This window comes from Chelatococcus sp. XZ-Ab1 (assembly GCF_029309855.1).
Lineage (GTDB): Bacteria > Pseudomonadota > Alphaproteobacteria > Rhizobiales > Beijerinckiaceae > Chelatococcus_A > Chelatococcus_A sambhunathii.
Genome location: NZ_JARKII010000014.1, coordinates 54,923 through 102,090 on the forward strand (window position 1 = coordinate 54,923; position 47,168 = coordinate 102,090).

At 66.6% G+C, this 47,168-nt stretch carries 48 protein-coding genes and 1 pseudogene (1 of these 49 cut by a window edge); 16 read left to right on the forward strand and 33 right to left on the reverse strand.

The features are described 5' to 3' along the window. Nucleotides 1-382, reverse strand: the 5' portion of a protein-coding gene (locus tag P2T65_RS18325; protein ID WP_055457810.1) for a sigma-70 family RNA polymerase sigma factor. The gene continues 182 nt to the left of window position 1, outside the view; 382 of the gene's 564 nt are visible here — the first part of the coding sequence; its start codon is at nucleotides 380-382; the stop codon falls past the left edge of the window. 490 nt (nucleotides 383-872) lie between these two features. Here P2T65_RS18325 and P2T65_RS18335 point away from each other — a divergent pair, with 490 nt between their 5' ends. From P2T65_RS18335 to P2T65_RS18345, 3 genes are read left to right on the forward strand one after another with little or no spacing between them, the layout of a single operon-like run. Beyond that, nucleotides 873-1,070 (forward strand): CsbD family protein, encoded by a 198-nt coding sequence (locus P2T65_RS18335; RefSeq protein WP_055457938.1) that lies wholly within the window; start codon nucleotides 873-875, stop codon nucleotides 1,068-1,070. 36 nt (nucleotides 1,071-1,106) lie between these two features. Continuing rightward, entirely contained in the window at nucleotides 1,107-1,457 is a 351-nt protein-coding gene (locus tag P2T65_RS18340; protein ID WP_055457811.1) for a DUF883 family protein, read from the forward strand. After that, complete coding sequence (locus P2T65_RS18345) at nucleotides 1,457-1,912, forward strand: hypothetical protein (RefSeq protein ID WP_276200445.1); 456 nt, start codon at nucleotides 1,457-1,459, stop codon at nucleotides 1,910-1,912. Before P2T65_RS18340 ends, P2T65_RS18345 begins: the two co-directional genes overlap by 1 nt. Before the next feature lie 54 nt (nucleotides 1,913-1,966). Here P2T65_RS18345 and P2T65_RS18350 read toward each other — a convergent pair whose 3' ends face one another. Continuing rightward, on the reverse strand, nucleotides 1,967-2,779 hold the full coding sequence (locus P2T65_RS18350; RefSeq protein ID WP_055457939.1) for a response regulator: 813 nt from the start codon (nucleotides 2,777-2,779) through the stop codon (nucleotides 1,967-1,969). Nucleotides 2,780-2,974: 195 nt separating this feature from the next. Here P2T65_RS18350 and P2T65_RS18355 point away from each other — a divergent pair, with 195 nt between their 5' ends. Both P2T65_RS18355 and P2T65_RS18360 read left to right on the forward strand, forming a co-directional pair. Then, complete coding sequence (locus P2T65_RS18355; RefSeq protein WP_169790078.1) at nucleotides 2,975-3,253, forward strand: NepR family anti-sigma factor; 279 nt, start codon at nucleotides 2,975-2,977, stop codon at nucleotides 3,251-3,253. A gap of 134 nt (nucleotides 3,254-3,387) precedes the next feature. After that, on the forward strand, nucleotides 3,388-5,133 hold the full coding sequence (locus P2T65_RS18360; RefSeq protein ID WP_055457813.1) for a histidine kinase dimerization/phosphoacceptor domain -containing protein: 1,746 nt from the start codon (nucleotides 3,388-3,390) through the stop codon (nucleotides 5,131-5,133). On the opposite strand, the gene P2T65_RS18365 is transcribed toward P2T65_RS18360, so the two are convergent. The 4 genes from P2T65_RS18365 to P2T65_RS18380 all read right to left on the reverse strand — a co-directional run bounded on the left by P2T65_RS18365 (nucleotide 5,134) and on the right by P2T65_RS18380 (nucleotide 8,837). After that, on the reverse strand, nucleotides 5,134-5,817 hold the full coding sequence (locus P2T65_RS18365; RefSeq protein WP_055457814.1) for an MOSC domain-containing protein: 684 nt from the start codon (nucleotides 5,815-5,817) through the stop codon (nucleotides 5,134-5,136). It abuts the gene before it with no gap. Nucleotides 5,818-5,904: 87 nt separating this feature from the next. Beyond that, nucleotides 5,905-6,423, reverse strand: a complete 519-nt coding sequence (locus tag P2T65_RS18370) for a hypothetical protein (protein ID WP_071924185.1) — start codon at nucleotides 6,421-6,423, stop codon at nucleotides 5,905-5,907. A 112-nt stretch (nucleotides 6,424-6,535) separates the two neighbouring features. Then, complete coding sequence (locus P2T65_RS18375; protein WP_276200446.1) at nucleotides 6,536-7,831, reverse strand: nucleotide sugar dehydrogenase; 1,296 nt, start codon at nucleotides 7,829-7,831, stop codon at nucleotides 6,536-6,538. Next, nucleotides 7,821-8,837, reverse strand: a complete 1,017-nt coding sequence (locus tag P2T65_RS18380; protein ID WP_071924186.1) for an NAD-dependent epimerase — start codon at nucleotides 8,835-8,837, stop codon at nucleotides 7,821-7,823. The genes P2T65_RS18375 and P2T65_RS18380 overlap by 11 nt, the downstream gene beginning before the upstream one ends. Nucleotides 8,838-9,084: 247 nt before the next feature. Here P2T65_RS18380 and P2T65_RS18385 point away from each other — a divergent pair, with 247 nt between their 5' ends. The 5 genes from P2T65_RS18385 to P2T65_RS18405 all read left to right on the forward strand — a co-directional run bounded on the left by P2T65_RS18385 (nucleotide 9,085) and on the right by P2T65_RS18405 (nucleotide 14,296). Then, on the forward strand, nucleotides 9,085-10,710 hold the full coding sequence (locus P2T65_RS18385; protein WP_055457941.1) for an ABC transporter substrate-binding protein: 1,626 nt from the start codon (nucleotides 9,085-9,087) through the stop codon (nucleotides 10,708-10,710). A 70-nt stretch (nucleotides 10,711-10,780) separates the two neighbouring features. Further along, entirely contained in the window at nucleotides 10,781-11,785 is a 1,005-nt protein-coding gene (locus P2T65_RS18390) for an ABC transporter permease (protein WP_082831614.1), read from the forward strand. A 14-nt stretch (nucleotides 11,786-11,799) separates the two neighbouring features. Then, nucleotides 11,800-12,720 (forward strand): nickel transporter permease, encoded by a 921-nt coding sequence (nikC, locus tag P2T65_RS18395; RefSeq protein ID WP_276200447.1) that lies wholly within the window; start codon nucleotides 11,800-11,802, stop codon nucleotides 12,718-12,720. After that, complete coding sequence (locus P2T65_RS18400; protein WP_276200448.1) at nucleotides 12,717-13,550, forward strand: ABC transporter ATP-binding protein; 834 nt, start codon at nucleotides 12,717-12,719, stop codon at nucleotides 13,548-13,550. The genes nikC and P2T65_RS18400 overlap by 4 nt, the downstream gene beginning before the upstream one ends. Continuing rightward, on the forward strand, nucleotides 13,547-14,296 hold the full coding sequence (locus P2T65_RS18405; RefSeq protein ID WP_276200449.1) for an ABC transporter ATP-binding protein: 750 nt from the start codon (nucleotides 13,547-13,549) through the stop codon (nucleotides 14,294-14,296). Before P2T65_RS18400 ends, P2T65_RS18405 begins: the two co-directional genes overlap by 4 nt. A gap of 122 nt (nucleotides 14,297-14,418) precedes the next feature. Here P2T65_RS18405 and P2T65_RS18410 read toward each other — a convergent pair whose 3' ends face one another. The 26 genes from P2T65_RS18410 to P2T65_RS18535 all read right to left on the reverse strand — a co-directional run bounded on the left by P2T65_RS18410 (nucleotide 14,419) and on the right by P2T65_RS18535 (nucleotide 41,968). After that, complete coding sequence (locus P2T65_RS18410; RefSeq protein WP_063187200.1) at nucleotides 14,419-16,125, reverse strand: cache domain-containing protein; 1,707 nt, start codon at nucleotides 16,123-16,125, stop codon at nucleotides 14,419-14,421. A 327-nt stretch (nucleotides 16,126-16,452) separates the two neighbouring features. Beyond that, nucleotides 16,453-16,980 (reverse strand): AprI/Inh family metalloprotease inhibitor, encoded by a 528-nt coding sequence (locus P2T65_RS18415; protein WP_276200450.1) that lies wholly within the window; start codon nucleotides 16,978-16,980, stop codon nucleotides 16,453-16,455. 179 nt (nucleotides 16,981-17,159) lie between these two features. Next, nucleotides 17,160-19,838 carry a heparinase II/III family protein gene (locus P2T65_RS18420; RefSeq protein ID WP_276200451.1) on the reverse strand — a complete coding sequence of 893 codons (2,679 nt, stop codon included), beginning with the start codon at nucleotides 19,836-19,838 and terminating at the stop codon, nucleotides 17,160-17,162. Between the two features lie 221 nt (nucleotides 19,839-20,059). Further along, complete coding sequence (locus P2T65_RS18425) at nucleotides 20,060-21,397, reverse strand: globin-coupled sensor protein (RefSeq protein WP_055457824.1); 1,338 nt, start codon at nucleotides 21,395-21,397, stop codon at nucleotides 20,060-20,062. 94 nt (nucleotides 21,398-21,491) lie between these two features. Continuing rightward, complete coding sequence (locus P2T65_RS18430; protein ID WP_245280459.1) at nucleotides 21,492-22,319, reverse strand: protein-glutamate O-methyltransferase CheR; 828 nt, start codon at nucleotides 22,317-22,319, stop codon at nucleotides 21,492-21,494. Continuing rightward, the gene (locus tag P2T65_RS18435; RefSeq protein ID WP_055457826.1) at nucleotides 22,319-23,491 is read right to left on the reverse strand and encodes a chemotaxis response regulator protein-glutamate methylesterase; all 1,173 of its coding nucleotides are present in this window, start codon (nucleotides 23,489-23,491) and stop codon (nucleotides 22,319-22,321) included. The genes P2T65_RS18430 and P2T65_RS18435 overlap by 1 nt, the downstream gene beginning before the upstream one ends. Continuing rightward, on the reverse strand, nucleotides 23,488-23,892 hold the full coding sequence (locus P2T65_RS18440; RefSeq protein WP_276200452.1) for a response regulator: 405 nt from the start codon (nucleotides 23,890-23,892) through the stop codon (nucleotides 23,488-23,490). Before P2T65_RS18440 ends, P2T65_RS18435 begins: the two co-directional genes overlap by 4 nt. Nucleotides 23,893-23,930: 38 nt before the next feature. Continuing rightward, nucleotides 23,931-24,407, reverse strand: a complete 477-nt coding sequence (locus P2T65_RS18445; protein WP_055457828.1) for a chemotaxis protein CheW — start codon at nucleotides 24,405-24,407, stop codon at nucleotides 23,931-23,933. Continuing rightward, nucleotides 24,404-27,151, reverse strand: coding sequence for a chemotaxis protein CheW (locus P2T65_RS18450; protein WP_276200453.1), 2,748 nt, complete (start codon nucleotides 27,149-27,151; stop codon nucleotides 24,404-24,406). Before P2T65_RS18450 ends, P2T65_RS18445 begins: the two co-directional genes overlap by 4 nt. A 143-nt stretch (nucleotides 27,152-27,294) precedes the next feature. Next, nucleotides 27,295-28,929, reverse strand: coding sequence for a HAMP domain-containing methyl-accepting chemotaxis protein (locus tag P2T65_RS18455; protein WP_245316230.1), 1,635 nt, complete (start codon nucleotides 28,927-28,929; stop codon nucleotides 27,295-27,297). 99 nt (nucleotides 28,930-29,028) lie between these two features. Next, nucleotides 29,029-29,481, reverse strand: coding sequence for a hypothetical protein (locus tag P2T65_RS18460; RefSeq protein ID WP_071924192.1), 453 nt, complete (start codon nucleotides 29,479-29,481; stop codon nucleotides 29,029-29,031). Then, the gene (locus P2T65_RS18465; protein ID WP_276200454.1) at nucleotides 29,478-29,942 is read right to left on the reverse strand and encodes a hypothetical protein; all 465 of its coding nucleotides are present in this window, start codon (nucleotides 29,940-29,942) and stop codon (nucleotides 29,478-29,480) included. The genes P2T65_RS18460 and P2T65_RS18465 overlap by 4 nt, the downstream gene beginning before the upstream one ends. After that, complete coding sequence (locus P2T65_RS18470; RefSeq protein WP_276200455.1) at nucleotides 29,939-30,466, reverse strand: rod-binding protein; 528 nt, start codon at nucleotides 30,464-30,466, stop codon at nucleotides 29,939-29,941. The genes P2T65_RS18465 and P2T65_RS18470 overlap by 4 nt, the downstream gene beginning before the upstream one ends. 72 nt (nucleotides 30,467-30,538) lie before the next feature. Beyond that, nucleotides 30,539-30,937 carry a hypothetical protein gene (locus P2T65_RS18475; protein ID WP_276200456.1) on the reverse strand — a complete coding sequence of 133 codons (399 nt, stop codon included), beginning with the start codon at nucleotides 30,935-30,937 and terminating at the stop codon, nucleotides 30,539-30,541. 3 nt (nucleotides 30,938-30,940) lie between these two features. Beyond that, nucleotides 30,941-31,696, reverse strand: a complete 756-nt coding sequence (fliR, locus tag P2T65_RS18480) for a flagellar biosynthesis protein FliR (protein ID WP_276200457.1) — start codon at nucleotides 31,694-31,696, stop codon at nucleotides 30,941-30,943. Next, a complete protein-coding gene (gene flhA / locus P2T65_RS18485; protein ID WP_276200458.1) occupies nucleotides 31,693-33,780 on the reverse strand; it encodes a flagellar biosynthesis protein FlhA in 2,088 nt (695 codons plus the stop codon). The genes fliR and flhA overlap by 4 nt, the downstream gene beginning before the upstream one ends. Before the next feature lie 36 nt (nucleotides 33,781-33,816). Next, nucleotides 33,817-34,083, reverse strand: a complete 267-nt coding sequence (gene fliQ, locus P2T65_RS18490; protein ID WP_055457834.1) for a flagellar biosynthesis protein FliQ — start codon at nucleotides 34,081-34,083, stop codon at nucleotides 33,817-33,819. 4 nt (nucleotides 34,084-34,087) lie between these two features. Further along, nucleotides 34,088-34,489: a flagellar hook assembly protein FlgD gene (gene flgD / locus P2T65_RS18495; RefSeq protein ID WP_055457835.1), complete on the reverse strand. Its 402-nt coding sequence runs from the start codon at nucleotides 34,487-34,489 to the stop codon at nucleotides 34,088-34,090. A gap of 29 nt (nucleotides 34,490-34,518) precedes the next feature. Beyond that, nucleotides 34,519-34,965, reverse strand: a complete 447-nt coding sequence (gene flbT, locus P2T65_RS18500) for a flagellar biosynthesis repressor FlbT (protein WP_276200459.1) — start codon at nucleotides 34,963-34,965, stop codon at nucleotides 34,519-34,521. Then, complete coding sequence (flaF, locus tag P2T65_RS18505; RefSeq protein ID WP_276200460.1) at nucleotides 34,962-35,309, reverse strand: flagellar biosynthesis regulator FlaF; 348 nt, start codon at nucleotides 35,307-35,309, stop codon at nucleotides 34,962-34,964. Before flaF ends, flbT begins: the two co-directional genes overlap by 4 nt. 21 nt (nucleotides 35,310-35,330) lie before the next feature. Continuing rightward, on the reverse strand, nucleotides 35,331-36,377 hold the full coding sequence (locus P2T65_RS18510; protein WP_276200461.1) for a flagellar hook-associated family protein: 1,047 nt from the start codon (nucleotides 36,375-36,377) through the stop codon (nucleotides 35,331-35,333). A gap of 5 nt (nucleotides 36,378-36,382) precedes the next feature. Continuing rightward, nucleotides 36,383-37,795 (reverse strand): flagellar hook-associated protein FlgK, encoded by a 1,413-nt coding sequence (flgK, locus tag P2T65_RS18515; RefSeq protein ID WP_071924196.1) that lies wholly within the window; start codon nucleotides 37,793-37,795, stop codon nucleotides 36,383-36,385. Between the two features lie 33 nt (nucleotides 37,796-37,828). Continuing rightward, entirely contained in the window at nucleotides 37,829-39,037 is a 1,209-nt protein-coding gene (locus P2T65_RS18520) for a flagellar hook protein FlgE (protein WP_055457839.1), read from the reverse strand. Between the two features lie 87 nt (nucleotides 39,038-39,124). Continuing rightward, nucleotides 39,125-40,447 (reverse strand): flagellar protein export ATPase FliI, encoded by a 1,323-nt coding sequence (gene fliI / locus P2T65_RS18525; protein ID WP_276200462.1) that lies wholly within the window; start codon nucleotides 40,445-40,447, stop codon nucleotides 39,125-39,127. A gap of 7 nt (nucleotides 40,448-40,454) precedes the next feature. Then, nucleotides 40,455-41,180, reverse strand: a complete 726-nt coding sequence (flgF, locus tag P2T65_RS18530) for a flagellar basal-body rod protein FlgF (protein WP_055457841.1) — start codon at nucleotides 41,178-41,180, stop codon at nucleotides 40,455-40,457. A 2-nt stretch (nucleotides 41,181-41,182) separates the two neighbouring features. After that, the gene (locus P2T65_RS18535) at nucleotides 41,183-41,968 is read right to left on the reverse strand and encodes a DUF1217 domain-containing protein (protein ID WP_055457842.1); all 786 of its coding nucleotides are present in this window, start codon (nucleotides 41,966-41,968) and stop codon (nucleotides 41,183-41,185) included. Nucleotides 41,969-42,137: 169 nt separating this feature from the next. Between P2T65_RS18535 and motA the strand changes: the two genes are divergently transcribed. The 6 genes from motA (at nucleotide 42,138) to flhB (ending at nucleotide 46,987) form a co-directional block, all read left to right on the forward strand. Continuing rightward, a complete protein-coding gene (gene motA, locus P2T65_RS18540) occupies nucleotides 42,138-43,019 on the forward strand; it encodes a flagellar motor stator protein MotA (protein ID WP_071924198.1) in 882 nt (293 codons plus the stop codon). A 3-nt stretch (nucleotides 43,020-43,022) separates the two neighbouring features. Beyond that, nucleotides 43,023-43,961: a FliM/FliN family flagellar motor switch protein gene (locus tag P2T65_RS18545; protein WP_082464677.1), complete on the forward strand. Its 939-nt coding sequence runs from the start codon at nucleotides 43,023-43,025 to the stop codon at nucleotides 43,959-43,961. Beyond that, complete coding sequence (locus P2T65_RS18550) at nucleotides 43,942-44,310, forward strand: hypothetical protein (RefSeq protein ID WP_055457843.1); 369 nt, start codon at nucleotides 43,942-43,944, stop codon at nucleotides 44,308-44,310. The genes P2T65_RS18545 and P2T65_RS18550 overlap by 20 nt, the downstream gene beginning before the upstream one ends. A gap of 36 nt (nucleotides 44,311-44,346) precedes the next feature. Further along, a complete protein-coding gene (gene fliN / locus P2T65_RS18555; RefSeq protein ID WP_055457844.1) occupies nucleotides 44,347-44,736 on the forward strand; it encodes a flagellar motor switch protein FliN in 390 nt (129 codons plus the stop codon). Next, a complete protein-coding gene (locus tag P2T65_RS18560) occupies nucleotides 44,736-45,785 on the forward strand; it encodes a flagellar motor switch protein FliG (protein ID WP_055457845.1) in 1,050 nt (349 codons plus the stop codon). Before fliN ends, P2T65_RS18560 begins: the two co-directional genes overlap by 1 nt. 86 nt (nucleotides 45,786-45,871) lie before the next feature. After that, nucleotides 45,872-46,987, forward strand: a complete 1,116-nt coding sequence (gene flhB, locus P2T65_RS18565; protein ID WP_055457846.1) for a flagellar biosynthesis protein FlhB — start codon at nucleotides 45,872-45,874, stop codon at nucleotides 46,985-46,987. 53 nt (nucleotides 46,988-47,040) lie between these two features. Here the strand turns inward: flhB and P2T65_RS18570 are convergent. Further along, a pseudogene (locus P2T65_RS18570) lies at nucleotides 47,041-47,168 on the reverse strand (IS5/IS1182 family transposase); the annotation flags it as partial.

A 47,168-nucleotide genomic window follows, 5' to 3' on the forward strand; every position in this document is an offset into this window, starting at 1 on the left:
TGCCCGCGGCCCCTACGAGCACGAGCGCCTCGCGTTGGTCGGCAGGCAGGGTCATCAGGGCAGTACGGAAGTCACACATGTTCATGTGGTCGAGCTGCGAGGGCGGCATGGCCTGTGCTGCGGCGGCACGGCCGTCGACATCCTCGACCTCGCGGCTGCGCTTGCGATATTCTGAATAGAAGGCGTTGCGCAGGATCGTATAGAGCCAGGCGACCATGTTGGTACCCTCAGTGAAGGAACCCAAATTGGCCCAGGCACGGATGAGCGCTTCCTGAACGAGATCATCTGCACGATCCGGATTGCCGGCGAGCGACATAGCGAAAGCTCGCAGGCTCGGGATGGCCTTCAGCAGATCCTGCTTGGTCTTCTCAGTCGGCTGCATCGGCTGCCCCCTGCTGACGATCGAGCTCTTCGAGGAGTTGACGGAAGCGATCCGGCACCGGCTCGTCGAGAACATCGTCGTACATGGCTCTGAGGCACCGCGTCAGGTGCTCCGGCAGCGGCGCAGCCAGTTGCACGGCCGGGAACGGCGCAATAGCTGCACCGTTCTTTTCGCCGACCATGAGGGATCCGCCATCCGTCTCGCGCATCCGAACGGCTGGCCCGCCGCCGACGGCAGCATCACGGCGTCGGTTGCGGCCGTCTCCGGCTCTTCCGTCGCTCGTCATGGACATAACAAGGTCTCCATAAACGCTGTCACGATCATCATACAGTCCTGTGCTTCTCCATCCACCAACGTGGCTCCGGACGAGAAGTTCCGACCGATCGGCGACGATGTGCGGACGGAACCATCGCTGCTGCATGGACGTTCTTTCCAGGCAAAGCCGGCACGGCAATGCGACCTTTCAGAATTCCTTGCAATGGAGATGGAGATGAACTGGGATCAGATCGAAGGTAACTGGAAAAAGTTCAAAGGCATGGCTCAGCAGCAGTGGGGCAAGCTCACCGATGACGACCTCGACGTCATCGAGGGCAAGCGGACGGAACTCGTCGGCCGCCTCCAGGAGCGCTACGGTTATGCCAAGGAACAGGCCGAGCGCGAGGTCGAGACCTGGCTGAACCGGCACTGAGACGCCGTCGCGCATGTCAAAAGCGAGGAGGAGAGGATGGCCACCAAGACCGATGACGGGTCCGCCGAGGCGAGTGAGTTGCGACGGGAGATCGATGCCCTCAAAGGCGACATCGGCCGTCTGACCGAGGCGATCTCCAATCTCCTTCAGCGCGAACTTGAGGAAACCGGCGAGCGCGTGCGCACGGCAGCCGGCGAGACGATGGACCGCTTCACGGCGACGGCCGAGGACCTCGCCCGGGCCACGCGCGATGCGGCCGCCGACGCCGAGCGACGGGTGCGGTCCGTCGGCTCTGAGATCGAGCGCAGCATCGAGCGCAATCCGCTCACGGCGGTGCTGATCGCCGGCGGCATCGGTCTCATCCTCGGCATGATGAGCCGGCGGTGATGGGTGGGGTGCTCTCGCTCGTCACCGGCGCGGTCCGCCAGCAGGTGCAGAAGGGTGCGGCACGCATCGTGCGCGGCATCGTTCTGGGCCTGCTGGCCGCCATCTCACTCGGCATCGGACTCGTCTTCGCCGCGATCGCCGCACATCGGTGGCTTGAACCGCTCTATGGGCCCATCGCCGCTCCGCTGATCATCGCCGGGGCCTTCGTTCTCGCGGCCACGATCCTTCTCCTGGTGATGCGTGCCGGCCGCGCTCGGCCGCGCGCTATCGCAGCCGGAACGGCCGCGACGACGGGCTTGCCGCGGCACGAGGCGCTCGAAGCCTCCGCCCTGGCGGCGGGGCGCGAACTCGCCCGATCACTCGACGGCAAGCAGCTGATACTCATCGCGCTGATCGCTGGCTTCGTCTCTGGGCGCCTGCTGGAACCTCCCGGACGATCGGCTCAGAAGAAATAGCCGTTAGGAAGGCCCCCTGCCGCGCCCCTCAGCGGAGGCGCGGCAGCGGCACGATCAGCTCGCCGCTGCGACCGGCCCTGCCTGATGCGAGCGCCGCTCGAAGAACAGCGCCTGACTGATGACCGCCTTCACGGCATCGGGGCTGAAAGGCTTTGTGACGAGGAAGGTCGGCTCGGGCCGCGCGCCGGTCAGCAGTCGCTCCGGATAGGCCGTGATGAAGATCACCGGCATTTCGGCCTCGGCCAGGATGTCGTTGACCGCATCGAGGCCGGACGAACCGTCGGCAAGCTGGATATCGGCGAGCACCAGGCCCGGCCGATGCCGCTTCACGGCTTCGAGGGCCTCGCTATGCGTCCGCGCCACGTCGATGACCCGATGGCCGAGGCTTTCGACCAGCGTCTCGAGATCCATGGCGATGATGGGCTCATCCTCAATGATGAGAATGTCGGTCGCAAGCTGTTCCGAGAGTTCCTTGCCAGCCTCGGCGAGAAGCGCAGCCGCCTCGTCCTCACTGCAATTGAGGGCCTGGGCTACATGCGCAGTCGGGAACCCCTCCACCGCCGCGAGGAGAAAGGCGACCCGCGGGCGCGGAGTCAACTGCTCAAGGCGCGTGAAGCCTTCATCCTGCGCCTCCGTACCGGTGGCGGCAGGCGCCTTGTCAGGCTGGGCAGACTGCCAAACGGTGAGGAAAACGCGATAGAGCGCGACACGCAGGTCGATCTGCCGGTCGAGCGCCGCCGGATCGGCCAGAATCGCCTCCAATGTCGCGACGGCATAGGCATCGCCTCCGCTCTGGCTGCCCGCGAGCACACGCGCGAAACGGCGCAGGTAGGGTAGATGGGGAGCAATCGCTTGAGCGAGGGACATGAACAACCTCTGTTTCGTTGTCGTCGTCTGCACACCGCCATCGCGGTGGGGGCCGCCCCGCCACTGGCGCGGCGACAGCACCATCATGACCAAACGGAGTCCATTCAAAAAAGTTCCGTTGGGTCAGGAACAATTTAAAACTCCGCCCATTATCGATGGAGAGGCGGAAGTCGCAGACGGAACACGAGCAGGCATATGGGCGAAGACAAGGCCGCAAGCGGTGGGCGCTCCCAACGGCAGCAGGAACCGGCGTCGAGCGCGCCTCCAATTGGGGGCAGGGCCCCCCGCAGTCGTCCGGCCCTCGACAAGGATGTCCAGGTTCAGATCGGCCAGCAGTTGCGTGCCGTCTACGACGATGTCTTGAGGCAGGAGGTGCCTGATCGCTTCATGAAGCTGCTGGCGGAACTCGACGCCAGAACGGGCGCCCCCCTCCCACGTGCGGACGAACCGGACGAGGGCGAGGAAAAGCAATGAGGATCGATCGATTTGCTGGCGGTTTCCCTGATGATGGAAGCGTGTTGGCATGAACGGTCGCCGTCCGTGCCCTTAGGATCGCGCATGCGCCCAGTGCACCGGTCGCGCTCCATGGGTCAGTGGACCGGCGAGCCATGACGATCCTTCGCAATGCCGGCACCGGCAGTCCCAACGAGGACCGCAAGGTCCAGGCGATAGAAGGCGTCAACAGTCTCAGCCGCAGCCTGCGCGGCCGCCTCGTGGCGGCACTCGCGCTCGTGCTTCTTCCGGCCGCGCTGATCGCTCTCGGCTGGACGGTGGCACAGAACCGCCAGCTGCGGCAGGAGCGGATCGATGCCGCCACCCAGGCCAACGCCTATGTCGCAGCACAGATCGACGAGGTGCTGCGGGAGGCACAGCTTGCAGCGGCAGAGCTCGAATCGCAGCTCGCAAAGACCGGCGCTGCAGCCGACAGTTGCAGCGCCGCCGCCGCCCCGGTCCTCGGCTCCTACCCGGAGCTGACGGCGGTTGCCGTCTTTACTGGTGACACATTGCGCTGCGCCTACGGCTTCGATCGTGATGCCCTCGTTGCCCGCGCCGGCACGACGACCCGGGAGCGACTGTCCACCCAACTCGCGCAAGGGCTCACCGCCGTTCTCGACAGCCCGGTCAGCGGCGGCCCGGTGCTGCTGGCAAGTGCAATCACCGCCAGAAGCAACCGCGATACGGTCGCGATCTTCTCCGTGTCGCACGTCATCTTCGAGATTGCTCTGCGGTCGGCGCGGGTGTCACAGGAGCACGGCTCGATCGTCCTTTCACCGTCGGACCGCCTCGTCGCCGAGTACCGGACCGAGAATATCCCGGCCGATTGGCTACCGCGTGGGGGGATCTCCGCCCAGCAGTTCGGCAGCGGATCGCATGCCTTCATGGACGAGAGTCGCGGCGGCGATGGCTATCGCTATTTCGCAACCCGCTCGTCGCGGACGGGAGTGACGGTCCTCACCGGGTATCCGTCGGCAGCCTTCTTCAGCAACGAGCAGCGCCAGCTGTGGGGCGCCATCATGCCGCCCGTCATCATGCTGTTGGGCGCGACGATAGGCATCGTCTTCGCCGTCGACCGGCTGGTGTTGCGCTGGCTGCACTACCTCAAGCGCCTGACGCGGGTCTACGGCAGCGGCCGCTTCTCCGTCCGGGCCGTGCGGCTCGTGCACGCGCCGAGCGAGCTCGCCGAGCTCGGCGAGGCCTTCGACAACATGGCCGAGAACATCGCCCAGCATGCCGAGGCGCTGGAGACGGTAGCCGAGGAGAAGTCGCAGCTGTTGCGCGAGCTTCATCACCGGGTCAAGAACAACTTCCAGGTCATCGTCAGCCTGCTCAGCCTGCACAAGCAGGCGCTGCCCGCGGAGCGGCGCGACGACATCCGGTTCATCGAGGATCACGTGCAGGCCATGGCCGTCGCCTATCGCGTCTGCTACGCGCTCGGTGACATCACCGACGCCCCGCTCACCGAGCTGCTGGAGGACGTGGTGGACGGCCTGCGCCGCTCCGCGGCGCTGCCTGCCGAGCAGGTGAGGATCGAGGTTGCCGCCCGCGACGTCACGGTTGATCTCGACCGTGCCATCGGCATCGGCCTCTATCTCGCAGCACTGCTGCCGGCCTATCTGGACGAGGCGCAGCGCGCCCACAGGGCCGTCGAACTCACGGCGGTGCGTCGGGAGAGCGGGCTCGTGCTGAGCTGCCGCTTCGCCGACGACGAGGCGGTCGGCTCGCTCAATCCGCTGCGCGAGCGCCTGACACGCGCTTATGTGCGCCAACTCGCCGCGCGGCCCCTCGACACCACCTGCGCCAGCGAGCGCAGCATCGAACTCGCCATGCCAGCGCCGGGGCCGGCCCCCGCTTGATCAGCCCTCGCCAAGCCGCCGCGACCAGTCCTCCACGATCCCGCGCTCCAGCCGCCGCACCGCCAGTGCCTTCCACGAGGCCGGCAGATGCGGCAGACGGGCGAGTTCCGCCAGAGCCTCGCGGTCGAGCATGTCGACATAGAGGACGTGGAGCACGCGCGACACCGGCCATTGCGGCTGCGGCCGCTCGAGGAGGACCATCCGGTCGCCCGACGCGACCATCCCCGGCTCCAGCACCCGGTAGTACCACCCGGTGCGGCCGCTCTCCTGCACGCGCCGCGCCATGTCCTTGCGGCCGAAGCGGTGGTTCAGCTTCCAGCAGGGTTGCCGCGCCTGCGAGACCTGGACGAGCGCCGTGCCGGCCCGGAAGATGTCATCGATGCATACATGCGCTTCGGCGAGTCCCCGCGTGCGGAAGTTCTCGCCGAAGGCCGCCCGGTCGGGCAGGAACGACGACATATCGATGCCCTCTTTCGCCCAGGCTTCATAGTGTTCGGCCGGATAATGGTGCACCGCCTTGTCCGGCCCGCCGTGGTTCTTGCGGTCGCCTTGCTCGTCGCCGGTGAGCCCTTCCGCGAGGATCTCGACCGGCGCCTCGAGGCGCCGCTTGTCGATGGCGCTCAGAATGCCCTCGCGCGCATAGGGTACCGCCTTGCCGGCAAAGACAGCTTCAATCGTAACCATGGGCCCGGTGTCTCCTCGTTGGTCGACGTTCTAGCGGCACGCCGGCGAGGCCGGCATGCGCCACGGCGTCGCCGCCTGACCCGGGCGCTATTCGTCGCCGAACAACTCGGCGCAGCGCGAGAAGGAGAAGCCAGCCCCATCCGTATCCCGGTTGATGCGCACCGAGGTGATGACGCCCTGTGCATCGGTCGCGATCTGCGCTTCGCAGAATAGGTCGACGCGCCGCGCCGGCTCGACGATGACGGCAGTCGGCATCATGGCACCGAAGGATGTCGACGTGGTCTTTGTGCGCGTGACGGTGGTGCCCGGCGCCGGATTGGACACGGTTGTAACCGTGCGCTCGGAACGGTTGAGCGGCTGCGAAGGCCCTTGCGTCTGCACTCGCGCCGGCTGCACGTAGCTCGTCTCGCCGCCGCGCCAGGTGTAGATGGCCCCGCCGCCGTCAAGCTCGTAGCGCGACAGCGGCGGGCCGTTTTCCACGAAGAAGGCGTCAGCGGTCTGGCCGATCCACTTGCCTCGCAGTGCCTTGCTGGCCTCTTCCGTCGTCTTGCATCCGGCGACCACGACGCTTGCCGCGAGCGTCAGCGCGATTGCTGCCCACTTCATCCCCGCCCCCCGAGTTCTGGCATCAGCCGGCGTCGTTCTTGCCGCCCCGCCACGGAAAGGGCAATAGGGCTGGAATATGACAAGCGCGCGTGAATGGAGGCTGCGCCCCTCCTCACAGGCGCCAGTGCAGGACGTCCTTCGGCAGGCGCCCCGGCTTGATCGCCGAGCGCACGTCGATCACGACAGCGCCCGGCGCCAGCATCGAGGCGATGCGGGCGCCCTCATCCGCGACATAGGCGCCGTGCGGGACGGCGAGCACCACCGCGTCGAGCGCGTCGAGGGCCCCCCAGTCGGCGAGGGCGACGCCATAGGCGCGCTCGGCCTCGCGCGCTTCCGCCAGGGCATCGTGCACCAGCGGGCGGATGCCGTATTCGCCGAGTTCGGCGATGATGTCCGGCACGCGGCTGTTGCGCAGGTCCGGCACGTTCTCCTTGAAGGTGAGGCCGAGGATGGCGACGCGCGCCGTGTGCAGGTCGCGCCCGCGCGCCAGAAGCAGCTTCACCAGCTTCTCGCCGATGAAATGCCCCATCGCATCGTTGATGCGCCGCCCGGCGAGGATCATCTGCGGGTGGTAGCCGAGCGCCTCGGCCTTGGCGGTGAGGTAGTAGGGATCGACCCCGATGCAATGGCCGCCGACGAGGCCCGGCGAGAAGCGCTGGAAGTTCCATTTCGTCGCGGCCGCGTCGAGCACGTCGCTCGTGGCGATGCCCACCCGGTCGAAGATAAGGGCAAGCTCGTTCATCAGCGCGATATTGAGATCGCGCTGGGTGTTCTCGATGACCTTTGCCGCCTCCGCCACCTTGATGGACGGCGCCTCGTGGATGCCGGCCCGCACCACCGCGCCATACACGGCCGCGACCGTCGCCCGCGTCGCCGGATCCGAGCCGGAGACGACCTTGGTAATCGTGGCGAACCGATGGGCGTCGTCGCCGGGGTTGATGCGCTCCGGCGAATAGCCGACCGTGAAGTCGCGACCGAAGATAAGGCCGCTCTCGGCCTCCAGCACCGGCACGCAGTCCTCCTCCGTCGCGCCGGGATAGACGGTCGATTCGTAAACGACGATGTCGCCCCGCTTCAGCACGCGCCCCACAGTGCGCGAGGCGGCGAGGAGCGGTCCGAGGTCGGGCAGGCGCTGGCGGGTGATCGGCGTCGGCACAGTGACGATGTGGAAGTCTGCCTCGCGCAGCGCCTGGGCATCGCCCGTCAGGTGGAGCAACGGCGCCGCCAGTTCCTGCGGCTCGACCTCGCCCGTCCGGTCGATGCCATCCTTCAGTTCCGCGATCCGGCCCGCGTCGATGTCGAAGGCGATGACGCGATAGCCGCCCGCGGCGAAGGCGCAGGCCACCGGCAGGCCGACATAGCCGAGACCGACGACCGAAATGACCCGGTCCGGCCTGTCAGACACCATAATACTCCCGGTACCAGTCGACGAAGCGGCCGACACCGGTCTCGACCGAGGTCGAGGGCGCATAGCCGGTGTCGCGCGCGAGGGCGCTCGTGTCGGCGAAGGTGGCAGCCACGTCGCCGGGCTGCATCGGCAGCATATTGCAGACGGCCCTGCGTCCGAGCTTGGCCTCGAGGACGCGGACGAAGTCCATCAGCGGCACGGGGCTGCCGCGGCCGATATTGTAGATGCGGAAGGGGGCAACGCCGCTCGTGCCGGGATCGGGGTGTTCCGACGCCGGGTTCCAGGCGGAATCGGGCCGCGCCGGCCGGTCGAACACGCGCACCACGCCCTCAACAATGTCGTCGACAAAAGTGAAGTCGCGGCGCATGTCGCCGTTGTTATAGACGTCGATGGCCTCACCCGAGAGGATGGCGCGCGTGAACTTGAACAGCGCCATGTCCGGCCGCCCCCAAGGGCCGTAGACCGTGAAGAAGCGCAGCCCGGTGCATGCCAGCCCGTAGAGATGCGCATAGGAATGCGCCATCACCTCGTTGGCGCGTTTGGTGGCGGCATAGAGGCTCATCGGATGGCCGACGCCGTGCCGCTCCGAGAATGGCAGGGCGGCGTTGGCGCCATAGACGGAACTCGTCGAGGCATAGACCAGGTGCTCGATGCGCCCCTGCCGCGAGCATTCGAGGATGTTGAGAAAGCCGAGGAGATTGCTGCCGGCATAGGCATGCGGGTTCTCGACCGAATAGCGCACCCCCGCCTGCGCCGCGAGGTGAATGACCCCGCGTGGCCGATGGCGGGCAAAGACCGCCTCGAGCCCCGACCGATCGGCGACATCAACCCGCACCTCGGCGAAACCGGCGCGGCTGGCGAGCCGCGCGAGGCGCGCCTCTTTCAGGGCCGGGTCGTAGTAGTCGTTCACAATGTCGAGGCCGACCACGGATTCGCCGCGCGCCAGAAGCGCCTCGGCCGTGTGGTATCCGATGAAGCCGGCAGCGCCGGTGACGAGAATGGTCATGTGCCTGGCCCGTCCAGCTCGTCCGCCGCCGCAGCGGCGGACAGCGCTTCATAACCGCTGGCGCGGCCTTTGCACAGCCTCGCGGACATGCCCCTCAAGGACTGCCTCCCGCATGGGCACCTGTGCCCTTTCTCCACCCGGGATTGCCCATCGCACGCTCTTGACGCCCGTCCCTCGTCATGCCCTCGTATGGCGCAAAATGGGGGAACAATCCATGTCCATGACCCGAACGCCCATCCACACGCCCATGATCGCCGTGAAAAATCTCTTCGCTCGCGGCTTCACCCGCCGTGGCCTTCTGGGCGCCACCGCGGCTGTCCTCATTGCCTCCACGAGCCCTGTCGTCCTCGCAGCGACCCCGAAGGATACGCTCGTCCTCGCCTGGGCGATCGACGACATCATCACGCTCGACCCCGCCGAATCCTTCGAGATCAGCGCCGGCGAGATCATGGGCAACACTTATGACCGGCTGGTGCGCTTCGATGTGGCCGATCCCTCCAAGCTCTACGGCGACGTCGCCGAAAGCTGGACGGTCTCGGAAGACGGCAAGACCTATACCTTCAAGCTGAAGCCCGGCCTCAGGTTCGCCTCCGGCAACCCGCTGACGGCAGACGACGTCGCCTTCTCGCTGCAGCGCGCAGTCAAGCTTGACCTGTCGCCGGCCTTCATCCTCACCCAGTTTGGCCTGACGAAGGACAATGTCGCGGAAAAAGTGAAGAAGATCGACGACCTCACCGTCGTGATCGAGACCGACAAGGCCTATGCGCCAACCTTCGTCCTCAATTGTCTCACCGCCAACGTCGCCGCCATCGTCGACAAGAAGCTCGTGCTCGAGCACGAGAAGGACGGCGACCTCGGCTACGCCTGGCTCAAGACGAACTATGCCGGCTCCGGCCCGATGAAGATCCGCGACTGGCGCGCCAACGAGATCCTGGCGCTCGAGCGCAACGACAACTACTACGGCGAGAAGGCCAAGCTGCCGCGCGTCATCTATCGCCACGTGAAGGAAAGCGCGACCCAGCGTCTCCTGCTGGAGAAGGGCGACGTGGACATCGCCCGCAACCTGAGCCCGGAAGATCTGGCGGCGGTGGAGAAGAACGCCGACATCGCCATCACCAACCGGCCCAAGGGCACGATCTACTACTTCAGCCTCAACCAGAAGAACCCGACCCTCGCCAAGCCCGAGGTACGCGAGGCGATGAAGTGGCTGGTCGATTACGACGCCATAGGCGCGACGCTGATCAAGGGCATCGGCACCATCCATCAGACCTTCCTGCCCATGGGTCTGCTCGGCGCCATCGACGAGAAGCCCTACAAGCTCGACATCGCCAAGGCCAAGGAATTGCTGGAGAAGGCGGGACTGAAGGACGGCTTCTCCGTCACCATGGACGTACGTCAGACGCAGCCGGTCGCCGGCATTGCCGAGGCCGTCCAACGTACCTTTGCCCAGGCCGGCATCAAACTCGAGATCATCCCCGGCGACGGCAAGCAGACGCTGACCAAGTACCGCGCCCGCAATCACGACATCTACATCGGCCAGTGGGGCGCCGACTACTGGGACCCCCACACCAACGCAGACACCTTCGCGCGCAACCCGGACAATTCCGACAATGCGGCCTCCAAGCCGCTTGCCTGGCGCAACGCCTGGGATATTCCGGAACTGACCAAGAAGGCTGATGCCGCCGTGCTCGAGCGTGACCCGGCCAAGCGCGTGGCGATGTACACCGAGTTGCAGCGCGACCTGCTGAAGACGAGCCCCTTCGTCATCATCTACCAGATGGTCGAGACCGCGGGCGTGCGGAAGAATGTCGAAGGTTTCGTCCTCGGCTCCACCTCCGATTCGACCTACGTCTTCAGGGTTTCCAAGAACTGAGGCCCGCATGGCACTCGCGGGTTCCGCCGGAGCGGGCGGGCGCAGACGCGCCCGCCTGCGTTCCACGGCCATGGCCGTCGCGCGCTTTCTCGTCGTCGTCGCGCTGACCTATCTCGGCCTCCTCGCCGTCACCTTCTTCATCGGCCGCGTCATTCCCGTCGATCCGGTGCTCGCCATCGTCGGCGACCGGGCGCCCTCGCACGTCGTCGAGCGCGTGCGCGAGGAACTCGGCCTCAACCTGCCGCTCTACCAGCAGTTCGTCATCTATGTCGGCAAGGCGCTGACGGGCGATTTCGGCATCTCGGTGCTGACGTCGAACCCGGTGATGACCGACATCCGCCGCGTCTTCCCCGCGACGCTGGAACTCGCTACGCTCGGCACGCTCATCGGCGCCCTTCTCGGCGTGCCGCTCGGCGTCCTTGCGGCGGTGCGGCGCGGCAGCTTCCTCGACCAGATTGTGCGCGTCATCGGTCTCGTCGGCTATTCGGTGCCGATCTTCTGGCTGGGTCTGATGGCGCTGCTCGTCTTCTACGCCCGCCTCGGCTGGGTGGAGGGGCCGGGCCGCATCGACGTGGTCTACGAATACACCGTGACGCCCGTCACCGGCATCTTGCTGCTCGACACGGCCATGCAGGGCGAGTGGGAGGCATTCCGCAACGTCTTCGGCCATCTCATCCTGCCGGCGTCGCTGCTCGGCTATTTCTCGATGGCCTATATCAGCCGCATGACGCGCTCCTTCATGCTGACGGAGCTCGGGCAGGAATATGTCGTGGCGGCAAGGGCGAAGGGTCTGTCGGAGCGAACGGTCATCTGGCGCCACGCGCTGCGCAATGCGCTGGTGCCGCTCGTCACGGTCATCGCTTTGTCCTACGCCAACCTGCTCGAAGGCTCGGTGCTGACGGAGACGGTGTTCTCCTGGCCGGGCCTCGGCCTCTACATCACCGATTCGCTGCAGAACGCGGACATGAACGCCGTCCTCGGCGGCACCATCGTCGTCGGCTCCGTCTTCATCGGCCTCAACCTGTTGTCCGACCTGCTCTACCGCGTCCTCGACCCCAGAACCCGAGCCCGATAGCGGACCCGCGCAAGATGACCAACGATGCTCAAACCTGGCGCGCATGGCTGACGAGCGAGCGACCGGCCTCGCGCCGACAGGCCCGCCTCGGCCGTGCCTATGCCGCCTGGTCTCGCTTTGCCGACAACCGGCTCGCCATGGCGGGCCTCTTCATCATCCTGGCCCTCCTCCTCGTCGCCGTCTTCGCCGACATGATCGCGCCCTATTCGGCCGTGACCGACGGTGACCTGCGCACCGCCCGCCTGCTGCCGCCGAGCGCTATGCACTGGTTCGGCACCGACGACCAGGGGCGCGACATCTTCGCCCGCGTGGTGCACGGCTCGCGCATCACCCTCTTCGTCGTCATCCTGGTTGCGGTCATAGCCGCGCCGGTCGGCCTCCTCATCGGCACCATCGCGGGCTATGCGGGCGGCTGGGTCGATGCCGTGCTGATGCGCATCACCGACATCTTTCTCGCCTTCCCACGCCTCGTGCTGGCGCTCGCCTTCGTCGCGGCGCTGGGGCCCGGAATCGTCAATGCCGTGATCGCCATCGCCATCACCTCGTGGCCGCCCTATGCCCGCATCGCCCGCGCCGAGACGCTGACGCTGCGCCATGCGGACTACATCAATGCGGTGCGGCTGATGGGGGCCTCGCCCGCGCGCATCATTGCCCGTCACATTATGCCGCTGTGCGTATCGTCCGTGATTGTGCGCGTGACGCTCGACATGGCCGGCATCATCCTGACGGCGGCCGGCCTCGGTTTCCTCGGCCTCGGCGCCCAGCCGCCCTCGCCCGAATGGGGCGCCATGATCGCCTCGGGCCGGCGCTTCGTGCTCGACCAGTGGTGGGTCGCCGCAGCGCCCGGCCTGGCCATCTTCATCGTCAGCCTCGGCTTCAACCTCCTGGGCGACGGCCTGCGCGACGCGCTCGACCCGAAGGCGGCCGGCCAATGAGCGCGCTCCTCGACGTCGAAAACCTGCGCGTCAGCTTTCCCACGCGTTCGGGCGTGGTGGAGGCCGTGCGCGGCGTCTCCTTCACCCTCGGGCGCGAGCGGCTCGGCATCGTCGGCGAATCGGGTTCGGGCAAGTCGCAGACCGGCCGTGCCATCCTCGGCCTCACCCCGCCGCATGCGACCGTCACCGCCGGCCGCCTCGTCTTCGACGGCACCGACCTGCTCGCCGCGAGCGAGAAGGAGCGCCGGACGCTGCGTGGCAAGCGCATCGCCATGGTGCTGCAGGATCCCAAGTTCTCGCTCAACCCGGTGATGCGCATCGGCGAGCAGATCATGGAAACCCTCGCCGCCCACGGCCGCGGCTCGGGCGCCGAGGCGCGCCGGCGCACGCTCGCCATGCTGGAGGCGGTGCAGATCCGCGATCCCGAGCGCGTCTTCAACCTCTATCCGCACGAGGTCTCGGGCGGCATGGGCCAGCGCGCCATGATCGCCATGATGCTCGTCGCCGAGCCGGACATGCTCATCGCCGACGAGCCGACCTCGGCCCTCGACGTGACCGTGCAGCTCCAGGTGCTCTCCATCCTCGACAGGCTCGTCGCCGAGCGCGGCATGGGCCTCATCTTCGTCTCGCATGACCTCAGGCTCGTCTCCTCCTTCTGCGACCGTGTGCTCGTCATGTATGCCGGCCGCGTGGTGGAGGAGATCGCCGCCGACAGGCTGCACCAGTCGCAGCATCCCTATACCCAGGGCCTGCTGAACTGCCTGCCGAAGCTCGGGCAGAGCCGCCATCCCCTGCCGGTGCTCGACCGCAAGCCGGAGTGGGCGGCATGACGGAGGCGCTCGCGATCAAGGGCCTAGCGGTCGAGTTCGACGATTTTCGCGCCGTGGACGGCGTGGGCTTTTCGGTCGCCGAGGGCGAATCCTTTGGCCTCGTCGGGGAATCCGGTTCGGGAAAATCCACCGTCCTCCGCGCCGTCGCCGGCCTTGCACCGGTCACCGAGGGCGCCATCTCCGTCAGCGGCGAGACGATCGGCCATGCGCGCAGCAAGGCCTTCTACCGCCGGGTGCAGATGGTCTTCCAGGACCCCTACGGCTCGCTGCATCCGCGCCACACCATCGACCGGGCGCTCGCCGAGCCGCTCGCCGTGCACGGCATCGGCGATTCCGAGCGGCGCATCCTGAAGGCGCTCGACGAGGTGGGTCTCGGCAAGGGCTTCCGCTTCCGCTATCCGCACCAGCTGTCGGGCGGCCAGCGCCAGCGCGTCGCCATCGCCCGCGCGCTCATCCTCGAGCCGACGATCCTGCTGCTCGACGAGCCGACCTCGGCCCTCGACGCCTCGGTGCAGGCCGAGGTGCTCAATCTCCTCGAGGAGATCCGCCGCGAGCGCGGGCTCACCTATGTCCTCGTCAGCCACGACCTCGCCGTCGTCACGCACATGTGCGAGCGCCTGCTGGTGATGCAGCACGGCAGGCCGGTGGAGCTCCTGACCTCCGCCGACCTCGCCGCCCGGCGCATCGAGACGCCCTATACGCGCGAGCTGATGGTGGCGAGCGAGGGCTTCCGGCGCGAGGCTTAAGGCTGGACCGGCAGCCACTGCTCCGTGCCCCGCTCGCTCCCTTGCAAACAAGAAAATCCGCCGCGCCCGTCGCGCGGCGGATGTTCGTTGAACCCTCGCAGGGATGGCTTAGGTCGCCTTGGTCAGGCTGCCTTCACCTGTCGGATGAAGCCGTCGACCTGCTGGCGCAGGGCGTCGGACTGACGCACGAGGTCGTTGGCCGCCTCGACGATCTGACTGGAGACGACACCCGTTTCGGCCGCCGCACGGCTGACGCCAGTGATGTTCGACGACACTTCCTGCGTCCCCTGGGCAGCCTGCGAGACGTTGCGGGCGATCTCGTTGGTCGTCGCGCCCTGCTGGTCCACCGCCGAGGCGATCGTCGTCGACACCTCGTCGATCTGACGGATGGTCTCGGTAATGCTGTCGATAGCCGCCACCACGTCGTTGGTCGCGTTCTGCACCGCTGCGATCTGGGCCGAGATGTCGTCGGTGGCCTTGGCCGTCTGCTCGGCGAGATTCTTGACCTCGGTGGCAACGACGGCGAAGCCGCGGCCCGCTTCGCCCGCCCGCGCCGCCTCGATGGTGGCGTTGAGGGCGAGCAGGCTGGTCTGCGAGGCGATATCGGTGATCAGGCTCACCACCTCGCCGATGCGCTGGGCACTGGAGGCGAGGCCGCGCACCACGTCCGCTGCCGACTTCGTCTGGCCGTTGGCGGCACTTGCGACACGGGCGGCCGTCGTGACCTGCTGGCCGATCTCGCGGATGGAGGCCGTGAGCTGCTCGGCGGCCGAGGCGACTGTGTTGACATTGCTCGTCGCCTGTTCCGCGGCCGCGGCAACCGTCGTCGACTGGCGACTGGTCTCTTCGGCTGCGGAGTTCATGGCGCCCGCATTCTGCTGCAGTTGCGAAGCTGCGGCGGCGACAGCGCGCGCAACGCCCATCGCTTCGGCTTCGAACTGGCTGACCAGCGCCTCGATATTGCGCGCCCGCTCTTCCTTGGCGAGTTGTTCGGCCTCCTGTTCGGCGGCGAGCCGCTCGCGCTCGATGGCATTCTCGCGGAAGACCTCGACCGCGCCCGTCATCTCGTCGATCTCGTCGCGGCCGACAACCGGTGGCACCACGACGTTGCTGTCGCCATCGGCCAGGCGCAGCATAACGTCGCGCAGGTTGCGCATGCGCCGTGTGAGGTTACGGGCGAAGACGAAGGCGAAGCCGCCGATGACGAGAAAGAAGGCGAAGCCGACCGCAGCCGCCACGAGCGCGGCGTGCTGGATACGCGCCGTCACGTCGTCGGTATAGACGCCGGTGCCGACGGTCCAGCCCCAGGGACCGAAGCGCTCGACATAGGCGAGCTTGGGCACTGCCTGCGACATGTCCCCACCTGCCCGCGGATAGTCGTAGGCGACGTAGCCGGATCCCTTGTCCTTGCTGATGGCAATCATTTCCTTGACGTAAGCCACGCCGTTGGCGTCCTTTGCGTCCAGGATATTCTTGCCCTCCATCGCTGGCTGGCCGCCGTTGACGATGGAATTGCCCTCGTCGTCGATGATGAAGAAATATTCTTCGCCGTTGTAGCGCATGGCACGGACCACAGCGCGAGCGCGCTGCTGCGCCCAGCCCTCGCCGATGAGGCCCTTCGCCGTTTCCTGGAACTGCTGGTCGATGGCTTTGATGACGACACCCGTCACTGACTGCAGCATGTCCACGCGGGCATCGCGGATCGAGGTGGCCTGCATGGATGCAAGGATGGCCACGATCGCAGCCGTGCTCACCGCAAAGAGTGCGACGACCGCCGCCAGCCGCGCGCCGATCGTCCTGAGGCCGATCTTTCCCAGAAAGCGACCCAATCCGTTTCGAACCTTGGCAGTTTCCATGCCAGCCACCCCGCATTCGCAGACCGGCTCTTGCCAGCCGGTCGCCCTTCGTTTGGTGCCGCCCACCCTTGCCGGTGGCCGGCGTTGCCTCGCCGATGGGGCACTCCGTCGGCCGGAGAGCCTTCTCGATCGCATTTCGGAATAGACGCAACTCGGCGGTGTTCGCTGAGCGAATGAGCCGCCGGCGCTTCTCCGGTCAGACCGGCCGCGGAGACCCGCGCAGGACCGAAGAACGCAATTCTCCCACCAACACCATGGTCAGCTTAGGCTGCCAGCCTTGCGCGAAGCTGGAGGACAACCTCAGCGCGCCAGTGCAAGGCCCGCCCCTGAGCTGAGCACGACGCCGCGATAACCGCCGTGATCCTCGGCAAGGCGGGCGATCATCGCGCCGCGCGCATAGAGCACCACCTCGCCCCCCTTCAGATCCCAGCCGTTGATGCTGCGCAGTGCCTCGCTTGCGCAGCCGTTCGTCGAGGCGCGGTACTGGTCGAGAAGGCCTGCATTGGTGAGCACCAGTTCACAAGCCTTCCCGCCCGCCTCCGTCATGCGCCATCGGCCAGAGACCTGGGACCGCTGCGGTACGGGCTTTGCATGGCTCGCCTGTGGTGGGGTGTAGCCCTTGACCACCTTCGGCGCCGGCAGCGGGCCGGCAGCCGTCTGGCCCGTCGGCGCAGGGGGCACCGTCGGCTTCGCCGGCGGGGGCTGTACCGGAACGGACGGCATCGGCTCCTCGCGCACGATCCTGCCACGCGGACGCGCAGCGGCGGCAGGCGCCACGACGACCGCTTCCACCTCGAGCGAGGGCGGCAGGGGCCGATAGCACCGCATCGGAGGGTTCCAAGGACTGGTGTAATACCGCTCGCAGCTGTTGAAGTCGCCCGCATTGCATCCCGCAAGGACGATGAGGCTGAGGAGCGGCCACGTCCTGCGGCACAGCAGCTGCAAGAGCGGCCGGGCATGATCCCGGCCGTCTTCCCCGATCGAGGACGTGAGTTCGCGCGTCACTTTCATGCCATGGCCCCAAAAGGCATCTCGAGTTGCATCGTCAGGCGGGGGTCGCCGAGGCATTCGGCAAGCCGGCGGCGGGCGGCATCGCCCGTGGCGATCAGCACGCCGGCGGTGACTTCACTCTTCCCCGACACCGAATAGCGAAGAACATTTGCCGGCTCTTTTTCTCCGCAGGCGCCCGACAGGAAGCCCTGCTCGCCGCCCGGCCCGGCCTCCTGTCCGCAGATGAAGGACACCCCGTTCAGCGCGCCCTTACGGGCCTGCAGAACGATCTGCAGCCGGCTATTGCCGGCAAGGGCAAGGCCGACATTGGCCGCCACGAGCACCCCGGCAACACCCGGCCCGAGATGGAGGAAGCCCTCGGCGGCGATATCGATCCCGGGCTCGATACCCGTCAGTCGGTCGAACACGGCAATTCCCGACAGATCGTCGAGCAGCAGGAAGAGTCGCCGGTGATAATGGAACGTCCCGTGGACGTTGCTGTCGACGAGGAAGGCACTCGCCCCCTCGAGGGCGACCTCGGCCGCTAGCCAGCCACAGCCGGAGACGCCCGCCGCACCGAGCGGCCGCAGGATGTTGTGGGCTGCCGCCGAGCGGAAGTAGCTGCCCGGCGCGCCGTCACCCCTGACGTCAATGCCGCCCGGATCGCTGATCCAGCGGATGCCTTTGGCTGCATAAACGAAGGACCCGCAGTCCTCGTGACCCTTGGCGTCGCTCGCACCGAAGCGGGCGGCGAAATAGGCCCAATCGTGCCCGTTCCTGTGACGCGCCGTAACGAGCCCCGCCTGCCGGTCGAGCACACGTGGCGCCGAGGCACGGGCGGCCAGCATCTCTGCCACCGCCGGTTCGGCCATCACGTCCCGCCCGCAGCGGGCGATGAGGTCCCTGAGGATAGGCAGATGTTCCGCCCCGCCCGCAGTTTCCCCGAAGGGCGCGAGGCAGCCGTCAGGATCCGTTAGCGCCACGGCCGTCGCGATAGCCCGACCAAGCGGCAGGGCCATGCGCCGGCGCAAACCCTCCGTGTCCGGCAGGGCAGCAAGCACTCCCTGCAGCGCGAGGCCAACCGCAAGCGCCTCGAAATGCAGGTGCGAGGAGCCTTCGCTCGGCATCGCCGGCTCGGCGAAGAGCTGAATCATCGACCAGTCAATGTGATTGAGCGCCATGCAGCGCCACGGTCCGGCGAGCGGCAGGCGCGGCAGCGCCGCGGCGACGACGGCGAGCGCGGCGGCCGCATGCAGCCGCTCTCGCGCCTCACCGATGAGATTGTCGCCGAGCGCCTCGGCGACAAACCGGGCGTGCCGCACGATTTCGGCAAGCAGCCCGGCGCTCTTGCCCGCCGGCAGACCGGCCTTAAGCGCCCGTGCGAGGAGTTGCAGCAGCACCTCGAGCCGGATGGCCGTCGTTCGCGCGCCGTAGCGATCCTCGTCGTCGACGTCGGCCCGTGGAGTGGCCGCCTGCCACGACAGCGCGAGCGCAACCGCCCGGGCAAGGCTCTTGCGCTCGCCATCCTCCGGCAGAGAGAGGAGCCAGCCGAGCGCGTGATAGCGGGCGCGCCACAGGCCGCAACCGAACGGATCCTCCTGCCAATCGAGCATCTCCGGCAGCGGCCAGTCTTCATGCCCGGCCAGGCGAAGGCGCCCGTCTGCGACCGTGCCCAGCCCGCCGGCGAGCCAACCGGCGAGGTCGGTCTGGACGAACGGCGCCGCGGACAGCGCCGTTTCGTCGACAAAGGCCGCAAGAAGCCCGCGGGAGTCGCTCGCGGACGCCGCGGACAGCTCGGCAAGCCGGCCGAGCAGCACGAGCCCGTCGTCCTCGGTTGCGGCCGGGAGCCCGTCGTCGAGCGAAACTTCGTAAGGCAGGATGCGGCGGATATCCGAGCGGCCCCGCGCCTGGAAGCCGATGTCGACCGTGCTGGCTCCCGCGGGCGGATCGAGACGCAGTGTGAAGCGGCGCACGCGCCGGTCTGTCGGCAACATGATGAAGGCGCCGACGCCCTCCGCCTCGAGCGTGCCCGCATAGGGACGCGGCAACGCCCGGCCCTGTGCGTCGCGATAGACGATGCGCGCAAAGGCCATGTCGGGTGCTGGCGCCGCGCAGAACAACTGGCCGCGCACCGTGAGGCCGCCGCCCGGCACGACACCCCAGGTCTCCCATTGCGGCTCGCTGTCGAGAAGCTGGCTTGCCGGCAGCACCGCAGCCTCTGCGGGGGGCTGCGGCAGCGGTCGCAGGCGGGGCGTCGCGATTTCAAACGGCGCCGTGTTGCGCCAGCTGCGCACCGTCAGTTCCACGCGCTCGGCATCGGCCGGCAGGCGGAAGGCCACCCGCACCTGCGCGAACTTGTCGCCAGGCGCGGCAGGTCCGGCGACGTCGATCGAGAAGGGGTCGATCCGCCCCCGCATCAACCCGGCGACGGCGGGCAGGTCGAGGCTGACGCCGTCGCCCGTCTGGAAGTCGAAGCCAAGGCGGATGGCATCCGGTATGCCGCCGGTCTTCTCGTTATCAGCCCAGGTGAGCGCGAAAGACAATTCGCACCACCGGTCCGCCGGCACCCCACCGAAGGAGAACTGCACGCGCGCCCGGCGGTTGCGCGCCTCCACAACATGTCCTTGGCCGTCGCCGCGGGCGACCGAATCTGCGCCGTATCGGACCGCCGCCGGCAACAGTTCGCGCCCGCCCATGGCCTCCGCTGCCCCGGGGGCGCGGGCGGGGCTTGCGGAGGGCGGAACGGGCGCGGCCTTCGGCGGCTGCGCCCGCTTCTTGACGGGGCCGGGTAAGCGCGGCGGCTGAAACGGCTTTACCCGGTCCGGCGCCTTCGCCAGACCGGGCTGCAACAGGGCCTCGAGACCGGGCCGCACGCGCTGCGTTCCCTTCTTCTTTCCCGATTGTTCGTCTTCGCCGCTCACGCCGCCGCCACACGGTCGAAGAACTGGCGCACGTCGCCGTTCATGTTCGCTGCCTGCTCGTCGAGCGAGGACGCGAGCGTCTGCACGGTGTTGACGATACCGCCGATGTCCTGCGCGGCGGCCCGCACGGTCGCCACGGCGCTCGCCACGCCTTGTGCATCCTGCGACATTTCCTCGACTGCGGTCAGGATCGAATGGGTCGCCGCAGCCTGGTTTTCGACCGCGGCGGCGATCGCCTCGGCCGACTGCACGACCTCGCGAATGACGGCGCCGATGCCGTCGAGGTCGCCGACCGTCGCCCTTGTGGCCTGCTGGATCGCCGCGATCTGGTCGGAAATCTCCTGGGTGGCCTTCGCCGTCTGCGTCGACAGCGTCTTGACCTCGCGCGCCACGACGGCAAAGCCGAGCCCTGCCTCGCCCGCGCGCGCCGCCTCGATGGTGGCGTTGAGGGCGAGCAGGTTCGTCTGCCGCGCGATGCCGCCGATGAGCTCGACGATGGAGCCGATGCGCTCTGTGACCTCGGCAAGGCCCCGCACGCCGGCATCGGCCGCCTTGGCCTGCTCCGCGGCCTTGCCGGCAATCTCGTAAGCCCGCTGCGCGTAGCTTTCGACAGCCTCGATGGACTTCGCCATCGTGCCCGCCGCAGCCGCGCTGCGGGCCGCCCGCTCAGCCATCTCCTCGGCGGTCATCGTCATGTTGTCGGCCTGCTCGCTCGTACGGCCGGTCGCCTCGCCAAGCTGCTCGGATGCGCCACGCATGACGTGCGCCGCCTGATTGAGCGCCGACAGGCTGTGCGAAAAGGTCCGATCGAAGATGTCGATCTCGCCGGTCAGCCGCGTGCGGCGCTCCTCGCCTGCCGTCAGCAAGGTCTCGTGATAGACGGAGACCGCGATGCCCATGTCGAACATCACCGCGCTGCCGACGGCGCTAGCGAGCCGCGCCAGCCGGCCCGAACGCAGCCGCGTCTCCTGCGCAAGTACGGTCGTCAGCTCGGCGAGGATGACGCTGTAGCCGCCGATGTACCAGTCGGGCTCGACGCCGACGCGCACATGGGCCACGGCCACGGCCCGCACGCTCGTGAGATAGCTTTCATCGAAGCCCGAGGTGAAGAGCCGGCGCCAGTGCTCGGCTTGCAGCTTGGCGAGCCGGTCCTGCCGCTTGTCGACGAGCCGCGCCGTCATCGGGAATTTGGCGAGATGCCGGTAGAAGTCGCTGATGATGCGCGGCATGTGGGGCGCGATGAGGCTCCACGCGGTCTCAAGCTCGCCACGCGCCGCAGCGTCGATCTTGTAGAAGGCCAAGCGCTCGTTCAGGGAAAGAACCGTTTCGGACATTATTCCTACCATGCGAACTCATCCCGCGCAGCGCTGCCCCTCGCGGCGGTGGGCGGGAACGGGAAAAGGGAGAGGGACGGCCGGACGGCACCCATCATGCCGTGGCCTCCGCCAGCCGGTTGGCCACATAAAGCCCGGGCCGCCCCGAAGCGGACCGGAAGGCATCGGAGATGCCCATTACCGTCTCGGCGGCGCCGAGGACCAGGTAACCGTCGGGTGCGAGCACCTTCGCCATGCGCGAAAGCACGTCCGCTTTCGTCGGAATGTCGAAGTAGATGAGCACGTTGCGGCAGAAGATGATGTCGAACGTGCCGAGCCCAGCAAAGGACTGCAGCAGATTGAACTGCCGGAACTGCACCATCGCCCGGATCTCCGGCCGGATCTGCCACTGGTCGCCCTTCTGCTCGAAATACTTGAGCAGGTACTGGATGGGCAGCCCGCGTTGCACTTCGAAGGCCGAATAGAGCCCCGCCCGGGCTCGCTCCAGCACGTGGCCGGCCAGGTCCGTCGCCAGGATCTCCACCGTGACCCCCGGCAGGAGGTGCGCATTTTCCTTCAGCGTCATCGCTAGGGAATAGGGCTCCTGCCCCGTCGATGCTGCCGCGCACCAGACGCGGATGCGCCGCGAGCCGCGCCGGTCGATGAGGCTCGGCACCACAAAGGACACGAAGGTCTCAAACGGTGTCTTGTCGCGGAAGAAGGATGATTCGTTCGTCGTCATTGCCTCGACGACGGCATCGGCGACCGCGCCCGATGGGGCGGTGCGCAGACGCGCCACGAGTTGCTCGACGCCGGCGAGCCCCACCTTGCGCGCCACGGGCGCCAGCCGGCTCTCGATGAGATACTGCTTCTCCTGCGACAGGTTGAGCCCCGAGCGCTGCTTGAGGAATTGCTGCAGGAATTCGTAATCGCCGGCCGCAATCATGCTCTACCTCCGACGATCAGCTGGCTGACCCTGGGGCCGATGTCCTCAATTGGCAACACGCCTGCGCAAGCCCCGGCGGCAATCGCCGCGCCCGGCATGCCCCACACGACGCTTGTCGCCTCGTTCTGCGCGATGACATTGCCGCCCGCATCCGCGATGGCAAGCGCGCCCCGGGCACCGTCGCTGCCCATGCCGGTCAGGATGACCCCGAGCGCTGCCGAGCCAAAAACCCGCGCGACGGACTCGAACATCGGGTCGACAGCCGGCCGGCAGAAATGCACGGGCGGCGCGTCCGACAGGCGGATGACGGGCCTCTCGCCCACTTTCTCGACCAGCATGTGCCGGCCGCCGGGCGCCACATAGATGCGCCCCGCCGCCAGCGGCTCGCCGTCGACTCCTTCCGCCGCCTCACGGTTGGCGGTGCGGCCGAGATGCTGGGCGAGGATGGTCGTGAACGTCGGCGGCATGTGCTGGACGATGAGGACGGGCAACCGCGCGAGTGCCTGCCCTGCCCCCTGCAGGAACTGCATGAGCGCTTGCGGCCCGCCGGTGGAACTGCCGACGCACAGGACGCGTGCGGGGATGCCGGTATAAGGCCTGAGCTTCTCTGTCGCCCGCAGCGGCTGCGGACGAGGCTGGAAGGCCGACGTCGCAGGAGCCGGCGCCGGGGCAGCCGGCTTGGCGACGGGTGGCCCGAGCGGCAGGCGCAGGCCAGCCGCCGAGCCGGAGCGCACCCGCTGTCCGAGATGGCGCACCTTCTCCACGAGTTCGCGGCGGAAGTCTGCTGAGGTAGCAAGCCGCCCCGTCGGATCAGGCTTCGGCACGTAGTCGGCGGCCCCGAGCGCGAGCGCCCTGAGGCTCGTCTCCGCGCCCCGCTGCGACAATGTGGAGGCGACGAGCACGACGGTGTCAGGCTTGGCCCTGAGGAGGAGCGGCAGGGCCGTGAGCCCGTCCATCTCAGGCATCTCGATGTCGAGGATGACCACATCGGGTTGCGACTGCGTCATGTCCTGCGCCGCGAGGCGCCCGTGCCGGTGCGTTGCGACGACCGCAAAATCCGGCTCTTCCTCCAGCCAACGCGATACGAGCCCGCGCACGATGGCCGAATCGTCGACGATCATGACCCGGATCTGATCACCCGCCGCGGCAACTCCCGTGACATTGGTCATGCGAGCGGCTTTCCGGCGTCAGCGAGGGCATCGGCATCGATGAGCCCGACCTCTTGGAACTTGTAAGCCAGGATCTCCCGGTCGAAGGGCTTCATGATGTACTCGTCCGCCCCAGCGATGAGCGCCCGCGCGATATGGCCAGGATGGTTCTCCGTCGTGCAGAACACGATCTTGGGCCTGGTACCATCCTCAAGGGCGCGCACCGCCTCCAGGAACTGCGGCCCATCGACCACCGGCATGTTCCAGTCGAGCAGGATGGCGTCCGGCATCGTGACGACGCAATGGTCGAGCGCCTCCTGCCCGTTGCCCGCCTCGCTCACCTCGAAGGACAATTCCTCGAGGATCTTGCGCGCCACCTTCCGGATGAAGGGGGAATCGTCGACCACCAGACACGTTTTCATCAGCCGCCTCTATACTCATCGGCTTCGACCAATGCGGCTCAGGCCGCCATCGCCCCCTGCCGCAGGGACAGGACGCGCTCGACGTCGAGAATGACCATCAGTTCGCTCTCCAGCCGGTGGATGCCGTCGGCCACCTGCGCCCAGCGCGGATCGAGATTCATGGGGTTGGGCTCGCGCGTGGAGCTGTCGAGCGCCAGCACCTCGCCGACCGTGTCGATGATGAGCCCGTAGGACTCGCCCTTGTAGTCGATACCGACGGCCATCGGCTGCAGGGTGTCGGTCGCATCGGGAAAGTCGAGCAGCCGGCGCATGTTGATCGTCGTCACGATGCGCCCGCGCAGGTTCAGCACACCCTCCACGGCCCGCGGCGCCCGCGGCACGCGCGTCGTGCGCTCGGGCATGAACACGTCGTGCACGGACAGGATGGGCAGGCCGAAGAGCTGCCCGGCGATACGCACGGTCACATACTGGATGGTGTCGGCGGGCTTGCCCGCCGCCTCGGTCGGCTTGGTCATGCGGCCACCTCCTGCTGGATCCCGGCGAACTCCTTGAGCGCCTCGAGGAGGCCAGGCTTGTCGAACTTGGCGATGTAATCGGAGAAGCCCACGGAGCGGCCGCGCTCGATTGCCTCCGGCGTGCACAGACCGGACAGCGCGATGATCGGCAGACCCTCCATTCGCGGATCGCGGCGCAGACGGCCCGCGAACTCGAAGCCGTCCATGTGCGGCATCTCGATGTCGGTGACGACAACGTCGAACATGGCGCCACGCTCGAAGAGCTGCAGGGCGGCGATCGCCGAGTCGCTCAGCGTCACGTCATAGCCGGCGGCCTTGAGGGCCGGCCCGAGCATGTTGCGGAAGAAGGCGCTGTCGTCGACGAGCAGCAGGCTGCGCCGCTCCGGCGCGCCCTGCATCGCGCCGCGGCGATGGAACCAGTCCTTGAACCCCATCGGCAGGTAATGGGCGATGTCGATGATCTCGGTCGTCTGGCCGCGCACCACGCCCGAGCCGAGGATGCCGGGCACATCCGAGGCGAGCGTGACCTCGAACTGTTCTTCGACGATATCGATGATCTCGTCGACCATGAGGCCAACGGAGCGGCCGGAATCCGAGAACACGAGCACCGGTTGCGTGCCGCCCTCGCGCTGCTCGATGCGCTCGTTGACGGGCACGAGCGGCATGAGCGAGCCGCGGTACTGCACGACCTGCCGCCCCGTCGCGCGCTCGATCTTCTCGACCGGCAACTCCTCGAGGCGCGTCACGAGCGACAGCGGCACCGCCTTCGGCTCGGCCCCACCGGCACGGAAGAGCAGCAGCGCCACCGCATTGCCCTTGCCAGAGGCGCGCTCGGCGTCGATGCCGGCCGCCTCGCCCGAGCCGAGCGTCGCCGAATGCGCCACCGCCTGCGCGATGCCGTTCGGATCGATGATCATGATGACGCTGCCGTCACCGAGGATCGTGTTGCCCGAGAACATCGACAGGTGCCTGAGCAGCGTCGACATGGGCTTCACCACGATCTCCTCGGTGTGGAAGACCGCGTCCACCACGATGCCGAAGGTCTGGTTGCCGACCTGCATGACGACAATGAAGCCCTGCTCGCCCTGTTCCACGCCGGGGGCACCGCTCTCCGGTTCGGCGGTGCCGAGCAGTTCGGCGAGCGGGACGACCGGCAGCAGCTTGTTGCGCAGCCGGAGCACCGGTGTGTTCTTGATGCGCTCGATGCGGTGGCCCGACTTGTGGTGCACCCGCACCAGCTCCATCACCGCCAACTGCGGAATGGCGAAGCGGTCCCCAGCGGCCTCGACGATGAGCGCCGAGACGATGGCGAGGGTCAGCGGGATCTTGATCACGAAGGTGGTGCCGCGGCCGAGCACGGAGCGCACGTCGATGGTGCCGCCGATGATCTCGATGTTGTTGCGCACCACGTCCATGCCTACGCCGCGGCCCGACACGCTCGTGATCTTGGCGGCAGTCGAGAAGCCGGCGTGGAAGATGAACTTGTGGATCTGGGCCTCGTTCATCTTCTCGAGCTCGGCCTCGGTGGCGAGGCCGTTCTCCAGCGCCTTGGCGCGGATGCGCGCCACGTCGAGCCCGCGCCCGTCGTCCGCGATCTCGATGATGATGTGTCCGCCCTCGTGATAGGCGGAGAGGCGGATCTTGCCCCGCTCCGGCTTGCCGGCGGCGCGGCGGCCTTCCGACGTCTCGAGGCCGTGGTCCGCCGAATTGCGCACCATGTGCGTCAGCGGATCCTTGATCAGGTCGAGGATCTGCCGGTCGAGCTCGGTCTCGGCGCCGACCATCTCGAGGTCGATCTGCTTGCCGAGTTCCTGGGCGAGGTCGCGCACGATGCGCGGCAGCTTCTGCCAGGCGTTGCCGATGGGCTGCATGCGCGTCTTCATGACGCCTTCCTGCAGCTCGGCCGTGACGTTGGACAGGCGCTGCAGCGGCACCTTGAACTCGGTGTCGCCCTGGCGGCGGGCGATCTCCATGAGCTGGTTGCGCGTCAGCACCAACTCCGAGACCATTGTCATCAGCTTTTCGAGCGTGTCGACATTGACCCGCAGCGACTGCGAGGAGACCGAGCCCTTGCCGGAGCCGCCCTGCTCGTCGCCCTCGGCGACGGGCGCCTTGGCCTCGGCCTTGGGAGCGGGCTTCGCCTCGACCTTCGTCTCGGCCTCGGGCGGAGCCTTGGCGGCAGGCTGGGCTGCGGGCTTCGTGATGGGCTTCGGCCGCGGCACTTCAGCCTCCGCCTCGCGGAAGGCGCGCTCGATCTCGTCGAGCGTATCCTCTCCAGGCAGCAGCTCGCGCTCCAGCACCTGGTCGCTCAGCGTGCCGACGGAGACCTTGCGCTGGGGAGCTGGCGCAGGCTCCGGCGGAGCCGGCGGCCCGAAGGCCAGTGCCTCGAGCGGGGCGATGAGGTCGTCGTCGGTGCCGGCCGGCTCCTGACCGACGTTGTTTTCAAGCTCGACGAGCAGCTCCTTCACGCGGTCGATGGTGCGCAGGATGAGCCCGACCGCTTCCGTCGTCACCGGCGCGCCCTCGCGGAACTTGCCCATGAGCGTTTCCGCGGCATGGGCCAGCGCGCCGAGACGTGGCAGGCCAAGGAAGCCGCACGTCCCCTTGATGGTATGGACGAGGCGAAAGATGTTGTCGAGAACCTGAGCGTTGTTGGGGTCCCGCTCGAACTTCACGAGCTCGACATCAACGACATCGATGTTCTCGTTCGTCTCGGTCAGAAACTCCCGAAGCAGATCGTCCATGCGCCCAACTCCCCAAAGCCCGCCGTGCGGCCCGCCCGCCCCGGCGCCGGAGCAATGCCGGCCATGGTCGGCCCGCGCATCCGCTCCTTTCCATTCCGTCCCGACCGGAGCCCCGATCGCTCCGGCCTCTCAACCCATACCGATCAGGCCGCCCGTACCCGTGCGATGAAGCGTTCCACTTCCTCGCGCAACCGCCCCGCCTGATCCGTCAGTTCGCTTGCTGCACTGACAATCTCCGACGAAACACGCCCGGTGTCGGCCGCAGCACGCGTCACACCCGAGATATGCGCCGAGACCTCCTGCGTGCCATGCGCCGCCTGCTGGACGTTGCGGGCAATCTCACCCGTCGCCGCGCCCTGTTCCTCGACGGAGGACGCGATCGTTGCCGAAATCTCGTCGATGCGCGCGATCGTCTCGGAGATGCCCTCGATGGCCCGCACGACGTCGCCGGTCGCGCCCTGGACCGCGCCGATCTGGGCCGAGATCTCCTCGGTCGCCTTGGCCGTCTGGGCCGCGAGGTTCTTCACCTCCATGGCGACGACCGCGAAACCCCGCCCCGCCTCCCCCGCGCGAGCCGCCTCAATGGTGGCGTTGAGCGCAAGGAGGTTCGTCTGCGCCGCGACGTCGTTGATGAGGCGGATGACCTCGCCGATGCGCTGGGCACTATCGTCGAGGCCGCGCACCACCGATACGGTCGAGCCCGCCTGCTGCGCACCCTCGCTGGCGATGGCAGCGGCATTCGTGACCTGGTGGCCGATCTCGCGAATGGATGCGGAGAGCTGCTCGGCGGCCGAAGCAACCGTGTGCACGTTGTTGGTCGCCTGGTCCGACGCCGAGGAGACCGCGAGCGACTTGTGGTTCGTCTCCTCGGCCGCAGCGTTCATCGCCGCCGCATTCTGCTCGAGCTGAGCCGCCGCCGCCGAGACCGACCGTACGACGCCCATGACCTGCGCCTCGAAGGCATCAGCAAGACCGTTCAGCATCGCGCGCTTGCGCTCCTCAGCACGCGCATCGGCCTCCGCCTGCTCGGCCTTCAGCCGCTCGCCCTCGAGAAGCGCCGCGCGGAAATGTTCCGTGGCACTCCAGATCGCCCCCACCTCGTCGCGCGAACGGCGCGTCTCGATGGCGACATCGTAGTCGCCACCGGCCATCTGCTGCAGCGCGCCCGTGACCCGGCGCAGCGGTCGGCTGAGGAGAAATGTACCGAGCCAGGCGGCGAGGCCCGCACCGAGCAGGAGGCCGATCGCTGCGGTGCCAATGACGAGGCCCATCATGCGCGACTGGAAGTCGCGCATGCCGCCGCGGATCTGATCGAGCTGACCGAGGATGGCAACGACCTGCTGGTCGAGCAATGCCTGGAATTCCTTGCGATTGCGGCGGTTTGTCTCGTTGTTGCCCTGCTCGCTCGCCGCCGACGGCGAGACGTCGACACCGAGCCGCGCCGTCTCGAGGCGGAACGTGCGGAACTCCGCGGCGCGCGCCGCCATCTCATCGAAACTGCCGAGCCGGTCCGGGGGAACGAGCGGGCGCCAGTTCGCCAGCGTCTTGTCCATCTCCTCGAGATGTCTGCGGATGCCTTCGGCAAACTGGACCGCCGAATCGCTCGTCTCCGACATGTAGACGCCGCGCGAATCCATGACGACGGCCGTGATGAGGCGGTTCAGGTGCTCGGCGTAATAGGCGCGCTGCGCCGTCTGGTTGAGCAGGGTGCTTTGCTCGTCGTATTGCCGGAGCGCATGGACTGCCATCGCCGCGACCATGATCGTCACGCCACCCATGATTGCGACAATTGCGTATATCTTGCCGGAGATCTTCATATGCCCCGCTTTCCCGCCGGAAGGAACGTACTCATTGCATCACTGATGAGAAATCCCGTTTTAGGACCTCATTTCGTCTTTCTTGATGTAGTTGATTTCTTCTATGAGAAGGTCACGAACGATCGGACTACCGATCCTTTCGTTGGTCCGATCCTTGATCACTTGCAGCAGTTCGGCCAGGTTCTGACGCGAGAGATTCCGGAAATCGATGCGGTCTTCCGCATAGATGCGGCGGAAGGCTTCGTCGATCAGGAAGGGGTCTGGCGGGACGGACATCTCGCGCAATGTGCCCGCGTCCGCCGTGAATATGAGCTGTGTGACGATGTAGCCCTGGAGTTCGCCATCGAGGATGACGGGCACTGTCATCGGCGCCAGTTTCTTGTATTCGAGGCCCTCGAGATAGGTCTGCTGCGCGCCGAGCGGGTTGCCGCCCGCGACCCAATAGGCGGTGGCGTAGCTGGACATCAAGGCGATGGCGGCCACCCAGAACCCGGTCAGCAGCAGACGCATCATCGAGCGGAACCCTTGAGGTGGCCGGCCGGATTGTAGGTGCCGTCGGAATCCTCGGCGCGGATCGAGGCGGCAACGATCTCGGCGACCTCGTTCATGGCGCGCAGGTTGAGCTCGAGCACCGCGTGGTTGCGAGCGAGCTTCTGGCGCACTCCGCTCATGCGGTCGATGACCTGCCGCTCCATCGGCTCCTGGTCGACCACCTTCATGAGTCGGCTCAGTTCGAGCAGGATCTGGCTCTTGCGACGGTTGGTCTCGTCGAGGTCGATATCGTGGTGCGTCTCGAGTGCGCGAGTCTCGACGTCGACGACGAACTCAAGCCGGTCCATAGCCCGCAACAGCGCCGTGCCCGTAGCGGAAATCCGCGGACTGCCAGGCGGAAGGATACCGGCCTCGCCGCGGCGTTCGCCGACGTCGCCGACCATGCTTCCGGCATCGGACCCCTTGCCATCATCGAACGTCATGCTCTGTTCTCCTCACCTTTTCCGGCAGCTGGAAAGGGACTGGAGACACCCTTTCCGTCGTTGTGTGCAAACTGCTGCTTGGCCTGCTGCGACCGCTCGGTGGCCGTACGCAGCATGTCGGCTATGCCGATGCCGCCCGATACCGCCACCTGCTCGCCCATCTTCTCCGCAAGCATCGACTTCCAGATCTTGCCGGCCGTCCCGGTGCCGAAGACGACCTCGCCGTTCTCCGGCAGCATGGCCTCGATGAAATTCTGGAGAACGAACGCCTCGAATTTCCGATAAGGGTCGCCGTCGCTCCTGCGCACCGAGGCGGCGCGACTGCGCATCGCCGTGAGTGCCCCTTCCACGTCGTGCGTCGAGCCAAGCACCGGCGGGCGGACGGCGTCGAAGGTATCGGCGAAATCGACGCCGGCGGCGCTCGCCGGCATGCTCTTGAGGCGCTGGAGCGCGGCCTGATAGCGTGACGGCTCGACGGCGCGCGTCACCTCGAGCACGATATCCGACGGCGGCTGAATGGCCATGGCTTACCCTTTTCACGGCGCAGAGCGGATAGAGTCTGTCGCCGTGGGGTAATTTGCCCGCGCTGGCTTATGTCAGGCTTGCGTCGCGCGTGCCTGCAGGGCGTCGAGGATCTCCGCGAGGCTGCGCTTGTCCTCCTCCTCGCGGGAAGAGCGCGCCACCTTGGCTGCGTGCCGCTCAACGCGCTTGAGCTTCATCGCCTCCTGCAGCACCTGCTGCGCCTGCGTCTGCCGCGCCGCCTCCAGCTCCCCGGCGTGGCCCGCGAGCCGGTGGAGATGACGGGCCATCGTTTCCACGAACAGGCCGTGCAGCGGCTCGCCCTCGTTGAGGCTCGCCAGGATGTCGGACTGCGACCGGGCGAGCTCGGCCTGGCGGCGCTCGATCTCGACCAGCCGCGCCTCGGCCATGCGGCACAATCGCTCCTGCACGTCGATGAGGCGGCGCATCTTGTCCAGTCTGCGGCGGGCGTCCATGGGCTATCCGTTCCGGAGCCACTCGGCGAAGCCGAGCATGAAGAGGGTCATGTATTCGCGGAAGAGGAGGTAGAAGATCAGCAGGCCGAGGCCGATCACCAGCGGCATCATGATGAAGTAGATCGGCAGCTGCGGCGTCAGCTTGTTGGCGACGCCGATGGCGAAGTTGATGACCAGGGAATAGATGATGAAGGGGCTGCTGATGCGCAGCGCGATGAGGAAGGCGTCTGTCAGCTTGTCGACGACCTCGGTCAGCGCCAGGCGCGAGCCGAAGGTCTCTCCCGGCGGCAGCCGCTGGTAGGACGCGACGAGCCCCCGCAGCAGCTCCCAGTGCAGGTCGGCGAAGAAGACGAGCGCGACCGCCGTCAGGGTGATCAGCGTCGCAAGCGAGGGCAGGCCCTCGCCGTCGTCGACCGGCGTGCCGAGCATGCCACCGATGCCGATGGCCATGGCGATGGTGACCGCCAGCGTCTCGAGCGCCATGAAGAACAGCCGCGCCAGGAAGCCGATGACGAAGCCGGTGAAGGTTTCGGTGGCGATCAGGCGCAGCATGTCGGCCGGAGCCGCATCGCCCACCCGCGCGCCGACGGGCCCGATGAGCAGCGGCGTCAGCGCGAGCGAGACGGTGAGCGCGATGAACAGGCGCACCCGCGTCGGCACGCGCGCGCTCGAAAAGCCGGGCGCGACGATGAGGCAGCCGCCGATGCGGCAGAAGATCAGGAAAACGGCGAGGAGCGACTGCGAAAGCTGGGCGCTCACGAGATCGTTCCGAGCGACTTGATCTCGATGCCCCGCGCGATTTCCACGTGCGACAGCACCGGCAGGGTCGGGAACAGCCGCTCGACGATCATGCGCACGTAAGGCCGGGCATCGGGCGCCGTGACGAGGACGAAGGTGGCGCCCTCGTTGAGGTGCCGGCGGATGACCTGCGAGGCCTCGTTGCCGAACTGCTCGACGAGGCGCGGGTCGATGTCGAACTCGACGACGTCACCGCGGGCGTCGCGCTTCAGGCTCTGGTGGAAGGCAAGGTCCCAGCGGTTGCCGAGGCGCAGCACGCTGAGAACGCCGTTCTCCGCGAGATCACCGCAGATCTGCGGCGCGATGCGCATGCGCACGTGCTCGGCCACCTGCTCGGATCGGCGCGCATGCGGCACGATCTCGGCGACGGCCTCCAGGATGAGGTGCAGGTTGCGGATGGAGACGCCTTCGGCCAGCAGCAGCTTCAGCACCGCCTGCAGGCCGGAATAGGAAATCTGCGCCGGGCAGATATCGTCGATCAGGCGCTTGTACTCCGGATCGAGGCGATCGAGCAGCCCGCGCATGTCCTTATAGGACAGGAGCTGCGAGAGGTTGTTGCGGATGATCTCGCTAAGGTGTGTCAGGAGCACCGAGACATTGTCGACGGTGGTGAAGCCCTGTCGGCGCACTTCGTTCGAATAGGTCTCCGCCACCCACATGGCCTTGATGCCGAAGGCCGGCTCGCGCGTCATTTCCCCCGGCACGTCCGGCTGCGGGCCGTCGCCAGTGACGACGAGCATCTCGCCGATGCGCATTTCCTGGGTCGCGACGACCGTGCCGTGGATCTTGACCTGATAGGTCTTGCCGGGCAGCGACAGCGTGTCGGTCAACTTGATGTCGGGCACGACGAAGCCGTACTGCTGCGCGAACTTGCGCCGCATCTTGCCGACCCGGTGTGCAAGCTCGCCGTGGGCGTTGAGCAGCTTCATCGACAGCTGCTTGCCGAGGCACAGCTCGATCTCGGCCGTCTTGAGCGATTCCTTGACCGAATCCTGGGCTTCGCGCTTCGCCTGCTCCTCCTTCTCCTTCACCTTGGCGGCGGCCTGGGCCTCCCGCTCGGCAATGCGGCGGGGGATGGCGTAGCCCACGAAGGCCATGAGGCCGCCGAGCGCGACGAACGGCAGGAACGGCAGGCCCGGCACGAGGGCCATCGTGAACATGAGGCCGGCTGCCACGAACAGCGCCTTGGGATAGGTGCCGAGCTGGCCGAGCACCGCCTGCTCTGCCGAGCCGCGCGTGCCGCCCTTGGAGACGAGGAGCCCGGCCGCCAGCGAGACGATGAGGGCCGGAATCTGCGAGACAAGGCCGTCCCCGACCGAGAGCTTGGTGAAGACGTCGGCGGCCTGAGCCAGCGACATGTTGTGCCGCGTGACGCCGATGATGATCCCGCCAAAGATGTTGACGGCGGTGATGATCAGGCCGGCCACCGCCTCGCCGCGCACGAACTTCGAGGCACCGTCCATGGAGCCGAAGAAGGCGCTCTCCTCCTCGAGCTCGCGCCGGCGGCGCTGCGCCTCCTTCTCGTCGATGGTGCCCGCCGACAGGTCGGCGTCGATCGCCATCTGCTTGCCGGGGATGGCATCGAGGGTGAAGCGGGCGCCCACCTCCGCGATGCGCGTCGCACCCTTGGTGATGACGAGGAAATTGACGGTGATGAGTATGAGGAAGACGACGATGCCGATGACGAAGTCGCCGCTCATCACGAACTGCGAGAAGCCATTGATGATGTGGCCGGCAGCCGTCACGCCCTGGTCGCCATGGGCAAGGATGAGGCGGGTGGTGGCGATGGACAGCGCCAGGCGCAGCATCGTGGCGATGAGCAGCACCTGTGGAAAGGCGGAGAATTCGAGCGGCTTGTGGATCCACAAGGCCACCATGAGGATGAGCACGGAAAAGGCGATCGACAGGGCAAGGCCCATGTCGATGAGGATCGTGGGAACCGGCAGGAAGAGAATGGTGAGGATGGCGATGATGCCGATGGCGAAACCGACATCGAGCCCCCTGCGCCCGCCAGCCGTCGCCTGCCCCACCGTCACGTCCGACATCGCCTGTTCCCTCGTTCGCCGCGCCGGCCCGCCGCCTCAGAAGCCGGTGGTGATGCGGCCGTAGACCTGTTCGGTGAAGGCGAAGATCTGCGCCCCGGTGAACGAGCCGGTGAGCGCAATGACCACGAAGATGGCGAGGATCTTCGGAATGAAGGTCAGCGTCATCTCCTGCACCTGTGTGAGTGCCTGCAGGAGCGCAATGCCGATGCCGACCAGCATCGCCGCGGCGACGGCCGGCCCCGCCCCGATGATGATCGTCCAGATGGCCGCCTGGACGATATCGAGTGCATCAGCCTCGTTCATGGCTTCAACTGATATTGACGCCAGGGCCCAGCAGAACGCGCGTGCCGTCCTCGAGCTCCGCGACGGCGCCCTCGTCGTAGATCCAGACCGACTTGACCTTGCCGGAGATGCTCTCGTCGGCCGTCGTCAGCGTACGTCCGATGATCCCGTCGATCTGCTGCAGGGAGCTGGCGACGAGCAGGGAATCGAGCTTCTTGTTCATCATCACGCTCTGCTCCACCTGCGAGAAGGTGGCGAGCTGCGCCATGTACTGGGTCGAATCCATCGGCTCCGTCGGATCCTGGTTCTTCAGCTGGGCGACGAGGAGCTTCAGGAAGGTGTCGTAGTCTACCGACGTCTTCGACGTACCCGCCGACTGACTGGTCTGCGTCGTGTTCGTCACGTTGTATACGGAGGATACGGTCATGGGTTTTCTCCCGGTATCTGGCCGAGGGCCTAGCCAGCCCGCTCGCGCAAGCGCGGCTCCTCGGCCTCCCGCTCGTGCTCGTCGAGAAGCGGCAGTTCGTCGGCATAGAGACCGCGCAGGACGCGCATGGCCTCGAAGGGCCGGCCCTCCTCGGCAAGGCTTCGCACCTTCTCGAGCGTCGCGAGGAAGGAGGCTTCGGGCGTCTGACTGTAGCTGCAGGGAACGAGATCGAAGAGCTGACGGAACAGCTTCAACGTCTCCTGCGCCGTCGCCGGGTCCATCAACATCGTCTGCAGGACGAAGTAGAGGCGCTTCAGCGGCGTCGTCGCGTCCTCGATCTGCAGGACATGGTTTTCCATGAGGAAGGTCGCGTCGTTGAGCAGCTCGATCGAAACCTTGCGATCAACCCGCAGCACCGCGCCGTTGATGTAGAGGCGCTCGCCGGCGCGCAGCGACAGTTGCATCGAACGCTTCATGCAAGACCGTTCCGAATGGCGGAGTTGACTTCGATGAGAGCGGCGAAGCTGCCGACCGTCTCCTGCCTGAGGCGCTGCGCTTCGCGCAAAACCCAAAGGCCGATCGAGATGAGGCTCGCGCGCAGTTCTTTAGGCAAGCCGTTCTCGTCGCTCGCCAGGTCCTCGATCAGCAGGCTCCACAAGCGGTTGAGGAAGAAGATCGCCTCCACGGCCTCGCGCGAATCGACGCCTTTCGCCTCGGCCGCCTGCATGAGCCCGATGGCGTGATCGAAGGCCATGCGCTCGCGCGCCCGCCCCTCCGAAGCCGCGTCATCGAGGATTTCCGCATAGGAATGCCGATACATCCGTCCGCCTCACTAGCAGGTTTACAGATATCTGAGCAGGCTGAGGCTCTGCAGGCGAACCGTCAGGGAATAGGACATCTCGATCTGCGTCAGGAGAGCGTCGAGCCGCACCTTCGCCTCGGCAGGATCGACATCCTCCAGCTTCCCGACACGGGTGGCGAGGATCTTTTTCTGCGCCTCCATGTTGGTATTGGCCGTCTCGATCCGGTTCTGGGCCACGCCCATCTGCGCCTCGATGTCGATGATCTGGGCGATGGCACCGCCCATCAGTTCCGTTGCCTTGTCGATCACCACCTGCAGCGCATCCGTGTTGAGCTTGTCACTGCCGAGATCGAAGACCATCGTGTAGGCGGCGGCCAGCTGGCGCAAGGCCGCCTCGTTGGCCGACACGGAGGAGGTGAGCGTCTCGCTTTGCGAGATACGGCTGCGCTGGACGCTGTCGACGGCGTTGGACCAGTCCGCCTGCCAGTTCGCATCGACGAAGAAGCGATCGGAGAAGGCGTTGTCGAGGAAAGTCGCCATGGCGGCCGCCGAGATGTTGGCGACAGCCGGGTCATCCTGCGCGAAGCCGAATTCGGCGAAGAAAGCCGCATCGACTGCGACCTTGCTGGCGGAGCCCGCGGCATAGTCGTTGATCGGAGTGACACCGCTGTTGGTGCCGCCGAAAAGAAACTGGCCGTCGACGGCGGAATTCAGACTCCCGATCAGCGCCGCAAGCTTGTCGCGGGCCGCATTGCGGATCACCTCGCTGCCGCGCTGCGCATGCGGCACCGATAGGAGCTCGGCCTGGAACTCGTCCGCCATCTCGCGGATGTTGCCGAGCGCCTCGACCGTAACGTCGAGCCGTGTCTTGGTGCGGCTGTTGGCGTCGATCATCGCCGTCAGGTTGTCGTATTCGGCCCGCAGCGACACGGCCTGGCTCGTCCGGCCGCCGAGCGTGAGACCTACGTCCGCATGCCGGCCAGTGGCGATCTCCTGGTTGTAGCGCGCCGCATCCGCCTGCATGCGCACCAGCGAAGAGCGCGGCGAGTTGAGCAGCGAATACGTGGAGATGAACGTCGTCTTCATGGCGCTTACCTCACCGCCTCGAGGAGTGAGCGCAGCATCTCGTCGATCACCGCGATGAGGCGCGAGGCTGCCGAATAGGAGCGCTCGAGCTGGAGCTGCAGCGCGAGTTCGTCGTCGAGATTGACCCCGGTTGCGGTCGACAGTGCATCGGAGGCACGGGCCAGCACCGTCTCCTGATAAGCGGCATCGGTCTTTGCGCCCGAGCGCCGGGCCTCAAGCCAGCCGACGGAGGAGGCTGAGAAATCGGCCAGTGAGCCGCTTGTCTGGATGCCCGCGGCAGGATCGAAACCGCGGATCGCGTTGAACCGGTCGACAAGATCGAAAAGCCTGGCCGAATAGCTGGCATCGCCGGTCGGGTTGGTGTCGCCGTCGCGCAATTCGTCAAGCGAGCCGCCCTGGTCGGGATCGTAGGCCGCGTTGATGCGAATGTCGGCGGCAAGGCCCGGGCGCAGTCCGCCGCCCGCGGGCAGGCCGACCTGCGTGAAGAGGCCGCCCGCTGCCGTGCCGGTGTCGAAGATCTCGATGACGGCGCGAGCAATCTCGTCGAGCTGGTTCTGGTAGGCGACCGTCGTCACGTCGCGCACTTCCATCAGGCCGACGATGCGGCCCGAGCGTAGCGGCATCGTGGTGTTGCCGGTGACGGGCACGCCATCGATGACGACCTGGTTGCCCACAGTCGTCGCGCCATAGACCAGCGTCGGCGTGAACTCGACCTTGCGGGCGCTCGTCTCGAACAGCGTCACGCCGCCGTCCGTATAGAGCACCATGTCGTTGTTCTCGCGGGTGACCACGTTAACCCCGATCTCCTCCGAGATCTGGGCGAGGACGGCATCGCGCTTGTCGAGCAGGTCAGTTGTGTCGGCACCCGTCGCCGTGCCTTTCACGACGGCGCGGTTAAGCTCCTCGAACTGCGCCAGCAGATCGTTGACGCGCGTGACCGACTTGGCGATTTCGGCGTCCGCCTCCTGGCGAGTCGTCGTAACGGTCTTGGCGGCCTCGTTGAGCGTCGTGACGAGCGCACTCGCCTGGCTCAGCACCTGGCCAGCCAGCACCTTGTCCTGCGGCGCGTTGGCATATTGGTTGAGCGCGTCGAGCAGCTTGCCGAGGCGCGCCGCCGGCGAGCGCGCATCTTCCGTGTCGCCCACCGTCTGATGCAGCTTATCGAGCCCCTCGAGCCGCGCCTGGCTCGCGGCCGTGCGCGACGTGGCATCGAGCATGCGGTAGTAGAGCGAAGTGTCGGCCGCTCGGCCGATGGAGACGATGCGCACGCTGCCGTCGCCGGCCGTGACGGACATCGCGATCTTGCGCGAGTAGCTCGGATCGAGCGCCCCGCTGGTATTGGCTCCCGACACGGCGATCTGCGTCGAGGTCGTCAGCAATGACGAGCGGGCCGTGTTGAGGGCGACGGAAAGGCTCATGACGAGGGCTCCGGCAAGACTGGCTGGGTCCCGTCAGCGCTTGAGGTTCATGAGAACGTCAAGCAGCTCGGAACCCGTCTGGAACACCTTGGAATTGGCCGTGTAGTTGCGCTGCGCCTCGATCATGGCCGTCAACTCCTCGCCCATGTCGACGTTGGACTGCTCGAGCGCGCCTGAAAGGATGGAGCCGAGCCCTGCCTGACCAGGAAAGCCAACCTGCACATTTCCGGACTCGATACTGGCCGAATAGACGTTGCCGGCCTCCGGTGTGAGCTTGTCGGGGCTCGGTACGTTGGCGAGCGGGATGCGATAGGTGGCGATGCGCGTGCCGTCCTCGTAGACGGCATAGACCGTGCCGTCCTTGCCGAACTCCACCTTGTCGACCTGGCTCGGAGCATTGCCGTTGACGATCGGGTCGAGCGGAGCATAGTCGGAGGCGAGCTGCTGCATACCCGAGAGGTCGAGCGTCATCGCCTGACCGTTGGGGATGTTGATCGGCGTTAGCGCGGCGCCGGCGACGATCTGGCCGGACGTGTCGAACGTGAGGGTGAACGGGCCGGCCGTCCAGCCTGCAGGCTGGACGCCGTCGATGGTGACCTGCCACTGCTGGTTGGCGGGAGCGAGCGGGTCGAAATTGGTCGTCTTCTCGAAAGTGACGTTGAATTGCACCTTGTTGCCGACGTTGTCATAGACGATGAGCGAGGACTGGAACGTGTCCCCCGCTGCCGCGGCGATCGGCAGGTTGCCGCCGAGCGAACCCTGCGTTGTCGGGTTCGCCGACATCGCCAGGTTGGCGAGGTTGACGCGCTCGAGACCGTCGAGGCTGTTGAGCGTGACGTTCGGGTTGCCGTTCGTCAGCGGGTAGCCCATCAGGTAGTAGCCGGCCGTGTTGACGAGATTGCCCTCGCTGTCGGGCACGAAGCTGCCGGCACGCGTCAGATAGGGTGTGCCACCTTCGTCCGACACCACGAAGAAGCCGTTTCCCTGCACCGCAAGGTCGGCGGAGGACGTCGTGAAGACCAGCGGCCCCTGTTGGCTGATGGAATAGCGGATGTTGGTGACGACGCTGCCCGAGTTGTAGCTGCCCTTGCCCGAGGAGAGCACGAGCGAGGAGAACTCCGCCGAGGCGCGCTTGTAGCCGACCGTGTTGGCGTTGGCGATATTGTCGGCAACGGTACCAAGCTTGTTCGACTGGGCGTTCATGCCGGACACGCCGGTGCGCAGCACACCATAAAGGCTCATGGGACCCTATCCTCGCTATCCGTGGTTGCCCCCAGTAAACGGGCAAAAGCTTGCGTGAAGCTGCCGCTTGCCGGCAGCCGCCCGGCGCTACTGGCGCAAAACCTGCGCAAGCTCGCCGAATGCGTCGACGCTCGGCGGCATGCCGGGGTCCTGCCGCAGGGCGTCGTAGATGCGCGGCACCAGGGTCACCGCCTGGTCGAGCGCCGCATCCGAGCCGGTCTGGTAACCGCCCATCAGGCGCAGGTCGCGGGTGTCCTCGAAGCGGGCGATCATGCCCTTGAGGCGCAGCGCCAGCTCCTTCTGGTCGCCCGACCAGATCTGGTCGGCGAGGCGCGAGATGGAAGCGAGCACGTTGACCGCCGGATAGCGGCCCTGATCGGCGATCGCCCGGTCGAGCACGATATGGCCGTCGAGCGTGCCGCGGATGTTGTCCGCGACGGGGTCATTGTGGTCGTCGCCGTCGACGAGCACGGAGAAGACGCCCGTGATGGTACCGCTGCCCTCTTCGCCCGGTCCTGCCCGCTCCAGGAGCTTCGGCAGGTCGCTGAAGACGCTCGGTGCATAGCCGCGCGCCACGGCAGGCTCGCCGGCCGAAAGGGCAACGTCGCGTGCCGCATGGGCGAAGCGCGTGACGGAATCGACGATGAGCAGGACGGACTCGCCCCGGTCCCGGAAATATTCGGCGATGCTGAGGGCCGTGCGCGGCGCGAGGCGCCGCATCATCGGGCTCTCGTCGCCGGTGGAGACGACGGTGATGGCGCGGTCGCGGCTCGCGGCGAGCGGCCCCTCCAGGAACTCGCGCACCTCGCGACCGCGCTCGCCGACAAGGGCGACGACCACCGTGTCGAAGCCGCTGGCACGGGCCAGCATGGACAGGAGCGTCGATTTGCCGACACCCGAACCGGCGAAGATGCCGATGCGCTGACCCTCGCAGAGGGGCAGGAAGAGATCAATGACGCGCACCCCCGTGCGCAGCGGCTTCGTCACCCGCCCGCGGGTCATGGCCGAGGGCGGCGGCGCGTCGGCCGGCATGGCGCGCTCACCGGCACCCAGCGGCCCGAGCCCGTCCACCGCCTTGCCGAGGGCGTTGATCACGCGTCCCTTCCAGCTCTCGTGCGGGCGCAGGGCCATGGTGCCGAGGCGATAGGCGCGCGCGCCGATGCCGATATCGACATAGCCGTCGAAAGGCTTGACCGTCGCACCGCTGTCGTCGATGCGCACGACCTCGCCGGCGTGCTCACGCCCGCCGGCGCACAGCGCGACGCGATCGCCCAATTTGAGGAAACGGGAGAGACCAGCCACACGATAATAGGTCGGTGTCACCTCCCGCACCACACCGCCGACGCGCACGCTCGGCAGTTCCTGGGCACCGGCCGAAACGACGGCGGCCAGCCGCTCGAGCGGGTTCATAAGCGGCTCAGCTCGACGGGCCGAGGCTGCGAATAGCCTCGCGCAGCGAGGATTCGCCATCGTTCACGGCTGTCGAAGCGTTGTCGAAGGCGCGCGAGACAGCGATGAGCTTCGTCATCTCCATGATGGGATTGACGTTCGATTCCTCGACATAGCCCTGCACGACGCCATTGGCGACAAAATCCTGGACAGGTGCGACACCCGTCCGCGCGATGACGCCCGATGCCTCGAAGCGCTCGAGATCGGCCCCCGGCGCGATTGTGAAGAGGCCGATGGCGCCGATCTGCTGGCCGTTCTGGCTCAGCGTGCCGTCGCGGCCGACGGTCGGAGGACCGGCTTCGGCGTCGATCATGATCGGCGCTCCGGCGACGTCGAGGACCGGATAGCCCGTCACGGTCCGAAGCAGGCCGTCGTTGCCGATCTGCAGGCGGCCGTCGCGGCTGTGAACGATGCCGACCGGCGTCGTGATGGCGAACCATGCCTCCCCGTCAATGGCGAGGTCGAGCGGATTGTCAGTCTTCGTGATACCGCCGGCGCGGCGCGAGATGAAGTTCTCGCCGCTCGTCGCAAAGGCGACCGAGTCCCGCGCCGTGCGCGACAGGACGGTCTCGAACTTCACCTCGTCGGCACGGTAGCCCGCCGTCGACATGTTGGCGACGTTCTGGGCGATGGTATTGAGCCGACGCTCCAGCGCGACCTGCGCCGAAAGCCCGACATAGAGCGCAGCTTGCATTGTTACAGTCCCGTCTTGATCTTCTGCAGGCTCATGAGAAGGTCGACGCCCATGCCCGCCGTCTGCCCGCTGTTACCGAACAGCGTGAGCACCGGCGCCGAAACGGTCACCGGACTGTTGACGGCGTCGTAGACGGCCGCATACCGCTGCAAGAATTTGTCAAGCTTCTCGGGATCCTTGAAGTCCTCGAAGTTGATCTTGGCCTCGATCATCTTGGCCTGAACCTCGATGTCGGCCGACGCCGCCTCTTGGGGGATGCCGAGCGCGGTCTGGACCACTGCTAGCAAAGCCCTGTCGGCCAGGATGCCGTAGACGGATTTCAGCTCCGGCGCCTTGCGCGCGAAGTAGAGCGCAAGGCGCACGCCCTCGTTCTGTGCCCCCGCCTCCTCCTCGAGCTGCTGGCGGACATAGCGCTCGACAGTGCCCTCGCGGGTCGAGGAGAAGACTGTCGTCGTCTCGCCGTAGCGTGCAAAGTTGAAGGTCTTGGTAAATTCGGCGAAACGCTTGTCGGCGAGCCTGTTGGCAAAGCTCTTGCTGTCGTCGACACCTTCCGTCAGCACCTTGCGCATGTATGCCTTGGCATAGATCATGTCTTCCAGGCCGAAAGCCTTCATGGCGAACGAATAGAGGCGATGATCCCCCAGGAAGTCGTCGATCGACTTCACGTTCTTGATGTTCTCCAGATAATATTCGCTGTCGCGCGAGACGAGCGGCGCCGACGCCGTGCGCTCCAGCGAGCGCGCCAAGTCCTTTGTGAGCATCTGATAGCTGACGAGGGTCGAAAGCATTGCGGCAGCCTCCTGCGAGGAGGTTGAACCCTCTAGCTTGCCCGAGCCTGACCTTGCGCCGCCCCACCCGCTTTCAGCCCCGCGCAAGCCTCGCAGGCTAGGAAACGGCCATCGCCGCCCAGCGGGAGGGACTGGCAATCATCACGCCGACAAGCGGAGGAGATCGGACTTGAGTTTCTTCATCGGCCTGATCATCGCCATCGGCTCGATGCTCGGCGGGTTCATGGCGCTCGGCGGCAAGGTGTCCGTCATCTGGCAGCCGTTCGAATTCGTCATCATCGGCGGCATCGCCCTCGGCATCTTCATCATCGCCAATCCCATGTCGACCGTGAAGGACACCGGCAAGGCGATCAAGGAAGCGATCGCCGGCGACGTGCCCAAGCGCGACGACTATCTCGCCATCCTGGGCCTCCTCTTCAACCTGCTGCGCGAACTGCGCAGCAAGGCCCGCAACGAGGTCGAGGCGCATATCGACGATCCGCACAACTCGCCGATCTTCAACAATTTTCCGCGCGTGCTGAAGAACCAGGAACTGACGAACTTCGTCTGCGACTACGTGCGCCTGCTCATCATCGGCAACGCCCGCCCGCACGAGATCGAGTCCCTGATGGACGAGGAACTCGTCACCATGCGCCGGCACAAGCTCAAGCCCTACAATTCGCTCACCGTGGTGTCGGAAGCCCTGCCCGCCCTCGGCATCGTGGCGGCCGTGCTCGGCATCGTCAAAGCCATGGGTGCCATCGACCAGTCACCAGCCATCCTCGGCAGCCTCATCGGGGCGGCGCTCATCGGCACCTTCATCGGCATCTTCACATCCTATGCCGTGCTCACCCCGCTCGCACAGAAGATCAAGCTGACACGCGAGAAGCAGGCCCGCATCTACATCATCGTCAAGCAGACGCTGCTCGCCTACATGAACGGCGCCCTGCCGCAGATCGCCCTGGAGCACGGCCGCAAGGCCATCTCTGCGCCCGAGCGGCCGACCATCGACGAGGTGGAGAACGAGACCGTCATCGGCCGCAACGATGCGGCCGCAGCGGAGGCTGCCTGATCCATGGACAACAGCATGAGCCAGGCCGTCAGCAACGACATTCGCGACAGGCTTCTCGACGCGGCCGGCCTGTCGCTCGACCGGTTGCCGATGCTGCATGTGATCTTCGATCGCATGGCCACGTATTGCGCTGACAACCTGCGCCACCTCTCGGCCTCGCCGTCCTATTTCTCGCTCTCGACCATCGAGAGCGGTCGCGTCAGCGATATCCTCGAGATCTACGAAGCCAACGCGGTCGCCGGCGTCTTCAACGTGCCGGAATGGGACAGCGAGATCCTCGTCGGCTTCGACCGCGACTTCGTCTTCACCATGGTCGAGGTGCTGCTCGGCGCCGACGGCACCGAGCCGCCCGTCGACGACGAGCGCGGCTTCACCAATATCGAGATGCGCATCTCCATGGCCATCTTCGAGCAGGTGGGTAAGGCCCTGCAGGCTTCGTTCTCGATGGTGTCGGACGCGCGCTTCAAGTTCGAGCGCCTCGAGACGCGCATGGACTTCGCGGTGATCGGCCGGCGCAACAACCTCGCCGTCGTCTCCAAGTTTCTGCTGCAGGCCCTTAATCGCGGCGGCGAGATGTTCGTCATCATCCCGCAGTCGGCCCTGAACCCGATGCGCCAGACGCTGGCGCGCGTGCTCTCCGGCGACAATTCTACGCGCGACCCGCGCTGGACGGAGCAGATCCGCAACGAGGTGAGCCGCACCGAAGTGAAGCTCCGAGCCGTGCTCGAGGAGCGGGAAATGGCGCTCGGCGACATCGCCGATCTAAAGATCGGGCAGGTGATCGAATTGCAGGCAACGCCGCGCAGCCGCGTCAAGCTCGAAGGCAACGACCAGCCGCTCTTCTGGTGCCGCCTCGGCCAATCCGACGGGTCCTACATGCTGCGCGTGGAGGACTACATCGATCAGGAGCAGGAGTTTATCGATGACGTCCTCTCTCGTTGACTACGTCCTTCTCGCCGCCCTCGCCCTGACGAGCGCCTGCGTGCTGGCGACCTATCTCAAGCTGCGCCACTTCGACCGCAACCACTACGACTACAAGCGCACCCTCGACGCCACGGCGGACGCGCTGAAGGCGGCCGGCCACTCCATGGGCAGCTTCACCACCGATGGCCAGAAGACCCTCCTTGAGCTCGCCATGCGCATCGACGAGGCCCGCAAGACGCTCGCCAGCCTCGACGCAGGCATCGCTGCCGCGCACGACACGCTGGCGAATCTGGAGAAGGCCGCCCAACATCCGGCCGGGGGCGGACGCGCCACCCTGCGGCTCGTCGGCGAGGACACGACGGCGTGACGCTCCTGCACCGGCGCAAGACGAGGAAGTGATCGAATGAACCAGAAGTCGGACGACGACTTTGACGGGCTCGGCGAGCCCGCCTCCCACGACGAGGCCCTGTTCGCCCAGGGCACCGAGCCGCGTAGGGCGACGGGCAAGGACGAGCCGCTCGGCAGCCCGCGCAACCTCGACACGATCCTGCGCATCCCGGTCGTCATGCAGGTGGTCCTCGGCTCGGCGACGATGCCGGTCGCAAACCTCATGAAGCTCGGGCGCGGCGCCATCGTGCCGCTCGATCACCGCGTCGGCGAGCCCGTCGACGTTGTCGTCAACGGCCGCGTCATCGCCCGCGGCGAAGTGGTCGTGGTCGAGGACGACAATTCTCGCTTCGGCGTGTCGCTGACCGAGATCGTCGGCCCGCCCGGATCCGAGCTCGGCAGCTGATGGCGGCGACGGCAATCCCCTCGAAGGCGCCGCAACCGATCGTGCCGCGCGGGACGCTGACGCGCGGCATCGAGAAGGTAGCTGCGCTGCTGCTTGCCATGGAGAAGCCGACCGCGGGCCGGCTGCTCACGCACTTCACGTCCGAGGAGATCAAGGAGATCACACGCACGGCGGCCGAACTCGGCCCCATCCCCGCGCCGCAGATCGAAGCCCTGGTCGAAGAGTTCGCGGCCCAGTTCGCCACCGGCAAGAATCTCTTCGGCACGGCGAGCGAAGTGGAGAAGCTGCTGCAAGGCGTGCTGCCGCCCGAGCAAATCGCCGAGATCATGTCCGGCCTGATGGGCAACTCCAACCGCTCGATCTGGGACCGTATCTCCAATGTTTCCGAGAACGTGCTCGCGAGCTATCTCCTCAAGGAGCATCCGCAGACGGCCGCGCTCATCCTCTCCAAGGTCAAGCCGGCCTGCGCGGCCAAGGCCATGGGCCAGCTGCCGCAAGACATGCGCAACGACATCATGCGTCGCATGCTGACCTTCAAGCCCATCGTCGACGAAACGATGCGCATCATCGAGCGCACTATTCACGAAGACTTCATGCTGAACTTCTCCCGCAATGCGGGCGCGGATACGCACGCCAAGATGGCCGATATCATCAACAAGATGGAACGCGACCATATGGAGGACGTGCTCAACTCGCTCAGCGCTACCCGACCGAAGTCGGCGGAAATCCTCAAAGGGCTGCTCTTCACCTTCGACGACATCGTCAATCTCACGCCGGCGGCGCGCACGCTGCTGTTCGACCAGATCCCCAACGACAGGATCGTGCTGGCCCTCAAGGGCACGGACCAGTCCTTCCGCGAGATCATCCTGTCCTCACTCGCCTCCCGTGTGCGCCGCATGGTCGAGCACGAGCTCAACGGCCGCGAGCCGGCGGCCCAGCGCGACGTTCTGGAGGCGCGGCGCACCATCACGGACCTGGCGCTCGAGCTCGCCGGGCGCGGCGAGATCGACCTCAACCCCGAAGGAGACGACGACGCCTTCATTCGCTGAGCCGAGCGCACGGGCGCCGCGGACAGGAAGCACGGCCGGACGGCTCCGGCCGGCGGGACGAGTGAGGGTGCCGCCAGGCGCACGCCATGGCCGAGCAGCCCGATCAGGACAGCAAGACCGAAGAGCCGACCGAGAAGAAGGTCCGCGACGCGCTCGACAAGGGCAATGTGCCCTATTCGCGCGAGACGTCGATCTTCGCCTCGCTCGGCGCAATCCTCATCGCCTTTTCGTTCCTGACGCGGGACAACGGGGCGCAGCTCGGCGAGCGGCTGACACGCCTAATCGACACGCCCGGCGGATTCTCGCTGGCGAATGGCCATGACGCATCCGTGCTGATGCAGGCCGTCGCCTGGGATGCGGGGCAATTCGTCTTGCCCATCGTCATCGTCATTGCCATAGCGGGCACCTGTGCATCCCTCTTCCAGAACGCTCCGCGCGTGGTGGGCGAGCGCATCCGCCCGAAGTGGCAGCGCATATCGCCGACAGCCGGCTTCAAACGGATTTTCGGCAAGCAGGGATTTGTTGAATTTTTCAAATCCCTGTTCAAGTTCACAGTCGTCGGCCTGGCGTGCCTCATCCTGCTGGGCTCGGAGCAATCACGGGCGATAAATGCCATGTTCACCGATCCGAGCCTCCTGCCGGAAACGCTGCTGACGATCGCACTGCGGCTCGTCTCGGCCGTCTGTGTCGCCACCATCCTGCTCGTTGCGGCTGACCTCGTGTGGGCACGCCTGCGCTGGCACCGCGAATTGCGCATGACGCGCCAGGAAGTGAAGGACGAGTTCAAGCAGGCCGAGGGCGATCCGCTCATCAAGTCGCGCATGCGCTCCATGGCGCTCGACCAGTCGCGCAAGCGCATGATGGCCTCGGTGCCGATGGCGACCGTGGTCATCACCAATCCGACCCATTTCGCCGTCGCCCTGCGCTACGTGCGCGAGGAAGGCGGCGCCCCCCTTGTCGTCGCCAAGGGCCAGGACCTCATCGCCCTCAGGATCCGCGAAATCGCGACCCAGCATGACATTCCCATCATCGAGGACAAGCCGCTCGCCCGCGCCCTCTACGACGCCGCGGAAGTCGACCGCATGATCCCGCCCGAGTTCTTCAAGGCCGTCGCGCAGGTGCTCTACTACGTCTACACCCGCGAAGGCGGCAACGGCGCCCAGCCGCGGCCGCACAGCATGGACCGGCCCCTGCTGAAGTGAGCCACCGGCCGCGCATGTAAAAGAGATCATTTAGAACGGGATATCGTCGTCTATTAGGCCGTAGACTCATAACCGCGTAGCCAGATGCGGATGGACGCGAGCTTCACGGCGGCGAGGAAGTTTTCCGCCGTCTTGTCGAAGCGGGTGGCGATACGGCGGAAGTGTTTGATCTTGTTGAAGA

Excerpts from the sequence above, each read along its gene's own strand:
- P2T65_RS18545 (WP_082464677.1), top strand. The coding sequence starts at position 43,023 with ATGGACAACAGCATGAGCCAGGCCGTCAGCAACGACATTCGCGACAGG.
- fliI (WP_276200462.1), bottom strand. The coding sequence starts at position 40,447 with ATGAACCCGCTCGAGCGGCTGGCCGCCGTCGTTTCGGCCGGTGCCCAG.
- flgK (WP_071924196.1), bottom strand. The coding sequence starts at position 37,795 with ATGAGCCTTTCCGTCGCCCTCAACACGGCCCGCTCGTCATTGCTGACG.
- P2T65_RS18380 (WP_071924186.1), bottom strand. The coding sequence starts at position 8,837 with ATGACCATTCTCGTCACCGGCGCTGCCGGCTTCATCGGATACCACACG.
- P2T65_RS18415 (WP_276200450.1), bottom strand. The coding sequence starts at position 16,980 with ATGCGGTGCTATCGGCCCCTGCCGCCCTCGCTCGAGGTGGAAGCGGTC.
- P2T65_RS18420 (WP_276200451.1), bottom strand. The coding sequence starts at position 19,838 with ATGGGCGGGCGCGAACTGTTGCCGGCGGCGGTCCGATACGGCGCAGAT.
- P2T65_RS18400 (WP_276200448.1), top strand. The coding sequence starts at position 12,717 with ATGAGCGCGCTCCTCGACGTCGAAAACCTGCGCGTCAGCTTTCCCACG.
- flgD (WP_055457835.1), bottom strand. The coding sequence starts at position 34,489 with ATGACCGTATCCTCCGTATACAACGTGACGAACACGACGCAGACCAGT.
- P2T65_RS18460 (WP_071924192.1), bottom strand. The coding sequence starts at position 29,481 with ATGATGCGTCTGCTGCTGACCGGGTTCTGGGTGGCCGCCATCGCCTTG.
- P2T65_RS18335 (WP_055457938.1), top strand. The coding sequence starts at position 873 with ATGAACTGGGATCAGATCGAAGGTAACTGGAAAAAGTTCAAAGGCATG.
- flhB (WP_055457846.1), top strand. The coding sequence starts at position 45,872 with ATGGCCGAGCAGCCCGATCAGGACAGCAAGACCGAAGAGCCGACCGAG.
- P2T65_RS18435 (WP_055457826.1), bottom strand. The coding sequence starts at position 23,491 with ATGACCAATGTCACGGGAGTTGCCGCGGCGGGTGATCAGATCCGGGTC.
- P2T65_RS18345 (WP_276200445.1), top strand. The coding sequence starts at position 1,457 with ATGGGTGGGGTGCTCTCGCTCGTCACCGGCGCGGTCCGCCAGCAGGTG.
- P2T65_RS18475 (WP_276200456.1), bottom strand. The coding sequence starts at position 30,937 with ATGGACGCCCGCCGCAGACTGGACAAGATGCGCCGCCTCATCGACGTG.
- P2T65_RS18360 (WP_055457813.1), top strand. The coding sequence starts at position 3,388 with ATGACGATCCTTCGCAATGCCGGCACCGGCAGTCCCAACGAGGACCGC.
- P2T65_RS18405 (WP_276200449.1), top strand. The coding sequence starts at position 13,547 with ATGACGGAGGCGCTCGCGATCAAGGGCCTAGCGGTCGAGTTCGACGAT.
- P2T65_RS18365 (WP_055457814.1), bottom strand. The coding sequence starts at position 5,817 with ATGGTTACGATTGAAGCTGTCTTTGCCGGCAAGGCGGTACCCTATGCG.
- P2T65_RS18465 (WP_276200454.1), bottom strand. The coding sequence starts at position 29,942 with ATGACGTTCGATGATGGCAAGGGGTCCGATGCCGGAAGCATGGTCGGC.
- P2T65_RS18560 (WP_055457845.1), top strand. The coding sequence starts at position 44,736 with ATGGCGGCGACGGCAATCCCCTCGAAGGCGCCGCAACCGATCGTGCCG.
- P2T65_RS18550 (WP_055457843.1), top strand. The coding sequence starts at position 43,942 with ATGACGTCCTCTCTCGTTGACTACGTCCTTCTCGCCGCCCTCGCCCTG.
- P2T65_RS18445 (WP_055457828.1), bottom strand. The coding sequence starts at position 24,407 with ATGACCAAGCCGACCGAGGCGGCGGGCAAGCCCGCCGACACCATCCAG.
- P2T65_RS18440 (WP_276200452.1), bottom strand. The coding sequence starts at position 23,892 with ATGAAAACGTGTCTGGTGGTCGACGATTCCCCCTTCATCCGGAAGGTG.
- P2T65_RS18535 (WP_055457842.1), bottom strand. The coding sequence starts at position 41,968 with ATGCTTTCGACCCTCGTCAGCTATCAGATGCTCACAAAGGACTTGGCG.
- flaF (WP_276200460.1), bottom strand. The coding sequence starts at position 35,309 with ATGTATCGGCATTCCTATGCGGAAATCCTCGATGACGCGGCTTCGGAG.
- P2T65_RS18510 (WP_276200461.1), bottom strand. The coding sequence starts at position 36,377 with ATGAAGACGACGTTCATCTCCACGTATTCGCTGCTCAACTCGCCGCGC.
- P2T65_RS18455 (WP_245316230.1), bottom strand. The coding sequence starts at position 28,929 with ATGGGTGGCGTGACGATCATGGTCGCGGCGATGGCAGTCCATGCGCTC.
- P2T65_RS18520 (WP_055457839.1), bottom strand. The coding sequence starts at position 39,037 with ATGAGCCTTTATGGTGTGCTGCGCACCGGCGTGTCCGGCATGAACGCC.
- P2T65_RS18385 (WP_055457941.1), top strand. The coding sequence starts at position 9,085 with ATGATCGCCGTGAAAAATCTCTTCGCTCGCGGCTTCACCCGCCGTGGC.
- P2T65_RS18425 (WP_055457824.1), bottom strand. The coding sequence starts at position 21,397 with ATGTCCGAAACGGTTCTTTCCCTGAACGAGCGCTTGGCCTTCTACAAG.
- nikC (WP_276200447.1), top strand. The coding sequence starts at position 11,800 with ATGACCAACGATGCTCAAACCTGGCGCGCATGGCTGACGAGCGAGCGA.
- flbT (WP_276200459.1), bottom strand. The coding sequence starts at position 34,965 with ATGAAGCGTTCGATGCAACTGTCGCTGCGCGCCGGCGAGCGCCTCTAC.
- flhA (WP_276200458.1), bottom strand. The coding sequence starts at position 33,780 with ATGTCGGACGTGACGGTGGGGCAGGCGACGGCTGGCGGGCGCAGGGGG.
- P2T65_RS18470 (WP_276200455.1), bottom strand. The coding sequence starts at position 30,466 with ATGGCCATTCAGCCGCCGTCGGATATCGTGCTCGAGGTGACGCGCGCC.
- P2T65_RS18390 (WP_082831614.1), top strand. The coding sequence starts at position 10,781 with ATGGCCGTCGCGCGCTTTCTCGTCGTCGTCGCGCTGACCTATCTCGGC.
- P2T65_RS18375 (WP_276200446.1), bottom strand. The coding sequence starts at position 7,831 with ATGGTGTCTGACAGGCCGGACCGGGTCATTTCGGTCGTCGGTCTCGGC.
- P2T65_RS18450 (WP_276200453.1), bottom strand. The coding sequence starts at position 27,151 with ATGGACGATCTGCTTCGGGAGTTTCTGACCGAGACGAACGAGAACATC.
- P2T65_RS18355 (WP_169790078.1), top strand. The coding sequence starts at position 2,975 with ATGGGCGAAGACAAGGCCGCAAGCGGTGGGCGCTCCCAACGGCAGCAG.
- flgF (WP_055457841.1), bottom strand. The coding sequence starts at position 41,180 with ATGCAAGCTGCGCTCTATGTCGGGCTTTCGGCGCAGGTCGCGCTGGAG.
- P2T65_RS18370 (WP_071924185.1), bottom strand. The coding sequence starts at position 6,423 with ATGAAGTGGGCAGCAATCGCGCTGACGCTCGCGGCAAGCGTCGTGGTC.
- P2T65_RS18340 (WP_055457811.1), top strand. The coding sequence starts at position 1,107 with ATGGCCACCAAGACCGATGACGGGTCCGCCGAGGCGAGTGAGTTGCGA.
- fliN (WP_055457844.1), top strand. The coding sequence starts at position 44,347 with ATGAACCAGAAGTCGGACGACGACTTTGACGGGCTCGGCGAGCCCGCC.
- fliQ (WP_055457834.1), bottom strand. The coding sequence starts at position 34,083 with ATGAACGAGGCTGATGCACTCGATATCGTCCAGGCGGCCATCTGGACG.
- P2T65_RS18350 (WP_055457939.1), bottom strand. The coding sequence starts at position 2,779 with ATGTCCCTCGCTCAAGCGATTGCTCCCCATCTACCCTACCTGCGCCGT.